The sequence below is a fragment of the Flavobacterium calami genome (assembly GCF_038290035.1).
Taxonomy (GTDB): Bacteria; Bacteroidota; Bacteroidia; order Flavobacteriales; family Flavobacteriaceae; genus Flavobacterium; species Flavobacterium calami.
Window position 1 is genome coordinate 173,015 of the sequence record NZ_JBBYHS010000004.1, and the last position, 57,671, is coordinate 230,685.

Here is a 57,671-nt window from a genome sequence, read left to right on the forward strand (position 1 = left end):
TCCGTCTTTATCTTTTAAATTAAATGCCGCTACATTAGTCCCGACTAATGATTTTGGATTGACTTCAGCATCTGCCAATTTTCCGTAGTAACTGTTTTTTGCTGTTTCAGACAATTGGTCAAAAAGAGGTTTTTGCTCTGGAGTTAAATACGAAAATTGAGACATCATGAAAAAAGCGCCCCACCAGGAATCTTTATGACGTATAATTAAGTCGGTCATACTTTTTTCAACATTTGTAAAAAAGGCTTTTTCGTCGGCTTCAAACTTTTTCCAAACCGGAAGATTTTGCAATGAATCCAATTTTTTAGTTTCTTTATCTTTTCTGGCTTGACCAATTAATTTGCTTACCTCATCAGATTCTTTTGTATGGTATGCCGCATACGCTTTATCCAAATCATCTCGATATGCGGTTTCTTTTTTGAAATATGCATCAGATTTAGAACCTGTAAATACTGTATTTTTGAATGCAATTCTTTTATTTTCATCCGTTCCCAACTCAGCATTTGAAGTAAGGTTCATTTTTGAATTTTCGAACATTACGGAAATAAAACCTTGATTTTTTCCAAAAACTAAATAGAACAAACGAGGTTCTGTTACATTTCCTGCAAATGAAAATTTCCCGTTTTTAACAGTGGTTTCTGCCACAGCCGGATCTGATGAATGCGTAGCGCCTGGAATTAACTTTACGGTCATTCCCTCTTCAATACCTTTAATAGTCGCTTCAAAACTATAAGAAGAACTAGAAGCTACTGATTTCTTCTGTGCCTGACTGTTATTTGAAAACATCAGAAGGCAGATGCAAAATCCTAAAATTTTAAATTTAATTGTGTTCATTTTTGATTGATATTTTGTTGCTATTTTTAGTAAAAAGCTCCCCTTTCGTAAATCCTACTCAGGAAGCTTTGGGATTTTTATTTGGCTACATTTTGTGTTATAGTTCCATTACCCGGATTTTTTACTGCTCCTTGTGGGAAAGGCATTGTCCACATGTGAGAAGTTGCTGATAACGTATACGTTGTTCCACCAGCTACTTTTGAGAAACTTACCGGATAAACACCCTCTGCATTTAAACGACGTGCATCTGCAAAAGGAATCAACGTGTTGGTAAGTTCATTATTTTTTGTTCTGTAAATAGCCTTTAAAGCAGTTGTTTTGTCTGTAGTCGAAATATCCTGATAAGAAGCAGGAAGAATACGTGTTTTACGAACAGTATTCAAAACAGCCAATGCATCACTGATTTGGTTGGCACGTGCCAAACATTCTGCTTTAATCAAATAGATCTCTACAGTTGTCATTCCGCCAAAATTAAAAGCACCGGATAAGGTTCTTCTAAAATAGGTTTCAGCACCAACAGTGTAGGTTTTCCAACGTGACAAGAAACGCGCATCTCCGGCTTCAAAACGCTGCGCTCGTTCAACAGGAATACTATTTTCTGTCGTTAAACTATTGAAAGAGCCATGACGATAGTTGTAATTTTCTACATAATTATAGCCCATTGGAGAGACAAATGTGGTATAATTAGCAGGAGTTTCTATTAATGTTTTATTAGCATTGTAAAATGCAATCCAGTCATACAGTTTATTGTTTTCTGCCAATGCCAGATCTGCATATTTCAAAGCTTCTGTATAATTGTTCATCTGAAGATATACCCTTGCATAAAAAGCATATCCTGTCCCAAGATTTGGATGTAAAACCGTCTGAGAAACTTTTGGCAGATAAGGCAAAGCTTCTTTAACATCATTCAGAATAAAATCATACAACTCCTGAATCGTTACCTGTTTACTTGGTGCATTAATATTGGCACTTGTAATTAAAGGAACAGATAATTTTGTTGAAGCTGTTGAAGCTACATAAGTATCTGCATAAAAATTAACCAGATTAAAGTAGTTCATCGCGCGAAGTACTTTTGCTTCAGCCCAGACTACTCTTTTTTCCTGTTCAGTTGCATTAGTTGTTGTTAGTGCATTTTCAATAATTAAATTGAAAGTCGAAATTCCCTGATAACTCGCATAATAAGTAGTTTCATCTGATACTTTCAATGCAATTCGGTCGGCATTTTGATCCCACATATAATTGGCATTGATTAATCTGTCACTTGATAAAGTAGCAAGCGTTGCATATTGGTCATTCATTAATTGTGAAGCTCCTGTTATATTTACTCTGTGATTGGTATATTCGTCACGAAGAAAAGCCTCATAATCCGCTAATGTTGTTGGCACTTTAGATCCTTTTGGAGCGTCATCCAGATAATTTTCGCAAGACGCAAAAGCCAATCCTAAAGCTAAGAAGCATACTACATTTTTATATATATTTTTCATCATTTAGTCTTTAAAAATTAGAAATTAACATTTACACCCATAACAAAACTTGGAGACTGGAAACCTCCTAACATGTATTTAGCATCTCTGCTTTTTGCCCATGTGTAAACATTTTCTGCATTCAGGTTGAAACGCACATTTTGTAATTTTACTCTCTGAATAAGATCTTTTGGCAATTGATAACTCAATGAAATGTTGCTTAATCTTACATTTGAAGCATCCAAAATGTTGATATCTGCATACGAATAAATCGTACGGGAGTCTGAATTAAAATCTGCTTCGTACTCGTACACGGCTCTTGGCACATCTGTAAATGCTTCGTCACCCGGCTGCATCCAACGGTTTGCAATATTATTATTGACCACTGTAATATCGGTTACATATCCACCCGCAGCACCATTATAGCTATTGCTTAACATTGGCAGGAATGTATTTCTTACTTTATGACCTAACTCGTAAATGAAAAGTGCAGAAAGTGAGAAGTTTTTATAACTAGCAGATGTATGGAAAGATCCGCTGTGTGTAGGAACTGTTGAACCAAAATCCTTAATAGCATCAATTTGAGCCGGATTATATTTTACTGCAGTTCCTGAAGCATCATAAACCTGAGGCACTCCTGTGTTGCTTAAACCAGCCCATTTGTAACCATAAATGGAATTATAACTCGTACCTACTCTTGGAAAAGCCTGAGCCTGATCCAATTGTAAGTAATAAACAGGAGCTTCTACATCTACGTAATCTACATTGTTTTTGTTATACGCATATAAAACTGTTGCATCCCATGAGAAGGATGGTGTTTTTATCATAGCACCTCTTAAACTAACCTCAATACCTTTGTTGGTCATTTCTCCATTATTGGTTTTATAAGTAGAATACCCCCATCCTTCTGTTGGAATTCCCTGGCTGCTTGCCAATAAATCCTCTCCTTTTTTGTTGTATAAATCTAAAGTTCCGCTTAATCTGTTTTTGAATAATGCAAAATCTAAACCGATATTGGTTGTCGCGGTTTTTTCCCAGGATAATTCAGGATTTGGTCTGTTGTTTACAGTTCCCTGATTTCCTCCAACATTAGAATTAGAATTATAATACGCCGTCAAATACGGTGCAGAGTCTTTTGCTATATTTCCTCCAATACCATAAGAAGCACGAACTTTAAGCGCATCTACCCATGAAACTTTAAAAAAGGATTCTTTATCAATATTCCATGCAACACCTGCCGACCAGGTTGGTTTATTCTGATATTTACTGTCGGTTCCCCAAAGGTTCGAACGATCCCAGCGTACACTTCCTGTTGCAGAATACTTTCCATCATAAGTATAACCTCCCGTTCCATATACCGAAACATAACGGTTTATTAATTCTCTTTCTAACGAAAATTCGTTTTGTGTCATATATCCGCCAAAAACACTTCCAAATACTTTTAGTAAATCAGCCTGGTTTATTGGGGCAAAACCTAAAGTCTGATCATCATAACCATAACGTGTATTATCTGTATACTCTAGTTTTGTATGACGAATTTCCATACCTGCAATAGCGGACACATCATGCTTTTCATTGAAAGTCTGATTGAAATTTAGCTGTTGACGGAAATTATAAGCATTATTGTATTGATTTGCTTCTTTTATAATGTCTCCGTAAGGCAGATTATAAACTGGTTTGTTATTTACAACAGTCACCATACCATTCACTTTGCTTCTAACATAGTATGATTCTTTTTCAAATAACTGACTTGTACGATCTGCACCATATTCGTACTGGAACATTACGTTGTAATTGAATGCATGACTGATCTTAGCATTAAATTTAGCAAACGTTCTGTTTAAGAAATTTTTGCTTTCAATCAGGTTTCTTCCAAACTCGTCCATTGGAGTAATGTCCATGTTGTAAAGGCCATAATTTTGTAAAGACTGAAGCGTAAAAGCATTATAACGGGATGCTGCAGTAGAAACAAAATTAGTTCCGTCGTTATTAACCAACTGATTGTATGGTTGATATTTGAAACCAGGTCCTGAAGTAAAATTAGGCTGCGAAGCAAAATAACTCTGCGTATCTCCTTTACCATAATTTATATAAGTCCCTAAATCCAAAGACAACCAGTTGTTAATCTGAGTTGTATTTTTTAAATTAATACCAACTGACTCATTTTCAGAATAAATATCTTCAAGCTGATTGTTTTTATATGTCAAAGAAGCATTAAAAGTATTGTTTTCAGTTGCCTTACCTAAGCTAAGGTTATGCTGCATAAAATACTGATCGCGTTTGGCATATCTTGCAATATCATCAAAATATTTATAACCTTGACCAGCTAAGGAGTTTAAACGATTATTTGCTTCTGTCTGAGAAATATTTCCGGCATAACCGTTTAAAATAGTCTGCATTCCTAAACTTGTAAATACAGCATTATTTAATAAAGATTTGGCATAGGTGCTTGCATTTGCTCCTTGCAAATTAGGGTTTCCTGCTGCCCAGCCTCTTTCTAAACCAATAATATCGGCAGAATCAGTTAGGTTTCCTGTATAGTTTCTGTAAGGTGTAACGGTTAAGTTACTTGAAAACGAAATATTTGTTTTTCCTGCTTTTGCTTTTTTAGTTGTAATTACCACAACTCCATTGGCCGCACGTGCTCCGTAAATAGAAGAAGCTGCTGCATCTTTTAAAACAGTAATCGTTTCAATATCTTCTAAATTCAGATTAGGCACATTTTCATCAAGAGCAGAATATGGAGTTAATTTTGTGTTCTCAACAGGAAATCCGTCAATAACATACAACGGAGTTGTTGTTCCGGTCATAGTAGTCGTTCCACGAATTTTACCATCCTGATACCCTACAATACGTCCTTCTAAAATGGAGTTTAAACTGCTTAAACGCTGTTCCTGAAAATCTTTTGCTTTTAAATTTGAATAAGCTCCTGTTGCTTTTTCTGCAGTAATATTTTGATATCCCGTAGTCAGCACAACTCCCTCCAGCTCCAGGACATCTTCTTTTAACACGACATTAATAACACTTCTTCCCTCTACTTTAATTTCTTGTCTGATGTATCCTAAGTAAGCAAAAGCTAAAGTAGTTTCGCTACTTACTGCAATAATCTGATATTCTCCGTTAAAATCAGTTTCCACACCACGACCTGATCCATTATCAGAAATTGCTGCTCCTACCAAAGGCATTCCTTTTGTATCGGTTACCCTTCCTTTTACGATAAAATCCTGTACCTCGGCTTTTGGTTTTTCAACCGGTGCTTTTTTTGGTGTCAAAACAATATGTGAACCGCTCACTTTAAAATCGGTTCCTGAATCTTTAAAAATGGTATTCAGGATCGTTTCAATAGATGCATTGGTTAGGTTAACATCTATTTTACGCTCCAAATCAACCGATCTTACGTTATATACAAATCTGTAATCACTGGTATATTCAAGCTTTTCAATCGCTTTTCCAACAGTCATATTGCTGGCGCTGAAAGAAAGTCTGGCCTTTTGAGAATAGGTCACACCCGCTTGCATAACAGATAGAGTGGTTAATAATAATAGTGTAGTCAATTTCATCTTCAAATCAAATTTCAAAAAAGGCTTGTCGAACCTGATTTTGTTCAATACTTTTTTCATACTTTTAAAATGTTTTTTTAATGTTGGTTGGTTAATTAACTGACCGCATTCCTATACCGGGAAATGTTGGCGCATTTTCCGGTTTTTTGCGACCCATCCTGGACTTTTGTTACATAGGCGTAATAATTGTTAATTGTTAATTGTTAATTGTTAATTGATTATAATTTTATCTCTGTTAATAACATAATCTATTGCATAACTGTCGCTAAAATATTTCAGCACCACTTCAATCGGTTCATTATCAAAACGGGCGTTAAAAATTTCTTTTCCGAGCATTTTATTTCTGTTAATGAAAGTCACATTATAGCGACGTTCCAGTTTTTTTATAATATCGTCAAATGAGGCATTTTTAAACACTAAACTTCCCTTTACCCAAGCTGTATAATAATCTGTATTGACCTCTTCGGCTGTAATTATCGACTTCCCTTTTATATTCGACCCTTTGAAGCCCGGTTTTAAATAGACCTGATTTTCATTAGTTTTCTGACCTTTATAAAGCGAAACTTTACCTTCTACCAGCACTATATCTGTACTAGCATTGTCCATATACGCATCAGCATTAAAGCGGGTTCCCAAAACCTCAACGCTTACTTCTTGTGTATTTACCGTAAACGGATGCGCCTTGTCTTTGGCAACTTCAAAATAAGCTTCGCCAGTCAAATTCACTTTTCGTCCCTGGTTCTTTAAAAACTGTACCGGATACGTCAATTGAGTTCCGGCGTTCAGATGTACAAGAGTTCCATCTGATAACTGTATTTCAAATTTTTTACCGTACGGAATTTTAATCGTATTGTAAACCAATTTCCCTTCTGCATACGCTTTATTGTACACGAGTCTGTTTTTTTCCTGTCTTCCGATGATGTTTCCGTCTTTATCCGTTAAATTTCGGGTAGCAGACGTATCAATTTCTTCTTCCGAATTGTTATCTAATTGTAAAACAATTTCATCCTGTCTCGGAATAATAACATTTTGTTTTTCTTTTAATACATTCGAATTTTTATAAAAATAAAATCCACCCAATGCGACAACCAAAATCGCTGCGTATTTATAATAAGAAGAAAATCTTCTTTTATAAAAAACACTGTTTTCTTTCTGAATTCTTTCTGACAACTGCTTTCTTATTTCAGCTGAATCGAATTTGTTCATAGTCGTGTCAATGGCGTAATTTGTTTTTACAAATTCTCTGAACTCAATTTGGTTCGCTTCATCCTTTAACCACTCTGTAAGCATCTCAATTTCATCCTGGCTGGCCTGATTTGTGATGAATTTTACCATTAATCGCTCTGACTTTTTTACTGTCATTCTTTATTTTTTTAATATTATTACGAAGCCAAAAAGCAAAACCCTAACAATTTGATAAAGTTTTTTTGATTTTGCTGATTTTTTTATTTTTCACAAGTGTTTTCTTTCAACAAACACTACTAATTCCATAGAATTAAACAAATAAATATTTTATCTTTGCCTTTTTATGTGTTTTTTATTTGTAATAAAATTCAAGTAGAAAACCTGAATAAGGCCTTTTTTAAGGAAATCTGCCTTCTGATTTGAGCCTCAAAATTTAAAATTTATATATTTGTTACTATGAAAACCGATGATTATAACGATAACAATATCCTGATTGAATCTCTAAGAAACGGAGACGAAAAGGCATATACATACCTCATCGACTCTTACCATCATAAGCTTTGTGTTTATGCCAACAGTCTGGCAAAAAACATTTACAGTGCTGAAGACATTGTTCAAAATGTCTTTATAAAAGTTTGGGAGCAAAGAGCGCGGTTAAAATCAGATCATGCCATCAAAAGCTTTCTTTACAAATTAGCCTATAATGAGTTTATTGATTTATACAGAAAAAATCAATCCTTGTTTTCTCTTGAAAAAACATATCATGATGCTTTAAATTCAGTTGTTCTTGAAGATGAGTCCGAATCTTTCCAACGCATATTAAAGGTAGTAAATAAAGAGATAGAAAGTTTACCTCCTAAATGCAAGGAAGTTTTTATTTTAAGCAAAAAAGAAGGTTTGACCAATATTGAAATTGCGGAACATCTTGATGTCTCCATCAAAACCGTTGAAGCGCAGATTACCAAAGCGTTTTCGATTTTGCGATCCTCACTTGAAGAAAAGGTAAAAAGTGTTTTATTTATGTTCTTCGGAAAAAGAAAAAACTTGGTTTAAACTAAATTGTATTTCAAAAGATTAAAAAAAAGATAAAATGATTTTGTTTTTCTTTTGCAAATAAGATTTCTATATTTGCAACTTGGTTGCATTATAATGCCCGAAGATTTCCAAAAACAAGAATGAATAAAAAGAAATTCGTACTCATCAATCTTTTTATGTCTGTAATGGTATTGTTCGCAATGCTTTTTCAGACAATTCACTCTTACGAACATATTTATGCGCAAATTCATGAGAACCATTGCGATCATAAGTATACTCCCGGTCAAAAACAAATCACACACATTCATAATGTAGAGAATAATTGTTCTATATGTCATTTTGAATTTAGCACTTTTGTTTCCAACACATTTTATACTTACACCTTTCATAAAGCAAATGTTCCTGATGTACAGGAATTCATTTACAGCCCAAAAACGACAGTGTTTTTTAAGGGCAGTCTATTTGCCTTACGAGGGCCTCCTGCTCTGGCTTAGTTTACTATATCATTTAAAAAAAACTCTTTTGCTTTTTACTCAAAGCGAAGGATAGGTAAGTCGAAAGTTTAAATATCTTAAAGTCAAAAGAATCAATACTGCAAATAATGGGTTAAAAACAACCTCTTGCATGATTTTGTGTGATTTTAAAATACGACATTATACAACTGTTATTACCTTAGATTCATTATTATTTTTTAGATAAATGATTTAACCGAAAGACAAACTCTGTTAAGTCATACTATATCTTCTTTTTAAATAATACATAGTAAACTCCCACCCCTATTTCGACAATACGATTTTGATTCAAAAACAGCTGCGTTTTTCTGAATCAAATCATTCTTTATCCATAATTCCCAAACAAATATAAAAACGATGCTTACCGCAGAAAATCTGACAAAAAAATACGGCGATCAAATTGCTTTGAATGCCTTGAATTTAACCATTAAAGAAGGAGAAATTTTTGCTCTTTTAGGACAAAACGGAGCCGGAAAAACGACAACAATAAATCTCTTTCTCGGATTTATAAAACCAACCGGGGGCGAAATTAAAATCAATAATATCTCTGTTGTTACCGATGCAGATAAGACCAAAAAAGATGTGGCTTACATTCCTGAAACGGTAATGTTATATCCAAATCTTACCGGACTGGAAAACCTGAAATTCTTTTCGTCTCTTGCGGGATTTAAATATTCAACCGGAGAACTGACTTATTTTTTGACTAAAGCAGGTTTACAAGTTACAGCCCATGACCAAAATTTGGGAGGATACTCAAAAGGAATGCGTCAAAAAGTGGGTATTGCGATCGCCATTGCTAAAAAAGCAAAAGTGTTATTACTGGACGAGCCTACGAGCGGTTTAGACCCAAAAGCCTCCAACGAGTTCTCTCAAATCCTCAAAGAACTCTCTGCAGACGGAACAGCCATTTTGATGGCTACGCATGATATTTTTAGAGCTCGTGAAGTCGCCACACACATCGGAATCATGAAACAGGGCAATCTGGTTACGATTATTGAAGCCGAAAAAATATCCGCAAACGAATTGGAAGATTTGTATTTACAAACTGTTTAAAAAGGAAAGATTTCCATCCCCATAAAAATGAAACATATATTTATAGTACTGTTTTTTATCTTAAGCTCTGCTTACTTAAAAGCCCAGACGAATACAAAAAGTAACGACAGTATCACAAAGGATTCTACTAAAGTGGAAACCAAATTAAACGAACTGCAAACGGTAGAAATCGTAGGCCGTTCTACCCGAAAATACAACAGCGATTATTCTTTCGGAGCAACAAAAACGGCTTCACTCAATAAAGACATTCCACAATCGATTTCTACGGTTACCAAAGAATTAATTGCAGACAAAGCCGCAATTTATCTGGCCGATGCTGTAAAAATGACAAGTGGTGTGATTCCTGCGAGTTATTACAATCAGTACACTATCAGAGGGATCAGCCAGAACGAAGAGGGACAAATTATCAACGGAATGCGTACCCGTCAATATTATTTCCTGCAACCACTTACCAGTAATATTGAACGTGTGGAAGTAATTAAAGGTCCATCGAGTGCTACTTTTTCATCTGTTGATCCGGGCGGAAGTATCAATTTAGTTACCAAAAAACCTCTGGCAACTGACCGAAAAGAAATAAGCCTGAGTGCCGGAAGTTTTAGCACTTTTAGAGGAACTCTTGATTTTACCGGTCCTTTGAACGAATCGAAAACCTTATTGTATCGTGTAAATGCAGCCTATCAGGAAGCAAAATCGTTTCGTGATTTGGTGGGCAATAAATCCTATTTGTTTTCACCTTCTTTCAGTTATATTCCGAATGAAAAAACGGCTATCAACACTGAGCTGATCTTAAGCGACATGACCGGAATTCTGGATCGCGGACAGCCTATTTTCGGAGCCGTTGCCGGAGTTACCAGTCTGAATAAAACCCCAATAAGCCTGAATTTAGGTGCGCCAAGTGATTTTTTCAAGTCGAAAGAAATGATTTTTACTACCAATTTCGCTCATAAGTTCACTTCTAAAATTGGCTTTAATGCCGCATACATGAAACAATCCTGGAGAGAAGATTTGCAGGAACACCGAACCACAAACGGTTTTGCCGTAGACATGAACAATCAGCCGGTAACAAGCCTTGCCATGATGCAGTTTGTACAGCGCCAGCAATACTGGAATGTGGACAACTTAACCGCTTTCTTAAACTTCGATTTCAAAACCGGAAAACTAAATCATAAACTACTAACTGGTTACGATTTAAGCAGCTGGAACAAAACCAAAGGCGGCGGACAAAACGCAGCCAGAGGTTACCTCTTGAAAGACGGAACTGTTGCAAGTACTTTTGTACCCGCAAATGCATCCAATTATCAGACTATTACAATTGACGGTGTTACTTTACCAAAACCAAACGTGAATTATTTTAATTTAAATAATCCGACTTATACCGTAAGAAGTCCTGATGATTATACTTTGAATATCAGAACAGCATTACCATCGGCTTTAACCACTACGAATGCTATTTATATTCAGGATCAGATTCAGTGGGACAAGTTTACTTTTTTATTAGGATTACGAAACGAATGGTTTGAAGACATCACCTATTACGAGACGAATAACGAATTAACCGTTAAGAAATCGGCTTTACTGCCTCGTGTGGGAATTACGTATGCCATCAATACCGCTATCAACGTTTATACAACTTATCTCGAAGGCTATCAGCCGCAATCGAATACTGTTACCTTGATGCCGCAAACCGGAAGTTTACCCGCCGGAAGTTTGTTTGATCCTCTCGAAAGCAATCTGAAAGAAGCGGGCTTAAAAGCTACTTTTTTAAACAATTCAATGAGTTTTAACGCCGCTGTTTACGAAATAAACCAGCGTAATATCCTGATGAATGCCAACGATCCTGTTAATCCTGATTTACTGGTAACCAGAGGTTCTGAGCGCAGCCGTGGTTTCGAATGTGATTTGGCAGGCTACATCACGCCCGACTGGCAAATTAATGCTTCATACAGTTATATTGATGCCAAAATTACCAACGACCGCAATGCTTCCTTAATTGGCGCCAGAAAACAAAACACGCCAAAAAACAGCGCCAACTTATGGACACGTTACAATTTCAAATCCGATTCTGCTTTGAACGATTTAGGAGTTGGTTTTGGAATGCAGTATCAAAGCAGCAAGATTCCATGGTTTACCAGAGATTTTACACTTCCTGATTTTACCATTTTTGATGCCGCTGTCTATTACAAACCAGAGAAAAGCAATATTCAGGTTGCTGTAAATGCAGGAAACATTTTCAACAGAACTTACTGGTTAGGCGCTCAGAACTATTTGAGATTATTTCCAGGAGCTCCTAGAAATGTAACGCTTACCGTAACTTATAAATTTTAATCTGCAGTTATGTCATTACACGTAGAAAATTTAATAGCCCAACATTTTAGAAAATCTGTTTTTAAAAATCAGGCTGTTTACATCATTACCCTTTTTATTGGGATTTTATTGCTGTACGCTGCGTTTTCGGGTTGGAAAAATTACACGAATCAAAATAAAACCAGCGAAAAATACCAGCATGAGTCCAGGGAGGACTGGTTGAAAAACCCCGATAAAAACCCACACCGAATGGCGCATTACGGAAATTTTGCTTTCCGAAAAAGTACTTCTTTAAGCGTTTTTGAATTTGGAATGGAACCGTTTTTCGGTAATGCGATTTTTCTCGAAGCCCATAAACAAAATACAGCTAATTTTTCTGAAGCCGGATTTTCAAACAGCATGCTTCGTTTTGGAGAAATCAGTATTGCCATGGTTTTACAAATTTTGCTGCCATTATTCATTTTTTTCCTCGGATTTAATTCGGTCGCAGCTGAAAGAGAAAACGGAACATTAAAATTACTTTTGAGTCAGGGCATCAGCAGGAAACAGCTTTTAATGGGAAAAACACTCGGAATTGCATCTGTCGTTATGATGCTTTTTATTCCGATCATTATCGTTTTAGTTTTGGTTTGGCTTTTGCTCCAAAATTTCTCGATTTCAGTAGATGAAACAATCAAAATGATCTTGTTTATTGTTTTTCATTTTATATATCTGTTATTTTTTTGCGCCATTGCCGTTTTGATTTCTGCTTCAAGTAAAACTTCAAAAAAAGCGTTGGTTTCGTTAATTGGGATTTGGTTGGTTTTCACAATTATTTTACCGAGAACAACGCAGGCAATTGGCGCTTATATTTACGAAGCGCCTTCTAAAATTAAGTTCAACAGCGATATCGAAAAAGATATTCTGAAACAAGGAGACAGCCATAACCCAAATGATCCGCATTACAAAGCGATAAAAGATTCTTTGCTTCGAACTTATAAAGTAGATTCGGTTCAAAAATTGCCTTTCAATTATTCCGGTTTTATCATGACCGAAGGAGAGAAAATAAGTTCGAATATTTACAACCAACATCTTGAAGATTTATTGGAGATTTATAAAAAACAAAACAGTTTTTCTAAGACCGTTTCGTTTATAAATCCCTACATCGCCATGAAAAATTTATCAATGGGATTATCGAATACCGATTATGATTCGTACATCGATTTTCAAAAACAGGCTGAAGCGTATCGTTACGACATGGCACAAAAAATGAATGCTTTGCAGATTAAATATATCAGCAATGATAAAAGTAAACCAGCTTCAATTAATAAAGAACATTGGGCTGATGTAAAGGAATTTTATTACGATCCAAAAGGAATTTGGGAAGTTTTGAAAAGCGAAATCATTTCAATTATCTCCATTATTCTCTGGATTAGCCTGCTGGTTATCTTTATAAAAATAGCCGCTAAAAACCTAAAAGCCATTTAATATGTTAGCATTATTATTTAAAAATTTTATACGCTCAAAAGGAACCAAAATTGGATTGCTTTTTTTGCTGCTTATCGGGTTCATAAGTCTTTTGATTGGGCATCAGTTTCAGGAAAGGCAAAGCCGGAATATAACTGAAGCAGCGACTTATCAAAAAGAACACATTGCAAGAAATGCTGCATATCATTCAGACGAAATGGGACTGCTACTCTATTATGTAAAATTTTCGCTTGTCAATAAAACCTTTCCGATCAGCAGTCTGGCAATCGGACAGCGTGACGTAAATCCATCGATACAAAGCGTTACGATTCGTGGTTTGGAAGGTCAGAAATACGATTCGGAATTAAATAATCCACACAATTTGATGTTAGGAAATATTGACTTTAGTTTTGTCCTGATTTATCTTTTTCCGCTTCTGATTATTGCTTTTACGTATAATGTGATTTCCGAAGAAAAAGAATCCGGAACCTGGAAAATCGTGGCAACACAAAGCGATAATACGTTTTTGTACATTCTAAAATTGTTTTATATCCGAATTTTAAGTTTAGTTATGCTTCTAACTATAGTACTATTTATTGCCATTTTCTTACTCAACATCCCATTTAACAAATCACTTTTTACTTTTTACACAATAAGTATTTTATACATCCTTTTTTGGTTTGCAGTTTGTTTTTTTATCGTTTCCCTGCAAAAAAATTCTAATTTCAACGCCGTGATTTTATTAACGATCTGGCTGTTTCTGATTATTATTCTTCCGGCAACAATTAATACCTATATCGTGAATAAATACCCTGTTCCGGAAGCTTTGGAGCTGACACTGAAACAGCGAAATGCATATCATGAAAAATGGGACATGGATAAAACAGCTACAATGGATAAATTCTACCAGCATTATCCGCAATTCAAAAATTATGTTTTACCTGATACCGAATTCAGCTGGCTCTGGTATTATGCGATGCAGCAAATGGGTGACGACGAATCGGAAGTTCAGTCAAAAGAACTGGAAACAAAACTGAAGCAACGAAACGAAGCCAGTCAAAACATTGCACAATTTATTCCGACGATGCACACTCAGATCCAGTTAAACGAAATTGCAAAATCTGACTTAGGAAACCAGCTTTTATTTATGGAAAAAACAAACCAGTTTCATGAAAAACTGCGCTTGTATTTCTACCCGAAAATTTTTGACAACGCCGATGTAAAAAAAGAAAACTGGTCGAAATTTAAGGTAGAAACTTTTGAAGATACTTCGAAAACCAATTTAGCAACAACATTTTTGCCATTGGTATTATTCAATTTACTATTAATTGGTTTTGGATGGAGGAATTTCAGGAAAGAAAAAGAAATCTTTTAAATATATCTGTGTTAAAATCATAAAAAAAAGACTGCTTTCTATAGGCAGTCTTTTCTTTTTTAAATTCTAAATAAATTACGCTCTAAACAAAGCAAATTTATTATAATCGTATAAAACCTTATCGTAAGGAACCAATAAAGTTTCAACTTTTTCTGAAGATTCCTCAAAAGTGATTCCGTTATGTTTTCTGAATAAATAAATCTCTTTCAGGCAATTAGACAAACTCTGATGAATTTCGGATGTGAATAATGGCAATTGTTTATCACCTACCAATAAATCTATCTGGTAGTTTGAACTGCTTTTTGAAAGATTGTTTCCAATAATTCTAATAGTAAATTTTGTGTTGTTTCCGTGTTGTTTACCCTGATAATGTATTACCATGACCTTATTATTAAAAGATTAAAATTTATTTTACCTGATTGAACTCTTTTTTGAATTCAATAATTAAAGTTATGAAAAAAAAGCAAAAACGTAAAATAGCCCATATTAAATTATTATTTTTTTAGCATAAAAAAGCCGTAACGAATCACGGCTTTTTACAATTAACTAAATATATTTAATCAACTTTTTCACGAGTAAAATTCATTCATAAGCACGATTAATTTTAAGACACATCAAGACATTGATGTTCTGCAAAATTACATTTTTTAAAACTTTATGACAAGCGATGTCGATAAACTGTTAATAAGTAAAACCATGCATTTTTTAATATTAATACAAATACACCATTGAGGCTAATTTTTAATTAAATTTGATTAACTAATTATAAAACCCTGAAATCATGAAAATTAACTTTATCACTTTTTTGGCTGCTGCAGTTATTACACTTGTAATCGGATTTATCTGGTATAATCCCAAAGTTTTTGGAAAAATCTGGATGAGAGAAAATAATTTTACACAGGAAGAGCTCAGATCTGGCAATATGCTCAAAATATTTGGTTTTACATATATTTTCTCGGTACTCATTTCTATGGCTTTAATGTCGTTCACAATTCATCAGTCTGGTGCTGTAGGAATGATTGGCGGCCCGCCTATGATGGAAAGCGCAAAACCATCCTTTCATGCTTTTATGGCTGATTATGGAACTGCTTTTCGTACTTTTAAACACGGTGCACTTCATGGTTTTATGGCTGGTTTATTTTTTGCTTTTCCTGTCATCGGAATCAATGGGTTATTCGAAAGAAAATCATGGAAATACATTTTTGTACATGCGGGATACTGGATTGTTACACTTACCCTGATAGGCGGAATTGTCTGCGCATACGCCTAATGAAATCCTAAACATAAATCCGTTTGAATCTGGATTTCAAACGGATTTTCTTAATAATAACTTAAACCAGATAAGTTATTATAAATATTATCTAATTTTGAAGAAATTAGCTCACTCACTTGAACACAAACTTTTCTTTCCAAATATATAAAAGTGCATCCTTACTGCCTTCTGAATGGAATTCGCTCGCCTCAGACAACATTTTTTTGACACGTGAATACCTTGAAGTTCTGGAAAATTCCTGTCCGGTGAATATGACCTGCTATTTCATTGGACTTTTTGAAGAAGAAAAACTAATCGGAATTGTGCTGACCCAATTTTTATTTGCAGAAAAACTCGAGTCATTTGGAGAACGCGACAAATGTTTAAAAACTTCTGTTCGAAATTTTGCTCTCAAAAACTTTGCTTCGCACGTACTTTTTGTAGGAAACAATATGCTGACCGGACAAAATGCTTTTGTTTTTGATAAAAATATAAAACAATCAAAGGCGATTAAAATTCTTCATAAAGCGATTACTCAGCTGAAAAAAAATTTAAAATCGAGCGGAAAAAAAGTGCACATTACAAGCATAAAAGATTTTACAGCTGAAGAAATCAAACCATTGCAGGCTGAATTCAAAAACAATTATACGTTTTCTACACAACCTAATATGATTTTTGAAATCAATAAAAACTGGAAAACAGAACAGGACTATATTGATGCCTTATCCAAAAAATATCGTGATCAGTACAAACGTGCCCGAAAAAAATCGGAAGGAATCGTAAAACAAAAAATGTCTTTGGCAGATATTCGAAAATATGAAGACGTCATTTACGAATTATATTTTCATGTGGCAAAAAATGCGCCTTTTAATACTTTTCTCTTAGCCCGAAATCATTTTAGTTTTTTCAAAGAAGTTCTGAACGATAATTTTCTTTTGTATGGTTATTTTCTGGACGAAAAACTGATTGGTTTCAATACATTGATAAAGAATGGCAATGTAATGGATACTTATTTTTTGGGTTATGACGAAAGCGTACAACGCGAAAAAATGCTTTACCTGAACATGCTTTACGACATGATTGGGTACTCTATCAAAAAAGGTTATTCAACGATTGTTTTTGCCAGAACGGCTCTTGAAATCAAAAGTTCTGTTGGTGCAAAACCTGTAAAAATGTATGGTTTAATTACACACAGTAATGCGTTGATAAACCATAACATTTCAAGGTTTTTTAATTATCTGGAGCCAAAAACAGAATGGCAGGAACGAAATCCGTTTAAGTAATTTTTCTTAAATTATTATTTTTAAGGAATTGCAATTTTCATTTGCTTGTGTAAAATATGAATTTCTAACGAATTTTGTGCCCCGCAATATTCGCCATCAATTTGAAAATGAACAGGATAATCTGTTTTTATAGTCGCCTTATCTGTCGAAATAATCACAACATCTTCAGAATCGATAGGCATATTCCCGGTGATAATTTGTCCAATCAATAACAAGTCAAGGCTTTTCAGTATCACCAATTCAAATTTGCCGTCATTCATTGCCCCATTCGGGTTAATAGTTACGCCTGTCCCGTATTTTTGAGAATTTGCAATTACCAACATCCTTGCTGAATGTTTAACCGTTTCTTTATTTGCTGTAATTGTAGCCACAAAAGGTTCGTTTGCATCGGTAAGCGTTGTAAATGCCTGCAATGCATATCCCCAGAAACCACGGACATCGCTTTCTTCGTAGTTTTTTACCAGATTAGCATTTAAGCCAAGATCACTTAAATGAATGCTTTTTTTGCCGTTAATACAAATCATATCCATTTCGATGTAATGGTGTAAAAAAGCAATTTTTAGATTTTCCTCAATTGTGGAAGGCAAATTTAAATCGACCGAAAGTCCGTTGGCAGATCCGGCCGGTAAAATACCAATAATTACATCGTGTTCTTCCATTGCTTCGGCTACCATTTTTATAGTTCCGTCTCCGCCGGCAACGACAATTCGCTCAGGTCTATATTGATTATAAAGCGATTGTATTTCTTTTGTATCATTTTTCCCGGTAGTTTCATACACTTCTAAATCAAAATGATTTGTAGTTGCAAACTCACTCACAGCCTCAATTAAATCTGATTTATCCAAATCTCCGGAAATTGGATTTACTATAAACAGGATGTTCTTTTTCAAAATTTTATTTTTAAAACCAATTAAATTAAGTAAATTACAGTTTCATAAATATACACAATTAATGAAACCAATATTACAATTATATCGTGGTTATGCAAATGAACAAGAATTAATTGTAATGGGGCATGTTTTGAGAAGAGAACACAATTACGACTTTGAGAAAAGAAAACTAAAAAATGCAAAATCGATCCTTAGGCTGTTCCGCATAAAAACCATACAAAACTTTGATGTATATCTTCATTACAACAATGAAATAATACATACTAAAACCTTAGACGACGGTTATTTTAAATTTTGTATTCCGTTAGAAAAAGAAACCCATTTTGGCTGGATGCCGTACGAGGTAAGTTTAAAATACAAAAATGAAACTGTTCGTTCTGAAGGCAGTTTTATCAGGCCTCACAAAGGAAAACTCGGTATTATATCCGACATTGATGACACTTTTTTGATTTCGCATACAAATAACTTCTTTCGAAAAATTTATATTTTACTTTTTAAAAATGTTAATGACCGAAAGGTTTTTAAAGATGTTGTTTCACATTATCAGGCATTGAGTCAGGCAGGAAGAAACAATCCGGAAGAGGGAAATGCTTTTTTTTATATTTCTAGCAGCGAATGGAATCTATACCGGTTTATTGCCAAATTTACGCGAATTAACAAACTGCCAAAAGCTGTTTTTCTACTAAAAAATATCAAAAGGGGAATCACTGATTTTTTTATGAGCGGAAGAGGGAATCACGATCACAAATTCGAAAAAATCAAACATGTTGTTGAATTTTATCCCACCTTAAAATATGTTTTAATGGGAGACGATTCTCAGCACGATCCAATTTTATATGAACGAATCTGCAAAATATTTCCTGTTACGGTAATTGCAGTCTACATACGCCAAACCGGAAGATCGCAGAAAAAAGGAGTCAAAAAGATTTTAAAAAATTTAGAAAGTCTTGACGTTTCGGTTTGCTATTTTAAAGAAAGCAGTAAAGCGATTGAACATTCAAGATCTATTGGGATTATTAAGTAGATTTTTCTATATTTTTTCAGTACACCCTGAAACGTCTCTTAGCCCAGATTACTTCACTAAATTTTTATTTCAATCTGAGTTCAGTGAATTTCATTTGAAGTGGAAGGACCGGAGCTAAAAACCCTGATTTTTCTTGCCTGAAAACAGCGACCAGAGGAAGCTCGTTTTATGGCTTAGAAAAATCAGGGTTTTAGTGAGGACTTGAAACGGAAAGCTGGATTAGCTCCCGAAAATCATATATTAAGCATTAAAATTATCAATTTCTTCCTGAACAATTTCCCAGTCGATTAACAATTGATCCAGATCTGATTTCTTTTTGTTGTAAGCAGTAAAAAACGAAGCGTCTTCGATATGTTTGTCGTAATTTGAAGCCAGCATTTTATCGTCGTGCTGAATGTCTTTTTCTAACTGCTGAATCTGACTTTCGATTTTACTTAATCTGTTTTGAAGCGCTTTTGTTTTCTTTTGATCTTCGTAAGATACTTTGCTAACTTCTTTCTCTTTTGGAGCAGCTGCTTTTACAACATCTTTTTTCTCCACTTCACGCATATTTTCAAGATTGCGCTGTTCTAAGAAAAAGTTAATATCTCCTAAATATTCTTTGATTTTCTGGTCTTTGAATTCATACACGATATTCGACATTCCCTGAAGAAAGTCCCTGTCGTGAGAGACCAATAATAAAGTCCCTCCGAATTTTTGAAGTGCTGCTTTTAAAACGTTCTTAGATTTAATATCCAAGTGGTTCGTAGGCTCATCCATCAGCAAGACGTTAATTGGCTGTAACAACAATTTACAAAGTGCCAAACGGTTACGCTCTCCTCCGGAAAGTACTTTTACTTTTTTCTCCACATCATCTCCACGGAAAAGGAAAGAACCTAACATATCGCGAACTTTCATACGGTTTGTGTCGGTTGCCGCATCTTCCATTGTTTGAAGCAAAGTAATTTCTCCGTCTAAATATTCAGCCTGATTTTGAGCAAAATATCCTAATTGCACATTGTGACCCAATTTGATATTCCCCTGATATTCAAATTCGTTCACTAAAGCTTTAATAAAAGTCGATTTTCCTTGTCCGTTTTGACCTACGAAAGCGATTTTACTTCCGCGTTCAACTAATAAACTGATGTCTTTAAGAATTGTTTTGTCTCCATAAGCTTTCGTAACATTTTCGGCTTCGATTACTACTTTTCCTGGTTCTTTAGAAACCGGAAAAGAGATATTCATTACCGAATTATCATCTTCGTCAACTTCGATTCTTTCTACTTTATCTAATTTTTTAATCAACGATTGCGCCATCGAAGCCTTTGAAGCTTTTGCACGGAATTTCTCGATTAATTTTTCGGTTTCTTCAATTTTCTTTTGTTGATTCTTTTGAGTGGCTAATTGCTTCTCGCGGATTTCATGGCGCAGTTCTAAATATTGAGAATAGGGTTTATTGAAGTCATAGGCTTTTCCTAATGAAATTTCAATTGTTCTATTCGTGACATTATCCAGAAACATTTTATCATGCGATACAATTACGACAACTCCAGGATAATTGCGAAGGAAATTCTCTAACCAAATAATACTTTCAATATCTAAGTGGTTCGTAGGTTCATCCAGAAGCAGCACATCATTTGATTGCAATAAAAGTTTAGCAAGTTCGATACGCATTCTCCAGCCTCCGGAAAAAGTTTCGGTTTGATTATTGAAAACTTCCCTTTTAAAACCAAGACCTAAAAGAATTTTCTCTGTGTCTCCCACATAATTGTAACCTCCAAGAAGTTCAAAACGATGTGTATAATCAGATAAATCTTCGATAATCTGTCCGTATTCTTCACTTTCATAATCGGTTCTTGTTACCAATTGATGATTGATTTCTTCCAGCTTTTTTTCTACAATCTTAATTTCAGTAAAAGCCTCGTATGCTTCCTCTAAAACAGTTCTTCCCTGTTCAAAATCGATATCCTGACGCAGGAAACCCATTCTGATATCTTTCTCCTGCGAAATAACTCCTGAGTCCGGTTTAAAATCGCCAGCCAGCATTTTTAACATTGTAGATTTACCCGCTCCGTTTTTACCAACAAGACCTACACGGTCGCCAGCACCTAAACGAAAAGTAACTTCTTCAAATAAATAAGTTCCTCCAAAAGAAACAGAAAGATTGTGTATATTAAGCATAATTTGTGACTGTAGTTACAAGAAATAAAGGCGCAAAAAATGTACCTTTGATAAAATTTTTGCAAATGTTAAAAAAAGGATCGAAACTAAATAGCATTTTAACAGGAAGTTGTCCAAAATGCCAAAAAGAAAGCATGTATGAAGATCAAAATCCGCTTCATTTAAGTAAAGTTCTCAAAATGAACAATCATTGTAGTCATTGCGGATTAAAATACCAAATCGAACCTTCTTTTTTTTATGGTGCAATGTATGTCAGTTACGGCCTGAATGTAGCCTTAGGAATTGCGGCTTTTATTATTTCATTTATGTTTTTTGGAGCCACTATAGAACAATCTTTTTTAACAATCGTCATTACTTTGATTGTTTTATTCCCTTTTATCTTAAGACTTTCAAGAAACTTATATATCAATATGTTTATTTCTTATGACCCTGCGGCCGGGAGGAAATAAGAGATTTTAAATACCTTTTATGGAATCTCTTAATATCAGCCTCCTCATCAATAGGATCTCCTTTTTCTATATGATTAAATAATGTCAGTGCTAAAGCTGGACCTAACATTACACCGCGTGTTCCTAATCCGTTTAAAATGTGAAGGGACTTATATTCTTCATGTGTTCCAATAATAGGTCTTCTGTCTGCAACAGTTGGGCGAACTCCCCCGAAGTGTTTTACAATCTCAAAATCGCATGTAATAATTTCTTTAATGCGTTCTAAAAGTTCTTTTTTACCTTCTTCCGTAGGATCAGCTGTCTTGTCATACCAATTATAAGTTGCGCCAACTTTAAAAAGATTATCACCCAGAGGCAGTATAAAAACACTTGTATTTACAATAACATCAAGATTTAAATTTGGAGCTTTTATTATAAACAACTCTCCTTTAGTACCATCCAGTGGAAGATAGTTAAAGAAAGGATTTTTATGCAATCCGAAACCTTCTGCAAAAATAATATGCTTCGCCTGAATATTTTTATACTGAATACCAGAATCTAAAAACTCAATATCATTACTTTCAAAAGACGCTTGAAGCAATAAGTTGTTTTCTATCAAATACTGTTTATACTTCTCTAATAACAAAGCAGTGTTAACATATCCGGTATGTAAAACCTCCCCATAATCATATGGAGAATCAATACCGCTAAACTTCTTAGAAATTAATTTAGTCGATAAAAAAGGCTCCAAATTTATTTTATCAGAAGCTGCAAACCAATTGTTCTGCTCTTCAATAGAGAAAAACTTTCTTAAAATTGGCATTTGAAAGTTAAATTTAGTTTTTAATTTATTCTCAACCTGATTGTAAAAATCATTCATTAAAACCAATTGTTGCTTAGCATTCCAAACCTCACTAAAACGCTTCAAAATCACAGGATTATACAATCCACCAGCCACTCTAGAAGAGTTCTGGGATTCATCATCGATAAGTAAAATAGTTTTATTGTTTTTAAGGGCAACCTCCGCAAAAGAAATCCCTGCCAATCCAGATCCGACGATTAAATAATCAAGCATTAGAAAATAGTATATAAATAAAAAACTCTTACTACAAAGGTAGTAAGAGTTTTGTTATTATGTCATGCGAAACTTAGTAGTTCCACATATCTTGTTCGAAATTACGAATCTTTTCTTTTACTCTTTCAGATTCTAACAACTGGTTTTGAGCATTATCTTTCATGTATTCCTTAATCTCACGATCTCCATACATGTTTTCTTCTTTATACACAACAGCGTTAAAACGACGAGAGTTAAGAATCTGGTCAAAAGAAATTGGAAGAGCTGAGTTACTATCATTAAAAGCTTTAGCTTCATGCAAAACTTCTCTTGAATTTGGATAAAAAATCCAAAATAACTCAATATAATCCTTTTCATCACTGTTCATAGTATAAACGTCAGGTGTTACAGGACAAATACCAAGTAAACGATATTTTAACTCACTTTGGCGTTTGTCAAAATACCAATATCCTTTTATTTTATATTGAGTTACATCTGCCGCTGTAAGATCCTGTTTTAAGATATATTCTGCAGGCACAGTTCTAGTAGGTCCAACTGTCTCATCAACATAAGTTACTACTTTCTTTTTACCTGTTCCAGTAACTACTTTTTTCTTAACTACACGAGTTTTGTAATCGTCAGGATACTGGTTGATTAATTCTCTACCTGCATCAGTTGTATCAATACGTGATAACGATCCTTCGATGTCTTTCAAAGATTTTTTAGTATTGAAATAACTATCAGCATATACCTCTGTAATTTTCCCCTTTTTCATCGCTTTAGTCAAAACATCATAAAGAGAACGTCTATCGGCACCAATATTAGCCGTGTCTACAGGAAAATATAATGGAAAATTGATTTTTTCATTCAAATCAATAATCTCCCAGGTAGTTTTTCCCATTAACACATCTCTATCATCCACATAACCATAAGCCAAAGGCTTGTCATTATCTGAGATAAGCTGTGCAGGAGTTTTAAGTCCAATTTGAGCAGGTGTCTTAGCATTAAGCAAATTGGATTGCGCATTAGAAGTAAAACCTCCAGCGATAGAAACAATAGCTATTAAAAAATTTCTTACTTTCATCATGATATCATTATAAGATATTGAACGTAGGATATACCTACTTTATTATTGTATTTCGTAAATTACCGGAGCAGTTCTTGGTAATAAATAACTTCCAGCTCCAACAAGTTTTGTTTTAATTTCAGAAATAGTAACCTGATCTCCTTTACCAGCCTTTGAAAGAACTGATTTACATTGTGCATTTAATCTGTTACCAGAAACCACAACTGTAGGTTGACCAGTAATCTTCAAATTAAATCCTACAACATCTAAAGCAACTTCAAAGTCAAAATCAAGTAATTTAGCACCAATAGTAGCAATCTCTAAGTTAGATTTAGGACCTTTAACAACTCCCATCTCTCCTCTAATTGTTCCGGTTGGACCAGGTATACCTTTAATTCTGAAAGTTTTCTTATCAGATACTTTATCTCCGTTTGGTAATGTTCCTGTAACAGAAATAGTTGCTTCAGTACCCTGACCAGGACTCATATTATATTTACCTGGTTTCCCTGCAGAAACTAATCCCGGAGCACTTGCTACAATTTTATTCGCATCAACACCAGCAAAAGAAACAGAGATTGGATTAACAACACCTCTATATACAACGTTCATTTTATCTGCAGAAATTGTAGCAGAATTTGGTCTTGGAACTACAACATATTTTCCAGAAAATTTAAGCGGAATGTTTTTACCATCTTCTAAGAACGTAAATTGTCCATTAATATCCTGTTCTCCAACACCACCTGCTGTTAATGAAATAACAGCCTGACCGTTTACAATCTGTCCTGGACCAGAAAAAGAAGTAGGAGTAGTATTTTCATCATAACGACCTAAAACCACTTTACCTGTAACTTTTTCCCCTTGAAAATAAGCATTTTTATCCAATACTACAATTGCCTGATAATTGCTATAAGAAGCAGCAGCAACAGCAGCTTTACCTAAAGCACTATTATATACGTCAGCTTCTACTTTTTTAACGTCATTTTGCCAAGCCGAAAGTTTAGCAGCTGTAGCAATCGCTGGGAATCCTTTGAAGTGATAAGCTAAATATTTTTCTTTGATACCTTCTTTGTTTTTCACTTCAGATACATCAAATTTTTTCTCAACTTCAGCAATAATTCCTGCGTATTTTTTATCTGTTCCTAAAGCCGCTTTTATATCAGCTTTATATTTTTCGATTTTAGAAATAATTTCGTTTCCTTTTTTAGTATATCCGTCTCCGGTAAACCAGTCATCGATATTATCTCCTCTATCCATAGCTTCATAAGGCATTTTTCCAGTTTCTTTATCAACTTCAAAACCTTTTACTGCCTGAGCTTTTAGAGTACCTATATAATCATAAAAATCTTTTGTAATAGTTTCAACTTTGTGAGCTGTTTCTGCAGCAATAGCAAACTCTCCTTTTGCTTCAGTTGCTTTTTGATCTAAAGACATTAATAAACTAGCGTTTGTCTCTTTTGAACTTGTATTTGCGCCTTCAAATTTCTCGTTCATCAAACCAAAAGCAGAAATAACTTCTTTTGATACATTCATTGCTAACATCGCGATGAAAACCAAATACATCAGGTTAATCATCTTCTGTCTAGGGGTTAATTTTCCTCCTGCCATTTTTTTCTAATTAGTTCTATTAATAAATTTAATATTTAGTTAAAAACTAATTATCCTTTGTTACTCATTGCAGAAAGCATACCACCATAAACACTGTTTAAAGAAGCAATGTTTGCAGTCATAGATGCCATTTGTTCTTTTAATTTAGAAGCGTTTTCAGCAATTTCCTTGTTAGCTTCAGCGTTTCTAGAAGCGCTTTCTAACTGTACTTTATATAAACTGTTTAATGATTCCATTTGAGCAGCTGCAACAGATAATTCTTCAGAATATTTCTTTTGTCCTGCTATTGAATCTACAGTTGGCGCAATTCCTTTTGCTGCAGATTCGAAATTTTTAATGCTGTTTCCTAAACTTGACATTAATTCTCCATCAATTTTAGCCTCTTTTAACAATGAATCCAGTTTTTGAGACAATAATCCCTGAGCATCAGTTGGAGTTTCAACTTTTTCTGTTTTTTTTCTAGCTTGTCCATTAGCCAATTCTGGATAAACAAGTGTCCAGTCTAATTCTTCTTCTACTGGTTCGAAAGCCGAAAGTGCAAAAATTAACGCCTCCGTAACTAATCCAACTGAAAGCATAACTGTACCTGTTAATGGTCCAATCTCAAAGTGAGTAATTTTGAATAATGCTCCAACGATTACTACTGCCGCTCCCATACCATAAGCGAAATTCATTGCTTTTTTACTTAATAATGCCATAATAATACTTCTTTTTTTAGGTTTTAAAATAGATTTGGTTATTGAATTGAATTTAATTTACTTAATTATTTTTTGCTTCCGGTAGCCTGAGTTCCCATATAATCCTGTACAGTTCTGAACCCAATGTAACTTCTTGCAGAATCTGCATATTCATGATCACGTGTTCCTACCTGCAGGAAGTAAGCAACATCTTTCCATGAACCACCACGAACAACTTTTCTTTGATTATTTCCATCAATAACATTTGGATTCATCGTAGAAACATACTCGTATGCATTTGGATTATAAGCTGAATCTGTCCACTCAGAAACATTTCCTGCCATGTTATACAATCCGTATCCGTTCATCTCATAAGATTTTGCTTCAACTGTATATAAAGCTTCATCCGCTGCATAATCTCCTCTACTTGGCTTAAAGTTTGCTAAGAAACAACCTCTATCACTCTTAGTATAAGGACCTCCCCAAGGATAAGTTGCAGATTCAAGACCGCCTCTGGCAGCATACTCCCATTCTGCCTCTGTTGGCAATCTGAAAGCATTTACTAAATCACGCCCTTTTTTCTTAGATTTAATATAACTGTTTTTATTTAAAGTTCTCCATGCACAAAATGCTTTAGCCTGTTTCCATGTAACACCAACTACAGGATAATCACCATAAGCTTTGTGCCAGAAATAATCATTATGCATTGGCTCATTATAAGAATAAGCAAAATCTTTAATCCATACCGCAGTATCAGGATAAATTGGCACTTCTTCTGTTTTCACAAAATCTCTTCTTTTTCCAACTTTTGCTTTTGCAGCTGCCTGAATATCCATCCAAGAATAACGGAACTTCAATTTATTAACATCAATTGTTCTTAAACCATTATATGATTCTTCAATTGGCAAATACATAGAGTCCATTACTTCAGCGTAATATTCATCCGGATACGCTTTTGTATCTTTTATTAATTTAACTTTTTTATTTAATTTTCTTCCTGCATAAGGATCATCTTTCGTCCCTACACTATAATAATTATCATACATATATTTATCGTAAGCCGTCATTTTATCTGGCTCAGAATCATTAAATGCATAATCAGCAATACTACCTGCTTTTTTACCTTTAACATCTGTAGCAGCTTTCTGACCTGTTTCGTCTGCTAAAATAGCTAAACGAACTCTCATTGTAGAATCTTTTACCCATTCTACAAACTGACGATATTCAGCATTTGTAATTTCTGTTTCATCCATATAGAAAGAACGAACAGTTACTGTTTTAGTAGGAGCGTCTTCTACAGCAGCTAAATCACCATCTGATTTACCCATGATAAAAGATCCGCCAGGAACCAAAGTCATTCCATAAGGCTTTTCAGGATGCCATTTTCCTCCTTGAACACCGACTAATTCGCCTTTATCGCCTGATCTTCCACAGCCAATCACTAGTGTTAACATTGTCGCAAATGCAATAAACTTCTTCATATAAATTTGGGATTTCTATTCATTATTTTAAGTCGTAAACCTATTTATTATTTTTTTAAAAAACAATACTCTATCTATATTTATTTCAGTGGTCAAAATTAATGTTAAAAAAAATAAAAAAAAAATATTTTATCAGTAAAAGTAACAGAAAAAGTCGGTGTAAAACGTTAAATTTTATCTTTAAAACCTCAATTCCTATTAATATCTTCAAAAAATCAAAAAACAATTAAAACAACCAGACAAACTACAACCTATAAAGCGTTTTTACGCTGCGCTTTCCACCATCTTTCAGGAAGCTCCTGATTACAGGCACATAAATACTCTTCATACGAACAAGGTAACAACGTATTTCTTTTTAATTTATTGTTTCCATTAGACAAAAAAGGAATTTCAATCCACCAACGGTCTGTTTTGTCACTTTTATAAAATACAAGTTCTTCATCTTCTAACGGAACAATATATTTTAAGTAATTAGTTCTGCTTCCAAACGGATATTCCTTAGAACGATAATGATAACCTTCTACAAAATACCAAATTATCTGCGCAATCATAGCCGCTTCTGAAACAGTACTATTATGATTAAATATTCCAAAAGAAGAAACTTTATCACTAATTCCTGCATATCTGGACAGAGCACAAATTTCTTTTCCGTTGAAACCATTTGGCTCAAAAGAAACAGTATTTCCTGATGCTGATGATTTAACCGCATTCAAATCAACACTAACCAAATCAGCATCCCTGAAAACAGGTTCTGCTAAAGCTATATTATTTGAAATCTCGCCTAATCTATAAGCATCGAAAAACAATTTTTCTATTAAGTCAATTTCTTCTTGCGAATTATAATATGTCTGATAACCTATATTACAATAATTAAAAAGATTATTTGGTTCATCAATAATAATTTTTGTCAGGTAAGAATTAGCCGTAACCAGTTCATTTTCTTTGCCAAAATCAAATTTATTATCGACAGCAACCAAATTTACCATTTGCTCTAAGTCATCGTAAGCACGATACAAAGCATAAGTCAAATCCTGAGAACCTCCCAGGACTATCGGAATGACTTTGTTTTTTATCAGTTCAGAGCTTATTTTTTTTAAAGCATAGTACGTATCTTCTACAGATTCCCCTGCCAAAACATCCCCTAAATCAGCAATCGAAGCGTCCCAATTACCCGGAAACATACTATACAGCTTTTTTCGAATTGCGGTCAGATTAACCTCATTCACCATATTAATGTTTCGTCTGTCTTCCAAAACACCAATAACAGCAATATTAATTTTACTTATATCAGGAAATTGATCATGGGTATGCAATACAATTTTACTACCCAATTCCTGAGAAGACAAGGAATTGATAAAATTTACAACTCCATCATTAACTGGTACTAAAAAATCAAATTCCATTTATTAGATTATTTCTTTTTAGCAGCTGCTTTTTTTGCCGGAGCTTTCTTTGCTGTTGCTGTTTTTTTAGCAGCAGTTTTCTTTGCTGGTGTTTTTGCCGCTATCATTTCCTGAACATTAGCCAGTGTCAATTTTGAAGCATCGACATCTTTACTTAATTCAATTTTGATTTTCCCTTTCAGAATCACAGAACGTCCCCAACGGGCTTTTTCTACCACAATTCCTTCTTCTTCCCAATTATGAATGACCTTATCTATATTCTTTTGAAGTTTATCTTCAATTAACTCTTCAACATCTGCCTGAGATAAATTATCAAAATTGTATTTTTTACTGACATTTACAAAAAGTCCATTCCATTTAATAAAAGGACCAAAACGCCCCACTCCTTTTTGAACCGCTTCTCCTTTGTAAACTGCAATTGGCGCATCAGCAAGTGCTTTTTCGTCAATTAATTCCTGAGCTCTTTCTTTAGAAACATTAAGCGGATCTTCGCCTCTTGGCAATGATATAAAAACACTTCCGTGACGCACATAAGGACCATAACGTCCATTATTCACTTCCACTTCTTCCCCTTTATATTCACCCAAACTTTTAGGAAGCAAGAATAAATTCAGCGCTTCTTCAAGTGTAATATTTCCTATATTTTGGTCAGCCATTAAGCTGGCGAATTTTTTATCTTCATCATCTGCTTCTCCAATCTGAGCCATTGGTCCAAATTTTCCTAAGCGAACAGAAACTTGTCTTCCATCAGCATCTTTTCCTAAAATTCTCTCACCGCTTTCGCGTTCAGCGTTGGCTTCAACTTCTTTTACATTTGGATGAAACTGATTGTAGAAATCCTGCATCATCTTTGCCCAGTCAATATTTCCTTCGGCAATTTCATCGAAATCCTGTTCTACTTTTGCAGTAAAATTGTAATCTAAAATATTTCCAAAATTCTTTACTAAGAAATCCGTAACAATTGTTCCGATATCTGTTGGAACTAATTTTCCTTTATCTGAACCTGTATTTTCTTTCAACACTTTCTCATCCACTTTACTGTTTTGCAAAGTAAGCTGTGTATAATTACGCTCGTGACCTTCAAGAGTTCCTTTTTCAACGTAATTTCTATTGATAATTGTAGAAATTGTTGGTGCATAAGTCGAAGGACGGCCAATTCCAAGTTCTTCAAGTTTTTTTACTAAAGACGCCTCAGTGTAGCGCGCAGGTGGTCTCGAATACCTTTCGGTTGCAGTAATATAATTATTAGCTAATTTTTCGTTTACTTTAAGCGCCGGAAGCATTCCTTCTTGTTCTTCTTCATCGTCATCATGACCTTCCAGATACACTTTTAAGAACCCTTCAAAAAGTAAAACCTCACCAGAAGCTGTAAAAATTTCGCTGTGATTATCGGCTTCAATTTTTACGTTTGTTCTTTCCAATTGTGCGTCGCTCATTTGCGAAGCCAATGTTCTTTTCCAGATCAAATCGTATAAACGAGCCTGGTCACGGTCGATATTTACTGTATGGCGAGACATATCTGTCGGACGAATAGCTTCGTGCGCTTCTTGTGCTCCTTTATTTTTATTAGCAAAAACTCTCGGTTTAGAGAATTCTTTTCCGTACGATTTGATGATTTCTGCCTCAGCAGCGTCCATTGCTTCTTTTGAAAGATTTACCGAATCCGTTCTCATATAAGTAATAAGTCCGGCTTCGTATAAACGCTGTGCTAATTGCATTGTGATTCCAACTGGCAAATACAATTTTCTTGCTGCTTCCTGCTGCAAAGTAGACGTTGTAAATGGTGCTGTTGGAGATTTTTTGGTAGGTTTAGTTTCTAAATCAGCTACCTTATATTTAGAACCGATATTCTGATTTAAGAAATCTTCGGCTTCTTTTTTTGTATTGAAATTTTTTGGCAGTTTTGCTTTAAAAGCTTTTCCTGCTTCGTTTACAAATTCTGCAACTACTGAATATGTTGCAACTGCGTTAAAATTTTGAATTTCGCGTTCTCTTTCCACAATCAAACGCACAGAAACAGATTGTACACGACCAGCTGAAAGTCCTCCTTTGATTTTTCTCCACAAAACCGGGGATAATTCGTATCCTACTAAACGATCCAGAACACGACGTGCTTGTTGCGCATTTACGAGGTTATAATCTATTTCTCTTGGATTATCGATCGCTTTGAGAATCGCTGATTTTGTAATCTCATGAAAAACAATTCGTTTGGTTTTTTTTGTATCTAGCTTCAGTTCTTCCGCCAAGTGCCATGAAATAGCCTCTCCCTCGCGGTCCTCATCGCTCGCTAACCAAACCGTTTCGGCATTTTTAGATAGTGTTTTTAGTTTGCTTACCAAGGCTTTTTTATCTGGAGAAACTTCGTATTTAGGTTTAAACCCATTTTCTACATCTACTCCTATTTCCTTGGAAGGCAAGTCGGCTATGTGTCCATAACTCGACTCCACCTGAAAATCGCTACCGAGAAATTTCTCGATTGTTTTCGCCTTTGCAGGTGACTCCACTATTACTAAATTCTTTGCCATAGTCTGTTTTTCTGCAACAAAAGTAGAAGTTTTTTTTAAATATCTACCTTACGAATGCATTTTTGAGGTATTTTGATATTATGATTCTAAAAAATGAAGATTTATCTATAAACAGATTGATTATATATATAGGTATAACTTTTAATGATTTCTGACCGAGAAATGTGCTTTTTGAAACCGAATGCCATAGCCCGGATTACTTCACTATACTTTTATTTTAATTGGAGTTCAGTGAATTTCATTTGAAGTGTAAAGCCCGGAGTTAAAAAAGAAAAAGTTTCCTGTTTTAAAAAAGCGACCAGCGGAAGTTCTTTTTAAAACATTAGAAACTTTGCTTTTTTAATGAGGACTTGAAACGGAAAGCCGGAAGTAGCTCCTCATAATTAAAATACGATTTATAAAAATGTAAAATGTATCTGTAAAACAATGTTAAGAAACGACTCTGAAAACATTGTTAATTCTTTATCTGACATCTTGTCATATTGATAGTATTTACGCTATCTTTGCACTTTGAATTTTTACAATGGAAAAGATTATTGAAGAAAGTAAGCAGGGCGAAAGTCTTGTTTTGGAAAATAAACCTGAGAATACTAAAAAACTATTTATAGAAAGTTACGGCTGTGCGATGAATTTTTCGGACAGTGAAGTTGTAGCTTCGATTTTATCTGACGGTGGATACAATACAACTTCTATTTTAGAAGAAGCCGATTTGGTTTTGGTAAATACTTGTTCGATTCGGGACAAAGCGGAACAAACAATTCGTAAACGTCTTGAAAAATATAATGCTGTAAAACGCACCAATCCAAAAATGAAAGTGGGTGTTTTGGGCTGCATGGCGGAACGTTTGAAAAGTCAGTTTTTGGAGGAAGAAAAAATTGTTGACTTAGTTGTTGGTCCAGATGCTTATAAAGATCTTCCAAATTTATTAGCAGAAGTTGAAGAAGGACGTGATGCCATTAATGTAATTTTATCAAAAGAAGAAACTTACGGAGATATTTCGCCTGTTCGTTTAATGAGTAACGGAATCACAGCTTTGGTTTCTATCACTCGCGGATGCGATAATATGTGTACGTTTTGCGTTGTACCTTTTACTCGTGGCCGTGAAAGAAGCCGTGAACCTCAAAGTATTATGGCTGAAATTCAGGATTTATGGAACAAAGGTTTTAAAGAAATTACACTTTTGGGACAAAATGTGGATAGTTACCTTTGGTACGGCGGCGGACTGAAAAAAGATTTCGTAAACGCTTCTGAAATGCAAAAAGCGACTGCGGTCGATTTTGATCAATTGCTTGAAATGGTTGCAGTTGGTTTTCCAAAAATGCGTATTCGTTTTTCGACTTCAAATCCGCAGGATATGCACGAAAGTATTTTGCATGTTATCGCAAAATATCCAAATATCTGTAAACATATTCACTTGCCGGTTCAGTCTGGAAGTAACCGAATTTTAAAAGAAATGAATCGTCTGCATTCTCGCGAAGAATATATGGCTTTGATTGATAAAATTAGAGCGATTGTTCCAGATGCTTCGATTTCGCAAGATATGATTGCCGGTTTCCCAACAGAAACGGAAGAAGATCACCAAGATACTTTAAGTCTAATGGAATACGTAAAATACAATTTCGGTTATATGTATTCGTATTCTGAACGTCCTGGAACTTTGGCTGGAAGAAAAATGAAAGACGATGTTGCCGAAGAAACAAAAGCGAGAAGATTACAAGAAATTGTCGATTTACAGCAAAAACACGCTTGGTTTAGAAGTGAAGAATTTGTTGGAAAAATAGTTGAAGTTTTAGTCGAAAAAGTTTCTAAGAAATCAAAAGACGAATTTTCTGGAAGAAACTCACAAAGTATCACAGTGGTTTTTCCAAAAGAAAATTATAAAATTGGAGATTTCGTAAACGTAAAAATCACAAGCTGTACTAGTGGAACTTTGAAAGGTGAAGCAGTGGGCTATTCTCAAATGAATTAGTTTTTTAACCGCAAATTTCACAAATTTTCGCAAATTATTTTTCATGATTGACACTAACGAATATTACTACAAGAAAGATCAAAATTATCATATTGTAGGCATATGTATGGAAGTACATAGATTATTAGGACCTGGATTACTTGAAATTGTATATAGAGACGCGTTGGAAATCGAATTTAAAAATAACAACATTCCGTATCATCGAGAAAAGGAATTTGCAATAGAATACAAAGGAGTTATTTTACCTCATAAATTTTATGCCGATTTTATAGTTTATGAAGATATAATATTAGAAGTAAAATCAGTTAAGGAAATTAGCAATGATCATCTTGCTCAAACATTAAATTACATGAAACTTGCAGATACTCCAGTTGGAATAATTGTAAACTTTCAAAACAAATCATTAGTACACAAAAGATTGATAAATTCATAAACAGAATTTGCGCTAATTTGTGTAATTTGTGGTTAATTTAATAAGATCCATTTCTAAAGGTTTTTTTTTAAATCTGAGTTAATGTGCATTAATGTGTGGTAAAAGATAAAAAAATATAAGCCCAAAGTTTAAAGGTCAAAGTATAAAACCTGAAACCTGAAACAAACAAAAACTTGAAACAAAAACTACATGGAAACAGTTCAGGCAATAAAACAACGATTTGAGATTATTGGTAATGATCCGAAATTAAATCGTGCTATCGAAAAAGCCATTCAGGTTGCTCCAACTGATATTTCGGTTATGGTAACTGGGGAAAGTGGTGTTGGTAAAGAAAACATTCCGAGAATTATACATTCGCTTTCGCACAGAAAGCATGGTAAATATATTGCCGTAAACTGCGGTGCAATTCCGGAAGGAACTATTGACAGTGAACTTTTTGGTCACGAAAAAGGTGCTTTTACAGGCGCAACAAGTACTCGTGAAGGTTATTTTGAAGTGGCTGATGGCGGAACAATATTTCTTGATGAAGTTGGAGAATTACCATTAACAACTCAGGTAAGATTACTTCGTGTTTTGGAAAATGGGGAGTTTATTAAAGTAGGTTCCTCTCAGGTTCAAAAAACAAATGTTCGTATCGTTGCCGCAACAAACGTGAACTTATTTAATGCTATTGAAAAAGGGAAGTTCCGTGAAGATTTGTACTATCGTTTAAGCACAGTTGAAATCACACTTCCGCCTTTGCGAGAAAGAAACGATGACATTCATTTATTGTTCAGAAAATTTGTGGCCGATTTTGCTCATAAATACAAAATGCCTCCTTTAAGACTTGATGATGATGCAGTACAGCTTTTACAAAAATTCAGATGGAGCGGAAATATTCGTCAATTGCGAAATGTGGCTGAACAAATTTCTGTTTTAGAAACCAATCGGGATATTAACGCAGCAACCTTGCAATCATACCTGCCGGCAGAAGGAAGCAGTCTTCCTTCAGTAATTAATGACAGTAAAAAAGAGAGCGATTTTAGTACCGAAAGAGACATTTTGTATAAAGTCCTTTTTGATATGAAAAGCGATTTGAATGACTTAAAAAAACTTACCCTTGAATTGATGAAAAACGGTTCATCAAAAGTACAGGACATCAATCCGAATTTAATTCAGAAAATATACGGCAATCAGCAGAATGACAGTGAAATTGATTTTGAAGAAGAACCAAGAACCGCTGTAATGACAACACCTGCAGTTCGAGAAGAAAACTATCAGATACCGGATGACAATTATCTTTTTGCAGAAACTATCGAAGAAGAAGAGGTTTTGCGTTTAGAACAAAAAGAAATCGAAATGATCAAAAAATCATTAGAAAAAAACAAAGGAAAACGCAAGGCCGCAGCTGACGAGCTCGGTATTTCAGAAAGGACTTTATACCGCAAAATCAAGCAATTCGATTTATAAAAATAATTAAATTACAATTTTAAAAATCCAAATCCCAATTGACTATATTTGGCCAAAATTGGAATTTTAGGACTAAATATTATGAAAAAAATATATTCATTTTTCGCTCTTATCAGTCTTTTTATGCTGAGTGGCTGTGGAGTTTACAATTTCACAGGAGCTTCTCCTATTGAAGGTAAAACATTTCAGGTAAACTTTTTTCAGAATAATGCCGATTTGATTGAACCCGGAATCGATAGAGAATTTACATTGGCATTGCAGGATTTAATCATGAACCAGACCAATTTAAACCTGGTTAGTTCTAATGGCGATTTGCTTTATGAAGGTGAAATAATAGATTACCATATTTCTCCAATGACAGCAACTGCAGATCAGCAGGCAGCCCAAAACCGTTTAACAATTCGTGTAAATGTCCGTTTTTCAAACAGAAAGAAAGAAACAGATGATTTTGAAAAAACATACGAATTTTATTATGATTATCCAGCGCAGTCACAACTTGTCGGAAGTGTTTTAAACGAGGCGATTAAAACTATTTTTGAAAGAATTACGCAGGACATCTTTAATGATTCGTTGGCTAAATGGTAATTTTTTGTTTTATGAATCAAACAAACTATTTTTAGACGCATAAAAAAGAAAAGTAACAATTGATGAACGTAACTAATTATATATACCTCATAAATAACCCTGATACTATTACAGAAAAACAAACAGAAGCATTGTCAAGTGTTCTGAATGAATTTCCATACTTTCAAAGTGCCAGGGCATTGCGTTTAAAAGGACTTTACATTCAAAACAGTTTTAAGTATAATTATGCTTTAAAAGTTACTGCTGCTCATACAACAGACCGTTCCGTTTTGTTTGACTTTATCACTTCAGAAACATTCACCTCTATTCAGGCCGAATATTACAACAAAAAACTCAATGCTTTACTAAATATGACGGTTTTTGACAGTGAAATTGTTTTAGCTGAAGAAAAGAAAAAGACTGCAGAAATTCGTATTGATCCCATTGAACGCTCCATTTTGGATTCTATAAAAGAAGCTACATCAGTAAGTTTTGAAGAACCTGAAAAAATTGTAGAAAAAACCGATGAACCCGTTATTGAGCAAGCAATATTTTCATCTGTAAAAGAGGATATACCTGAAACAGCTTCAATCATTGAAGCAACTCCAGTTATCGAAGTCGCTCCTATCGTTAAACCTACCCTTACTTTTTTTGATGAAATTGTAGAAGACGAAGATGAAATCGAGTCACCGGCTGATATCGTTACTCCATTATCAAAAGAAACCATATCAGTAATTTTGGAGGAACCTCAAAAAACTGAAGAAGCGAAAGAAACCGAAATTCCTGAACCGGTCCAAGAAGCAATAAATGAAATTCCGGAGACTAAAAAACTTCCGGATTTTTCAATGAATGAGAAACACTCTTTTCAGGAATGGCTTGAATTATCAAAAACAGAACCTATTGACAGATCTCCGGAACATATAGCAGAAATCGAAAAAGTCGAAGAAGAAAAAAAGAAAAAAGCAGAAATAATCGATAAATTCATTGAAACCAACCCGAAAATTTCACCAATAAAACAAACCACAATAAGTCCGGCAGTACAACTTGACATTAATAATGAAAACAATCCTTACTTAATGACAGAGACATTAGCAAGGGTTTATCTGGAACAAAAGAAATACACAAAGGCGATTCAGGCATATGAAATATTAATTTTGAAATATCCAGAAAAAATTACTTTCTTTGCAGACCGCATATCGGAAATAAAGATTTTACAACAAAATAACAATAACAATAATTAAGTAATGAGCACATTTTCAATTTTTTTAGTTTTAATCACAATAGTTTGTTTTCTATTGATCGTCGTTATCATGGTACAAAACCCTAAAGGAGGTGGATTGTCTTCTACTATCAGTGGAACACAAATGTTAGGCGGGGTGCAAAAAACAACAGACTTTTTAGACAAAAGCACCTGGACACTAGCCACTATTTTGATAGTATTGATCTTGCTTTCGAGTTTAAGTTTTACAGGATCCTTAAGCGATACTGAATCTAAAATTATTGAAAAAACTGAGGCTGCACCAGTGAACACTCCTGCGCCTGCTGCGCCTGCACAACAAACACCTGCTCCGGCAACACCAGCAGCCAAATAATAATTTTGAAACAAATACAAAATGCCAGCCTGTCAAAGCTGGCATTTTTTTTAGGAAAAAATGTCAGTTTTATGAGCGTGGCACAATTTCTGAAACCCAATTGAACATTAAAATAAAGTTTAACTATAATAATATAAAATCATGGCCTTAAACATTAAACCGCTTTCAGATCGCGTACTTATTGAGCCTGTTGCTGCTGAAACCAAAACTGCCTCAGGTATTTTTATTCCGGATACTGCTAAAGAGAAACCTCAAAAAGGAACTGTAGTTGCAGTAGGAAACGGAACTAAAGATCATACTATGACAGTAAAAGTTGGTGACACTGTTCTTTACGGAAAATATGCAGGAACAGAATTAAAATTGGAAGGAACTGATTATTTGATCATGCGCGAAGATGATATTCTTGCTATAATCTAAAAACCAATATTTATTAAGTACTCAGGATTAAAATTAAGACTAAAGTAACTTGAAACAAATAAAACTTTAAACAAAAATTAAAATGGCAAAAGATATAAAATTTGATATTGAAGCACGTGACGGATTAAAACGTGGTGTTGATGCATTAGCAAATGCTGTAAAAGTAACTCTTGGACCTAAAGGTCGTAACGTAATTATCGGAAAATCATTTGGTGGACCGACTGTTACTAAAGATGGTGTTTCTGTTGCAAAAGAAATCGAATTAAAAGACGCATTAGAAAATATGGGTGCGCAAATGGTAAAAGAAGTAGCTTCTAAAACTAATGATTTAGCGGGAGACGGAACTACAACTGCTACAGTTTTAGCTCAGGCTATCGTAAAAGAAGGTTTGAAAAACGTTGCTGCCGGAGCAAACCCAATGGACTTGAAACGCGGTATCGACAAAGCTGTTGAAACTATCGTAGCAGACTTAGCAAAACAAGCTAAAGTGGTTGGAAGTGATTCTGACAAAATCCAACAAATTGCTTCTATCTCTGCTAACAATGACGAAGTAATTGGTGAATTAATCGCTACAGCTTTCGCTAAAGTTGGAAAAGAAGGTGTTATTACTGTTGAAGAAGCTAAAGGAACTGATACTTTCGTAGACGTTGTTGAAGGAATGCAGTTTGACAGAGGATATCTTTCTCCTTACTTTGTAACAAATCCGGAAAAAATGGAAGTAGAATTAGACTCTCCTTACATTTTATTATACGACAAAAAAGTATCTTCTTTAAAAGAATTACTTCCGGTTTTAGAGCCAGTTGCGCAATCAGGAAAACCATTATTGATTATCGCTGAAGATGTTGACGGAGAAGCTCTTTCTACTTTAGTTGTAAACAAATTAAGAGGTGCTCTTAAAATTGCTGCTGTAAAAGCTCCAGGTTTTGGAGACAGAAGAAAAGCAATGTTAGAAGATATCGCAATCTTAACTGGCGGAACTGTAATTTCTGAAGAAAGAGGTTATACCCTTGAAAATACAACTATCGAAATGTTAGGGAACGCAAAAAGAGTTTCTATCGATAAAGACAATACAACTATCGTAAGCGGTGCTGGTGAAGCTGATATCATCAAAAACAGAGTAAACCAAATTAAAGGTCAGATGGAAACTACTACATCTGATTACGATAAAGAAAAATTACAAGAGCGTTTGGCTAAATTAGCTGGTGGTGTTGCTGTTCTTTATGTTGGTGCAGCTTCTGAGGTTGAAATGAAAGAGAAAAAAGACAGAGTAGATGACGCTTTACACGCAACTCGCGCTGCTGTAGAAGAAGGAATCGTTGCCGGAGGTGGTGTAGCTTTATTAAGAGCTAAACTTGCTTTAGCAGGCTTAAAAGCAGACAACGCTGACGAGGCAACTGGAATCCAGATTGTTTCTCGCGCTGTTGAAGCTCCATTAAGAACTATTGTTGAAAACGCTGGTCTTGAAGGCTCTGTTGTTGTGGCTAAAGTTTCTGAAGGTTCAGGTGATTTTGGATACAATGCAAAAACTGACGAGTATGTTGACATGCTAAAAGCTGGAATTATCGATCCTAAAAAAGTAACTCGTGTTGCATTAGAAAACGCTGCATCTGTTTCTGGAATGATCTTAACTACAGAATGTGCATTAATTGATATTAAAGAAGAAAATGCCGGAGGCGGAATGCCAATGGGCGGCGGAATGCCAGGAATGATGTAATCGTTTCTTAATTTTTTCACAACTTAAAACGCCAGATAGAAATTTCTATCTGGCGTTTTTTTATAGATCTCAATTACCTCAGCCTTTTTTTGACAATAATCCGAATTAAGAAACAACTTTGTATCCCGGATCTTCAATTACGTCTACCTTAATAACTGCATCGGCATTTTTTAGCAGTTGTCTACAATCTGAACTTAAATGCTGTAATTCTATAATTTTATTTTCCTGATTGTATTTTTTGGTCAGATTATTCAAAGCTTCAATTGCAGACATATCAGAAACACGGCTTTCTTTAAAATCTATAATAACATGATTTGGATCGTTCTGAATATCAAATTTTTCTAAAAAAGCACTAACTGAACCAAAAAATAAAGGGCCGTAAATTTCGTAATGTTTTATTCCGCTTTCGTCAATATAATGTCTTGCACGAATTCTTTTGGCACTTTCCCAGGCAAAAACCAAAGCCGATATAACGACTCCAATTAAAACTGCTAACGCAAGATTATGAAGCAAAATCGTAATTACTGCCACCAAAATTCCAACAAAAATATCGTGTTTAGGCATTTTGTTAATAATCCTGAAACTAGCCCATTCAAAAGTAGTAATGGCAACCATCATCATTACTCCCACTAAAGCCGCCATTGGCAGTTTTCCAATTACCGGCGCTCCAAAAAGAATAATCATTAAAATAGTCAAAGCACCAATTATTCCGGACAATCTGGCTCTTGAACCTGCACCAAGATTTACTAACGTTTGTGCAATCATCGGGCATCCTCCCATTCCGTAGAAAAAACCGTTTAAAATGTTTGAGCTTCCCTGTGCTATACATTCTCTGTTACTATTTCCTCTTGTTCCGGTAATTTCATCAACCAAATTCAGTGTAAGCAAGCCTTCCGTTAAACCGACTGCTGCCACAATTACAGAGTACGGGAAAATTATTTTTAAAGTCTCAAAAGAAAATGGAATATCCGGAACATGAAACGGAGGAAATCCGCCCTGAACAGAAGCAATGTCTTCTACCGTTTTGGTTTCGATATTAAAAACAATTACCAACGCAAAAACTACCATAATGGCAACTAAAGAAGCCGGAACTGCTTTGGTGATCTTCGGAAAAATTAAAACAATCGCAATGGTCAAAGCAACCAAACCCAACATAATATACAAAGGAGTTCCCTGAAGCCAGGAAACCTGACCATTAACAATAGTTTTAAACTGTTCCAGCTGCGACATAAAAATCACCACTGCCAATCCGTTTACAAAACCAAACATAACAGGCTGCGGCACCAATCGAATAAACTTCCCGAGTTTAAAAAGTCCGATGCAGATCTGGAAAACACCGCCAAGCGCAACGGCAGCAAAAACATATTCTATTCCGTGAGATTTCATCAAAGCGATTAAAACAATCACAGTTGCTCCTGCTCCGCCCGAAATCATTCCGGGTCTGCCTCCAAAAATAGCTGTAACTAATCCCGCAATGAAAGCCGCATACAAACCAACTAAAGGCGGGAATCCAGCCAAAATAGCAAATGATAACGATTCAGGAATCATAGTCATAGCAACCGTTAAACCTGCTAAAATTTCATTTTTGTAGTTGACTTTTTGGCTAAAATCGAAGAGTTGAAATGCTTTTTTCATAGGCACAAATTTAGAAAAAATAATGTGCATAAAATCGACTGAACCTTTCTCTGCAAAAAAGAAACTTTTCTGCTTATAACTGTTCCAACAACAGCATTATACAAGAAAAAATAAAACTGACCATATTTTTTATTCTAACGGAACACAAACGTATCCCAGATGGTTAACATATTCTATAATATTTTCGGGTCTAAGTTCATCACCTTCAACCCTTAATATTTTATCGCAGTCTTCTAAATCAAAATTGATTTTATAAGAAGGAAACTGAGTCTGAATAAAATTCATAACATGATTTTTATCTGCTTCTTGCTGAACATTTGTTTTAAAAACTTCAACTACCATAATCATTAATTTAAGTTCTAATGTGGGAACTAGCGTTTTTTATTGAAAAGATTATATGAGATTCCAAATCTAAAATACCCCTGAGTATCTTCTTTTTGGCTATAAACATATCGATTCGTCCTTTCCCCTTTTTCGGTAATTCGGGTGGTCAACACATGATTAACCCCACCTTTTACAAATGCATTTATTTTGGGTGAAAAACTATATTCATAGGTGATTCCGGTTTTTAGCTCTAACTGATTAAGTTCATAAACACCTTTTAAGTTGGCTGCATCTAAATTGAGATAAAAGTTTTCCGAATTTAATTCTGTTCCAAAAGAAATCCTGCCGTCTTCCAGCAATTCTCTTCTAAACAAAATTCGCTGTGGCAGAATAAAATCCATATCCCACTTTGAATTTTTAAACTTATGATTCATAGAAAAAAGCGGTGTCAGAGGAATTATCGATGACGGATCTAATAATACCAAAGCTCCGGCAGTAATGGTTGTAGAAGGGGTTCTTTTAAGCACAAAAACTACCGAAACAAAACCTTTTAAACGCTGAAAATCATCTTCGTTTCCATCAACGGTTGCAGTTGCATTATAAATAACCGGTTTATGAAAAAGCGAAGACATATAAGTTGCACTTACAGCTCCGGCCCAATATTGGGCATTCTGATTCTCCCGAGTATAAACCTGGTCTGTATTATAATTGTAAACTTCTCCAAAATCATAACTTTCATATTTATAACGCAATGAAGTCGTCAAAACAAACTTTTTGGATTTTGACGCATAAAAAGGCAAATTAAAAGCGGCTTTAAAACGACTATGATTTTCAATTCTTCCTCGTTCAAATCTATTTCCTAATAATTCCGAATTATAATTTGACGGTCCTAATTGTTCATATTGTATATCAAAAGTTCTGGTACTTGGAAATTTATCAATTATAGCTTTACCAAACGTTTTCATATCAGGTTCTTTTTCCTGAGCTATTGTTTGTAAAGATGTAAATACAACGATCAACGAAATTATTTTTGATTTCATAAACTTGAAAAACTGTTTTTTTATGATGATTAAATCCGAATCAAAAATAACTTAGGTGTCCAGATTTTAATAACAATTTTATACCAGTGGCGTATGTTTTATACGAATGGCGTTTGAATAATTTATCCTTCACAAACAGCTATAAACTATACTATTATATTATTTTTGCCGTTATGACAATCGCAAAAATTTATCAGAACTTTTTTCTACGTAACCTTATCGTAAATACGCTTGTCTATCTGGTTATTCTGGCTTGCGTGTACGATGAAATAAAACTTGATGGTCATTACTGGCCTTATATTCTCAGTAAAATTGCCATTGGCTATTTTCCATGCATTGTCTGGGTCACTTGTTTTAATTTATTTATTATCAAACCTTTTTTATTTCGCAAAAAGTTCAGACTTTTTTCTGCATTACTTATAGTTTACTGGACAGGTTTTTATTATTTCACGGCATGGTTTTTCCCAGAAGTCGGATTAGGAAACTTAAGAACCCTGCAAATATTGTCACTCATTATAAATGGTACTTTTTTCTATTTCGTACACATCTTTATTACCAAAAAAATTACACAGACAGACAAAGACATCATGAATTTTAAGTCGGAACTTTCGTTTTTAAAACAACAACTGAATCCACATTTTTTATTGAACGCCATGAATAATCTTTACGGAGAAGCATTGGCTGAACCGGATAAAGTTCCTGACCGGATATTGAATCTTTCGGATATGCTTCGCTATCAGATTGAAGCCACCAAAAAAGATTATGTTTTAATCGAAGAAGAAATTACTTTCATTAAAAAATATATTGAATATTATACTTTCAGAAATGAAAGACTGACTGTTACTCAAAATATTGAGGGCATTTATGACCAGATCGAAATTCCGCCATTGTTCTTTTTACCATTGGTAGAAAATGCTGTAAAATTCTCTGCTGAAACCGAAAAACCGTTTATTAAACTGGATTTAATAGTAAAATGTCGAAATTTGACTTTTACTTTAAAAAACAGTTATCTGGAATCATCACGACTTACGGGAACCGGAATTGGAATTGAAAATCTAAAAAGACGTTTGGAAGTCTATGGATTAAAACACGATTTGAGCTGTAAAAAAGAAAAAAATATGTTTGTTGTAAAACTAAGTATATGGCAACTACCTACCGCTGTCTCATAATTGATGACGAATCGCCGGCTCACAAAGCATTGATTTCACATATCTCAAAATTTGACGAACTGGAACATTCCGGCAGTGCTTTTAATGGCATGGAAGCCATAAAAATGCTTAACGAAAACGAGTACGATATTATTTTTCTCGATATCAATATGCCTGTCATTTCGGGTGTCGAATTGATGGAATTGCAACCCAACCGTCCGATTACAATTGTAACGACAGCTTATTCTGATTTTGCGCTTTCGGCTTACCAGAATGATGCGATTGATTATCTTCTAAAACCTATTTCGCCTGAAAAATTTGCCAAGGCCATAGAAAAAGCCAAAACTTATTTTTCCGGAAACAGCCTTAAAAAAGAAATCAATACAAACGTAAAAACATTCTCCTATCGTATAAACGGACAAATGACAGACATCCCTCTCGAAGATATTATTTATATCGAAAGTCTTGGTAACTACATGAAACTCTATTGTTCCAAATCAAAATCACCGATTATTATTTACGGCTCGCTTTCTAACATTTCTACAGAAATTGACAATAATAATTTTGTACAAGTGCATCGTTCTTTTATTGTAAATGTGAATAAAATTACTTCAGTTACCTTCAAAACTTTAACTATGTCTAATGGTGAAACGATTCCTGTAGGAAGGAAATATCAGATTTTATTAGATGTTTTTTTGAAGTAATCTTCATCCCAATATACTTGTCAAAACTCTCAACTTAATCAGTTGAGAGTTTTTTTTATTCTTTAGTCACCTGTCTTTTTTATTTTGTAATAAAATCCATAACAATTACTTATTCTTGATTGGAGAATTAGTGCTAATTTTGCTACAGAATCGATTATTGTAAAACATTTAAAATGCCCATATAAAACAAATTAATAGAAAATTCAACTAATCAAACCAAACTCTCCCAAAACTATGAATGAAGAAAGAACCGCACTTGACACGTTATACTTCGTAAACGATTCTAATAAAAAAGTTTCGCTGGAAGTGATAACAGGCGGGCTGGGCCAAACGAGTACTTTTGATGCCAAAATAGATGGCATTTTGGATCTTCAAAAGATCAATGGAAATCTCCCGCAAACAATTATTACAGATAATAGAAGCCTAAAAGGCAAAGTTTTAATCCTTTCCTGTACCATTACTGACACTTCGAGAGATACCAATTATACAGAATTAAGAATACGCTTAAACGGCGGAATTATGTTTCTCGAATATCCTTTATTTGCCAATGTTGAAAAGGAAGGCGATACCGTTAACTATCGTTGTATAATTCGTTTCTTTAATCCTTCATAATATGAAAAAGATATTCTTATTATCAGCCTTTGCTCTATTTTCTATTCATTCATACTCACAGGATAAAGGAATCGATCTTGATGTTTTAAGGGCTCCGTCATCTCCTGCATCCAATTTATTGGGTATTGCAACAACAGATATTGATAAACCTACGGACATTTCTTCTTTTATGGTTTCTGTACAATCGGCAAGCAATTCTTTTACCGCATTTCCTTCTAATTACGGAATCGATCTTTCGCCGTATTATTTATTTTCAAAAGGATCGACTGATTTTACTACAAAAGGTTTACAGGACAAAGATTTTAAAAGTATTTTCAAACAGACATTTGTTATTTCGTTAGCCATTTCAAATCCAGATTCTACTAATACTTCTTTCAATTACAAAAGTACTTATGGCGGTTTAGGATTTAAGTTTTCTATTGCTCGTGGTGAATACGATTCTATTACAAAAGCAAATCTTGATTCGATTATTGTAAGACAGGATAAAATCAATAAACTTTCGATTCAGGCCATGGAAGACTGGCTGAATAATAATGACGAAAACTATAAAGCTTTATTGAAACAAAGAGAGGATTTATTTAAGGGAGTCACTACAGCTGATGAAATAGAAAAAATCAGGCAGAGTGATAAATATAAAAAAATAGAAGCTCAGTTAAGCGATATGCTGACAAACTTTAAAAAATCGGATAAAGAAAAAGAATTACTTGTAGAAATAAACTCCATCGCCTCAACATTTCAGACACAAAGAATTGGTTTTTCATGGGATGTAAATGGTGGTATCAGCAGTGAATTCAGGAATAGGAATTTCGAAAACAGTAAAGTATATAATGCCGGATTCTGGACCAACTTTGGTTATACCAATAAAAAAGGAATCGCTTTTCTTGGACTTATTCGATATTTATATAATCCTGATAAAATTTTGGCTCTCGATAATAATCTCAACACACAAAAAGACATTTCTACATTAGATACCGGAGGCAGAATTGCGTATTCTAAATTACAATCAAAATTTAGCTGTAGTATCGAGGCCATTTACAGAAGTGTGCTTAACGGAAATACAATCGATCCTTCATGGAAAATGATTTTCAATGCCGATTATTCTATTCTTAAAAATCAAAAACTGACTTTTTCATTTGGGAGGGATTTTGATGGAACAATTTCGAAAGATGGAAGCTTAATTGCTGCCTTAACTCTTATTGCTGGGTTTGGGAATAAAAAATAAACTAAAACCTTTCAACAAATATAAACTACAAAACCTTTTGAAAATAAATTTCAAAAGGTTTTGTCATAAAAAAGAGTAACAATATAAATAACCTGTTAATCATTTACACATCCTAAAAAAAAAGAGCCCGTAAAACACAAGTAACAACTGATTTTTATAGATTTGCATAACCCATAAAATACCATAAAAACATTTGGGTAACAATTCCAAAACACAATTATAATGCGATCTATTTCAACATTTTTATTTTCAATCTTTGTTTACTCAAATTCTTTCGCTCAGTTGAGTTCAGACAAAATATTCGAAAGCTTCAAACAGGGAGAACGTACCAACTGTTCCTCGATCGCTTTTATTAAAGCCGCCTTAAATGTTTATGGATTAGACAATCTTTTTATCAGCGAAAAAACAGACGATAGCGCCTATAAAATAACCTTAAAAAACAATGCTTCTTTTAACCTGTCACAAGATGAACTAAATAAAGCTAAATTTTCTGCTGGTTTCGTTTTTATCAAAGCTACTGAAGAGAGTGAAAAAATAAAAAACTACGCAATTCTGACCTATGCCGTTATGGCAAAATACAAACAAATTATTGATAAAGATGAAACTTTCACAAAGGCACTGGACGATTTAGAAGATGGTGAAGTGCATACCCCTACAATTTATAAATATCTGGGATTCGAAAAAGGAAAGCAAATCCAGATATTAAAACGTTCTTCGGGAAGCGAATTCTGTGGAGTTGTAGCATGGTCAAAAGCACATGCGGTTTTTGTCTGTGAAGAGTATATGGACTATTATGGTAATAAAAAAAGTATTTGGCAAAAATATCCTGGACGTTTTAGAATTATTAAGTCATAATTAAGAGTGTGTTTTTTTAATAAACTCATTAAAAAAATTACTTAAAACAGAATCACAAAACTTCTACAATATTTTATAGAAACTTTAATACAAACACCACTCAAAATCAAATTTGGGGTGGTATTTTTGCATTACTCAAAAGGTTTTTAAAATTAAAGTCCCAAAATTTCACTATGACACGAGAACATTATATTCCTTTTAATAAGGAATTTTTACTCGAACAACAGCTTTCCGATTTCGCAGAAGATGCTAAAAAAGTTGATGATTTTAAAAAATTATTTGATATCATTGAGCATTATTACCATTATCAGGCTTTTAACCTGAACCGGGATCTCAAACAAAATTACGCCTTGTTTGATCCTGATTTAAGTGAAAAAGAACGTGAAAGTTTTATCGGCAAAAGTGATTTTTCTGCTTTTAAAGAAGGATTGCAAACTGTTTTGAAACTAGGAAATTACACTCGTATCGATCAGGAAACTTTAGACAAAGCCTTTACCGAATCTGATTTAATTGGCTTAAACCTTTCTATTGATTTTAATGCCTTTAAAGATTATGAATTGTACGTTCGGGGCCATCACAAGGCAAAAGAAAAAATCACTAAATATTTTTTCTGGAAAAAAGAGATAGAAATCGAATATTATGACCGGGTTATGATTTATCTAAATTATAGCGAAGCAGAGTATCTTAAAGAGAAAAATGTCAAATTAGGAAAACTGCCTATTGATCCCGGTTCTATTGGCTTAAAAATCTTTAAACGTGTCCCTAAAAACGATTTGGAAACGATTTTTCCAAATGCAATTCCGAAAATGTCTTTAAAAGACAAAATGTTGCTTTGGGTTCCGGGTATTTTTGGTGGAATTTCTCTTCTAAGCGCCAAAGTAATTCCTGCACTAATCAACATGTACGAAGCTTATAAAACCGATGAAGCCATCGATTTTTTAAACAGCAAAACCTCATTAAATCAGGGATTAATTGCTCTAGGGATTTTGGCAGCTTATTGTTTTCGCCAATACAATAATTTTGTAAACAAAAAAATAAGATATTCTAAAATGCTTTCAGATAGTTTGTATTTTAAGAATCTGGGAAACAATAGTGGCGCATTTTATTCTCTGCTAAATTCTTCTGAAGAAGAAGTTTTGAAAGAAACAATTCTTGCTTATTGTTTTTTAAGCCGAAGTCAAAAAGCATTGAGTCCTGAAGAGCTGGACAATCAAATTGAATCGTGGTTTAAAGTAAAACTAAATACCAGTTTAGATTTTGATGTTCATGATGCTTTGCTAAAATTAAAAAATATAGGCCTTAGTACTGAAACAAATGGAAAATGGGAAGTTATTCCTTTAGACAAGGCTCTCATTCAAATTGATGAATTATGGGACAATATTTTTGGGTATAATCAGAAACAATTGTAATCAAAAACGTAATTCAAAAGACACAAACTACTAAGTTTTGTGTCTTTTTTGTTTTTATTCTCTTCTTGAAAAAGTATACATTAAAAAAATATTTTTTGTCTGCTTTTTTTTAACATCCATAACGAATAGTAGCTCTTTTTAATTAGCTAAAAATCAAAACTGCACGACTTTTATTAAAAATTTTAATCCGCTCTTGAATTCAAAAAAAACCTTAACCCCTAAAAACACTGAAGATTTGAGCGTTTTGCAGTAAAATCTTTCGAATAATAAAAACCAAAGTATTTAACCTGATTATTTTGCAGTTTGTCGATTTTATTTGTAATATTGACCCGTTAAAAAGAATAGAAAAATCAGCATCTTACTTAATTATATTTAAAGAAATTATTCGTTTCAGGCAATACGTAGAAAAATAAACATATTAATAGTTAAAATAATTATTTTTCATCAAATTAATTAACAAGTATTTATTCTTTTTGTTTTAAACCCTAAATTTACTCATAATGACAAAAAAATTATTACTTGGAATATGGATTACTATACTATTTAGCGCTGCACTTATATTCTTTTTAATGAACGAATCCTTTTAAACAAAAAAAGAGAACTGTTTAAGTCCTCTTTTTATAAATTTTAAAAAATCGATTATTCATGTTCAGCTTCAATATAATCATCTGCTGTTTCTCCTGCCGAAACCAGTTCTGATTTTGAACTTTTCAGCGTATTAAATCGTTCCATTTTCTCCAAGTCATCCTCTTCTCCACTGAAATAAGGAAAAACATCCATAATTGGTGATTCTGAGATTGCTGGAATTGTGTAATCTCCCATCGTATTTTTCATTGCGACAACAGTGTTGTCATAAGCCTCTTTGACATCATTCGCCTGAACCAGCAAATACATATTCGTTTTGCGTTCCTTACCGCTTTCTTCATCAAAAGCTATTAAAGATACCTTTGATTTGAACCAGCGGTCAGCATTTTCAAACGGATGGATTTCGGCAAAATTTGCCACTTTTATATTCGTGATTTTAAACTCTTCGCTCACATAAGCAGCCATCTCCTCATTTATTCTCTTCTCTGCTTCTGTATAAGAAATTGCATCTATCAAATAAGGCTCTGTTGTAACTTTTTGCGATCCAATATCATCGGTTTTTCTATATTTTACCTTGCATTCGTACCAAATTGTGCTCATCTCTGTTTTTATTTAAAGGAAGCCAAAGATAGATTTTACCAGAAATAAAATCTATTATTCTCAAAATAGATATTCACAATTTTTGAATCACCCAAAATGGCTATTAAAATTCATTCAAAGACTCAATTTTTTTTAATAGATTTGATATAATCCTAAATGCAAAAAAATGAAAACTTTAGAACAATGGTTTGAGGAATACGCTGTTAGTCATCAAAACCCAAAGAACAAAGCCATACATTACATATGTGTTCCGGCAATTTACTTTTCGATCGTAGGATTATTGATGAGCATTCCGTCTGATTTTATTTTCTCTAAATTTCAGCTTAATGCTCCAATAATTGAGAATTGGGCAGCGGTAGTTTTACTTTTTGTGCTCTTTTTTTACATTCGGCTATCAATTACCATGGCCTTTAAAATTGCTTTTTTTTCGGCAATTTGCCTGATTGTAAATTATTACATCTCGCAGTTTTTCCCTCTATGGATTTTTTCGATTGGTGTTTTTATAATTGCCTGGATTGGCCAGTTTTACGGACATAATATCGAGGGCAAAAAACCTTCTTTCTTAAAAGATCTCCAGTTTTTATTAATTGGTCCGGCCTGGGTTGTTGAAAATATATTTTCTAAAAAATAGCAGGAAATTTTTAGAAAATTTCTGTTATTTAATACGTATGTTTTACAAAGTTAATAATAGACTTTGAAGTAAGTTCGGGATACTGATGCTGTGGCGCATGACCAGTCCCTCCGTAAACGATCATCTGCGCATTGGTCATTTGATTAAAAACTGCATACCAGTTTTCTACTGCAAAACTTACATCATGATCACCACAAATAATTAAAATTGGTGTTTTAGTTTTTTTAATCTGCTCCCTAAAATTCAGTATATCTTCTCTAAAGCCATCTCCTCCCTTAAAATAAATCTGGAAAGTCTCCATTGTTGATGGAATTTTCGACACATCTATATGTTTGTGAATCCGATCATGAGAAGCTTTTGCTGCTGCAATACTAAAAGCCGACTTTGGTTCGAAAAACAAAATCACTTCGTCTTCAAAATCATTCACGGGTTTTAAGGCTGAGTCCAAAAAAACCTGCTCAAAAGGAACTTCATTTTTACCTGGTGGATTCGTTCCTACCAATATCGAATGTGTTACCAAATTAGGATATAACAATGTAGCTGCCTGCGCTACCAGTCCTCCATAAGACCAGCCTAAAACAATAATTGTATCCAGCTTCAAAGCACTGGCAAGATCTTTTACATCCTGAGCTACAAGCGTAATCTCAGAAGGCATATTACCGGTAGACGAACCTATTCCTGAATAATCGAAGGTAATGACATTAAATTTTTTTGCCATCATTTTGATAAATAAAGGATCCCAGGTATCCAAAGTTCCTCTAAAACGGTTTATAAGAATCACAGTCTTGCCTTTTCCGTAAGATCTATAAGCTATTTTTCTATCTCCTAAATCGGCAAAACTTGTTTTAGTTTCGTGAATTTTTTTCATAAAATTATAATTCAAAGATTAAACGTCTTTGCTTTTAAAGTGTTCTGCTATACTGTAAAATTTAATCTGACAAAATTTAAACTTGTTAAATATAACAAATTAATTCATTACTACAATATTAACTTATTGCAAAACAAATACTTAAAGAATTTACAGTAATTAAATTCTATAAAACTTGTTATGCATTTATAATTTAATTTCATGAAGAAAACCAACTCAAAACGAAGGCTCTTAAAGTATAGGCGAGCTTCCGAGAAGATATTTTTAAACATAAAAAAACCTATTTCATAATGAAATAGGTTTTTATTTAGTGACCCCGGAGGGGTTCGAACCCCCAACCCTCAGAGCCGAAATCTGATATTCTATCCAGTTGAACTACGAGGTCAGTATGCTATCAGTATACATATTTTAGATTGCTCACGAATCTAAATCTAAATACTGAAATCTAAAATTATATTTATGACAATAATTTTTTTACAATTGTAGAAATGGTTTTTCCTTCAGCAGTTCCGCCTAATTGAGCAGATGCTAATCCCATAACTTTACCCATTGAAGCTATTCCAGATGCTCCTGTTTCTGAAATGATTTTTGCAATTACAGCTTCCACTTCTTCTTCGCTGAGCTGAGCTGGCAAAAACTTCTCGATTACAGCCACCTGTGCTAATTCTGGTTCTGCCAAATCAGGACGGTTTTGCTCTGTAAAGATTCTTGCGCTTTCTTTACGAGTCTTAACTAATCTTTGAAGTAATTTAATTTCTTCATCTTCTGATAATTCTTCCTTAGATCCTGAAGCTGTTGAAGCTAATAACAATTCAGATTTAACTGCTCTTAATGCTTCTAATGCAACTGTATCTTTTGCTTTCATGGCAGTTTTGATCTCGTCCATGATTTGTGCTTGTAAACTCATCTTTTATTTTATTAAAATAAGCTAAATACTTATTTATGTATTGATATTATTAAGAACATTTTGTTTTTTTCTACCAAAAGCAAAACGATTAATTCCAAAAAAACCAATTAATGGAAATCAAATTCTAAATTCTGTGCGAAGATAAAAAAAATAACCCGAAAATTAAATCCAATTTCGGGTTATCCAAATATTATGATTTTTAAAACTAATCTACGTTATCGTGCAGAAATGAATTGTTTGATCTCAGTTGTAAATCATTATTACTGTCTGTACCAACTGAAATTCTTGAATTCGTGTTATTTGATTGAGAATTCGACAAATCAATACCTAATCTTTTGTAAGCTGGTTCTTTTTCCAATTCATCGATTCTGGAAACATTATTATGGAATTTATAATTAAACTCTTTTAGTTTCTTTCTTCTTTCCTCAGCTCTCAAACGCAATGTTTCTTCAATTGTCAATTCCATAGGAGAAACTTCAGAAGTAGTTGTAAAATCAGACTGACTTGCAAAATCCACTCTTTGTTTCAAAGTAATATTCAATTCCTCCGGAACGGTTTCCTCTACTACTTTTTCAACAGGTTTTGACGCAACCAGATCATTTTCAACCTCCATATATTCTTCTAATGAATATTTGATGATTCCGTTCTCCGAAAGTTCTGTTACCGGTACAAATGAAACCGGTTCATTTACTTTTATATTACGGGTATCATTTGTCAATTCGAATAAAATTTTATTATCCTCAACAACTGGTTCTTTTCTCACCTGAGGCTCAGCTTTAAAAAGAGGCAGATCAAATGAAAAAGTCGTTTGTTCTTCAAAAGTTTTTTGCTGGACTTGTCTTGTCTCCTCAAAAGATTGAGTTTGCGGAGCTGTAACAGTAAAATCGATATCAGTAATTGGTGAAACAATTTCAAAAGTCACATCAAGGTTTTTAATAAACTCTGACATCACTACTAATTCTTCCTGATTAATTGTCGGTACAGGCACATGAGCAACCGGAGCCTGAACTGGAGCAACAGTATCTTCCATCAAATCAAAGACAATTTTTTCTTCAGATTTTGCAGTAGGTGTTTCAGCATTTAAGTCAAAAGAAGCAATTGGTCTGTTGGTTAAATTATGAACACTTTTCTGTTCATCCTCTAATGTATGAATGATTTTTTTAGGTTCTGTATTAACAATTTCATTTTGCTGTTCTACATCAAAACCAGTAGCAATAATCGTTACCGCAATAGCTTCTCCAAGAGTTTCATCTTCCCCAACTCCCATGATAATATTAGCATTGTAACCTGCTTCTGCCTGAATATGATCATTGATTTCTCCAATTTCATCAAGCGTTATTTCATCGGATCCGGAAACGATAAGCAACAATACGTTTTTGGCTCCTGTAATTTTATTATCATTTAACAATGGTGAATCCAGCGCAGACACAATAGCATCTTTTGCTCTGTTTGAACCTTCAGAAACTGCAGATCCCATAATCGCTGTCCCGCTATTTGCCAAAACAGTTCTGGCATCACGTAAATCGATATTTTGAGTATAGTGGTGTGTAATTACTTCAGCAATACCTCTTGAGGCAGTAGCCAAAACTTCATCTGCTTTAGAAAATCCGGCTTTAAAACCAAGATTTCCGTATACTTCCCTTAATTTATTATTATTAATTACAATTAAAGAGTCAACCTGTTTACGTAATTTTTCTATTCCTAAAAGTGCTTGTTCCTGACGTACTTTTCCTTCGAACTGAAATGGAATGGTCACGATACCCACTGTTAGTATCTCTCTTTCTTTGGCTAATTGTGCAATAACCGGAGCAGCACCTGTACCTGTACCACCACCCATACCAGCGGTAATAAAGACCATCTTAGTGCCACGATCTAACATTTTTTCGATATCAGCTATACTCTCAATAGCAGACTGTTGCCCTATGTCTGGATTTGCACCAGCCCCAAGACCTTCTGTTAAATTTACACCTAACTGAATCTTATTAGGAACTGCGCTATTTTGCAGCGCCTGCGAGTCGGTATTACAGACAATAAAATCTACCCCTTTAATACCTTGTTTAAACATGTGGTTGATAGCATTACTACCACCTCCACCTACACCTATAACTTTTATTACATTTGACTGGTTTTTTGGCAAATCAAATGAAATGCTTCCAAATTCTGAGTTGCTCATCATCTTTTTGGTTTTTAATTCTTATTTAGTACATTTTTTACTTCTTGACTTGGGGCAAAAAGTAATCCTTTTCTCTTTTATCTCTATTCGGCTTATATTTATTCAGCGTTGTCTAAAAAATCTTTGATTTTATCGACGTATCTGTCAAAAAATGATCTCCTTATTTTGGTTTCTGTAGATTCTGCTTCAACCTTGTTTGTTCTGGTATCTCTAGACTCTTCAATAGTTTCTACTCTTTCAACGTAGTTTTCCTCTACTTCGTATCGCTGTTGAACGGGCGGTGGTACATTTCTGTATACTACTTTTGGCTGTTCATTTACAACTTCCTTTCTCACAGCACTCTGTGTGCTATTTTCAATACTATTCATCACTAAACCAACAGCGGTTGCAAACAATGGACTAGAAATTTCTTCACTGGAATTTCCTGCTAAATGTTCGTTTGGATATCCGATTCTGGTATCCATACCTGTAATATACTCTACTAATTGTTTAATATGTTTTAGTTGAGCGCCACCACCTGTAAGAACAATTCCTGCAATTAATTTTTTACGAGGATCTTCGTGTCCATACGCTTTAATTTCTGCGAAAACCTGCTCTACAATTTCTACTACTCGGGCATGAATAATTTTAGATAAGTTCTTTAGTGAAATTTCTTTTGGTTCTCTTCCTCTTAAACCAGGAATAGAAACTATTTCGTTATCCTTATTTTCTCCCGGCCAGGCCGATCCGAATTTTATTTTTAACAGCTCAGCTTGTTTTTCGATAATTGAACAGCCTTCTTTGATATCATCTGTAATCACATTTCCTCCAAAAGGAATTACAGCTGTGTGACGAATAATTCCGTCTTTAAAAATGGCCAAATCTGTTGTCCCGCCACCTATATCGATTAATGCAACACCTGCTTCTTTTTCTTCCTGACTCAAAACAGCATCTGCTGAAGCTAATGGTTCTAATGTCAATCCTGAAAGCTCAATTCCTGAACTCTGAATACATCTTCCCACGTTTCTGATTGAAGATGCCTGCCCCACTACAACGTGAAAACTTGATTCTAATCTTCCACCGTACATTCCGATTGGCTCTTTAATTTCAGACTGTCCGTCGATTTTAAATTCTTGTGGCAAAACATGAATAATCTCTTCACCCGGCAACATCGCCAGTTTATTTACCTGGTCAATCAAAAGCTGAATGTCTTTTTCTCCAATTACTTCCTCCGGATTATTACGGCTGATATAATCTGTATGCTGTATACTTCTGATGTGTTGTCCTGCGATACCCACAACCACATCTTTGATTTTGTAACCTGAATTATTTTCGGCTTCAAGAATAGCCTGCTGAATTGACTGAATAGTTTGCGTAATATTATTTACCACTCCTCTCGCAACACCCAGACTTTTGGATTTACCAATACCCAAAATTTCCAACTTGCCATACTCATTTTTTTTGCCTATCATGGCAACTATTTTTGTCGTTCCAATATCTAGACCTACTGCAATGTTATCTTTTTCCATTTTCTATTATTTTGTGCAAACTACTTGTTCCGTAAACCTAAGGTCAATTTTTTTGTATTTGTATAACGAACTATCTAAAACTGCTTTTTGAAAAAAGGCTTTATAGTTTCTAATTTTCCTGTCAACATTTATCGTTCTTCCAAAATCTATGAAGTAATCATAGTTTCGATTAAACATTTTTAGGCTGCCATTAGGCATAATTTGTATTGCAATGATGTTTTTTTTCAAAAACGCATCGTCATAAATTGTGCGAAATAAAGCAGCTAAATCTTCGTTATTTTTTCTATTAATTGCCCCCGAAACAAGAGGAACCCGCGCTGTAAAATTGTCTGACAAGGGCATTTTATCCCCCTCATAGTCAATATAAAAAGACTGACCACCATCGTAAACTCTTGCTATTGGTGTCTTTTGTTTTACTACCGCTTTTAGAACTCCATCAATACTTACAAAAACATCAGAACCTTCAATCATGTCCTGTCTGTTAATCGTTTTCTCTATTTTATTCAAATCTAACTCATCTTTTCTAATACTGGAAGCGTCTCCATTATTTTCTATCAACAATTTATTAACCGTTTCCGGGTTAATAAAAAGCTTATTTTCCCCTACAAAAACGACCTCCGATTTCTTCAGTTTTCTATCTCCATTTCGATGCTGAGCAAACGAATATAGAAAAAGAACAAGCCCAAAAATGAATACTAATCTGATATTTGTCCAATTAAATATTTTCATTTAAAACCTTTTTGATTGATGGCACCATTTCTCCAATATCACCAGCTCCTATTGTTACAATTACTGGCGCATCACTGGTTTTGATTTCTGTCAATAATTCTTCTTTTGCAACAATTTTTTTGTTCGGATTAGTCATTTTACCTAATAACCATTCAGAAGTTACTCCTTCCATTGGAAGCTCTCTTGCAGGATAAATATCCATCAGAAAAACTTCATCAAAACGCGAAAGACTTTCAGCAAATCCATCAATAAAATCTCTTGTTCTACTGAAAAGATGAGGCTGAAAAACTGCCAAAACTTTTCGTCCAGGATACAACTCCCTAACTGCCTGATGAACAGCATTTATTTCTGTTGGATGATGCGCATAATCATCTATATAAACTAAGTTTTCAGATTTAATCTGATAAGAAAAACGTCTTCTTATCCCGTTAAAGGAAGCAAGTGCTTTTGCAATAGAATCTGTTGATGTTCCATAAGTTTTGGACATTGCAATAGCCATTAGTGCATTCATTAAATTATGTTTGCCCGGCAATCCAAAACGCAAATCTTTCATAATTTCTGATGGCGTCTGAACATCAAAAACATAACTACCATCTTCAATTCTAACATTATATGCCTTGTACACAGCCTCTTCATTAATCCCGCACTGTATACCATCCAGAGGCAGTTCTTTTGTAATAAACAATTTATTTCTGTCTTCAACTTTAGAAGCAAATTCTACAAATGAAGCTTCAATTGCATCACTGGTTCCGTAAATGTCCAGATGATCCGCATCCATAGAGGTTACGCAGGCAATATCCGGATGCAAATGTAAAAACGAACGGTCAAATTCATCTGCCTCCACAACTGTAACAGTTTTTCCGTTTCCAATTAAATTTGAATTATAATTCTCTACAATTCCGCCCACAAATGCAGTAACATCTGCACCACTTTCATACAAAATATGTCCTAAAATACTGGAAGTAGTT

Annotated in this window: 49 protein-coding genes and 1 tRNA gene (2 of these 50 running past the window's edge); 25 read left to right on the forward strand and 25 right to left on the reverse strand. The window is 34.2% G+C overall.

Annotation, left to right across the window (positions count from 1 at the left end; genetic code table 11):
- From AAEO57_RS04965 to AAEO57_RS04980, 4 genes are all read right to left on the reverse strand, one after another.
- Positions 1-834 carry the 5' portion of a redoxin domain-containing protein gene (locus AAEO57_RS04965; protein WP_341690114.1) on the reverse strand. 366 nt of this gene lie to the left of the window's left edge, so only the first 834 of its 1,200 coding nucleotides appear in the window; it begins with the start codon at positions 832-834; the stop codon falls past the left edge of the window.
- Between the two features lie 77 nt (positions 835-911).
- Positions 912-2,318 (reverse strand): RagB/SusD family nutrient uptake outer membrane protein, encoded by a 1,407-nt coding sequence (locus tag AAEO57_RS04970; protein WP_341690116.1) that lies wholly within the window; start codon positions 2,316-2,318, stop codon positions 912-914.
- 17 nt (positions 2,319-2,335) lie between these two features.
- Positions 2,336-5,917 carry a SusC/RagA family TonB-linked outer membrane protein gene (locus AAEO57_RS04975; protein ID WP_341690118.1) on the reverse strand — a complete coding sequence of 1,194 codons (3,582 nt, stop codon included), beginning with the start codon at positions 5,915-5,917 and terminating at the stop codon, positions 2,336-2,338.
- A 150-nt stretch (positions 5,918-6,067) separates the two neighbouring features.
- Positions 6,068-7,219, reverse strand: coding sequence for a FecR family protein (locus tag AAEO57_RS04980; protein ID WP_341690120.1), 1,152 nt, complete (start codon positions 7,217-7,219; stop codon positions 6,068-6,070).
- Between the two features lie 279 nt (positions 7,220-7,498).
- On the opposite strand from AAEO57_RS04980, the gene AAEO57_RS04985 reads away from it, so the two are divergent.
- The 6 genes from AAEO57_RS04985 (at position 7,499) to AAEO57_RS05010 (ending at position 14,767) form a co-directional block, all read left to right on the forward strand.
- Entirely contained in the window at positions 7,499-8,095 is a 597-nt protein-coding gene (locus AAEO57_RS04985) for an RNA polymerase sigma factor (protein WP_341690123.1), read from the forward strand.
- A 122-nt stretch (positions 8,096-8,217) separates the two neighbouring features.
- Complete coding sequence (locus AAEO57_RS04990; RefSeq protein ID WP_341690125.1) at positions 8,218-8,571, forward strand: hypothetical protein; 354 nt, start codon at positions 8,218-8,220, stop codon at positions 8,569-8,571.
- 375 nt (positions 8,572-8,946) lie between these two features.
- Positions 8,947-9,642 carry an ABC transporter ATP-binding protein gene (locus AAEO57_RS04995; protein WP_341690128.1) on the forward strand — a complete coding sequence of 232 codons (696 nt, stop codon included), beginning with the start codon at positions 8,947-8,949 and terminating at the stop codon, positions 9,640-9,642.
- Positions 9,643-9,669: 27 nt separating this feature from the next.
- A complete protein-coding gene (locus tag AAEO57_RS05000; RefSeq protein ID WP_341690130.1) occupies positions 9,670-11,967 on the forward strand; it encodes a TonB-dependent siderophore receptor in 2,298 nt (765 codons plus the stop codon).
- A gap of 9 nt (positions 11,968-11,976) precedes the next feature.
- Complete coding sequence (locus tag AAEO57_RS05005; RefSeq protein WP_341690132.1) at positions 11,977-13,413, forward strand: ABC transporter permease; 1,437 nt, start codon at positions 11,977-11,979, stop codon at positions 13,411-13,413.
- 1 nt (position 13,414) lies between these two features.
- A complete protein-coding gene (locus AAEO57_RS05010; RefSeq protein WP_341690134.1) occupies positions 13,415-14,767 on the forward strand; it encodes a DUF3526 domain-containing protein in 1,353 nt (450 codons plus the stop codon).
- Positions 14,768-14,842: 75 nt separating this feature from the next.
- Here AAEO57_RS05010 and AAEO57_RS05015 read toward each other — a convergent pair whose 3' ends face one another.
- Positions 14,843-15,148, reverse strand: a complete 306-nt coding sequence (locus AAEO57_RS05015; protein ID WP_341690136.1) for a hypothetical protein — start codon at positions 15,146-15,148, stop codon at positions 14,843-14,845.
- Positions 15,149-15,548: 400 nt separating this feature from the next.
- Here AAEO57_RS05015 and AAEO57_RS05020 point away from each other — a divergent pair, with 400 nt between their 5' ends.
- Both AAEO57_RS05020 and AAEO57_RS05025 read left to right on the forward strand, forming a co-directional pair.
- Positions 15,549-16,037, forward strand: coding sequence for a DUF1761 domain-containing protein (locus AAEO57_RS05020; protein ID WP_341690138.1), 489 nt, complete (start codon positions 15,549-15,551; stop codon positions 16,035-16,037).
- Between the two features lie 119 nt (positions 16,038-16,156).
- Complete coding sequence (locus AAEO57_RS05025; protein ID WP_341690140.1) at positions 16,157-17,302, forward strand: peptidogalycan biosysnthesis protein; 1,146 nt, start codon at positions 16,157-16,159, stop codon at positions 17,300-17,302.
- A 20-nt stretch (positions 17,303-17,322) separates the two neighbouring features.
- Here the strand turns inward: AAEO57_RS05025 and AAEO57_RS05030 are convergent, their stop codons facing one another.
- Complete coding sequence (locus AAEO57_RS05030; RefSeq protein WP_341690142.1) at positions 17,323-18,192, reverse strand: diacylglycerol/lipid kinase family protein; 870 nt, start codon at positions 18,190-18,192, stop codon at positions 17,323-17,325.
- 61 nt (positions 18,193-18,253) lie between these two features.
- On the opposite strand from AAEO57_RS05030, the gene AAEO57_RS05035 reads away from it, so the two are divergent.
- Entirely contained in the window at positions 18,254-19,216 is a 963-nt protein-coding gene (locus tag AAEO57_RS05035) for an App1 family protein (RefSeq protein WP_341690144.1), read from the forward strand.
- A 240-nt stretch (positions 19,217-19,456) separates the two neighbouring features.
- On the opposite strand, the gene AAEO57_RS05040 is transcribed toward AAEO57_RS05035, so the two are convergent.
- Complete coding sequence (locus AAEO57_RS05040; RefSeq protein WP_341690146.1) at positions 19,457-21,376, reverse strand: ABC-F family ATP-binding cassette domain-containing protein; 1,920 nt, start codon at positions 21,374-21,376, stop codon at positions 19,457-19,459.
- Between the two features lie 65 nt (positions 21,377-21,441).
- Here AAEO57_RS05040 and AAEO57_RS05045 point away from each other — a divergent pair, with 65 nt between their 5' ends.
- Positions 21,442-21,825 (forward strand): DUF983 domain-containing protein, encoded by a 384-nt coding sequence (locus AAEO57_RS05045; protein WP_341690149.1) that lies wholly within the window; start codon positions 21,442-21,444, stop codon positions 21,823-21,825.
- Here the strand turns inward: AAEO57_RS05045 and AAEO57_RS05050 are convergent.
- The 7 genes from AAEO57_RS05050 to topA all read right to left on the reverse strand — a co-directional run bounded on the left by AAEO57_RS05050 (position 21,791) and on the right by topA (position 31,615).
- Positions 21,791-22,879 (reverse strand): NAD(P)/FAD-dependent oxidoreductase, encoded by a 1,089-nt coding sequence (locus AAEO57_RS05050; RefSeq protein ID WP_341690150.1) that lies wholly within the window; start codon positions 22,877-22,879, stop codon positions 21,791-21,793. The two genes, AAEO57_RS05045 and AAEO57_RS05050, sit on opposite strands and share 35 nt — an antisense overlap.
- A 73-nt stretch (positions 22,880-22,952) precedes the next feature.
- Positions 22,953-23,942 (reverse strand): type IX secretion system ring subunit PorN/GldN, encoded by a 990-nt coding sequence (porN, locus tag AAEO57_RS05055; protein ID WP_163408576.1) that lies wholly within the window; start codon positions 23,940-23,942, stop codon positions 22,953-22,955.
- Positions 23,943-23,987: 45 nt separating this feature from the next.
- On the reverse strand, positions 23,988-25,529 hold the full coding sequence (gene porM, locus AAEO57_RS05060; RefSeq protein ID WP_341690151.1) for a type IX secretion system motor protein PorM/GldM: 1,542 nt from the start codon (positions 25,527-25,529) through the stop codon (positions 23,988-23,990).
- Between the two features lie 50 nt (positions 25,530-25,579).
- Positions 25,580-26,227, reverse strand: a complete 648-nt coding sequence (gene porL, locus AAEO57_RS05065; protein WP_341690153.1) for a type IX secretion system motor protein PorL/GldL — start codon at positions 26,225-26,227, stop codon at positions 25,580-25,582.
- Between the two features lie 65 nt (positions 26,228-26,292).
- Positions 26,293-27,687: a T9SS ring complex lipoprotein PorK/GldK gene (gene porK, locus AAEO57_RS05070; protein ID WP_341690155.1), complete on the reverse strand. Its 1,395-nt coding sequence runs from the start codon at positions 27,685-27,687 to the stop codon at positions 26,293-26,295.
- Positions 27,688-27,938: 251 nt separating this feature from the next.
- Positions 27,939-29,090: a formimidoylglutamase gene (locus tag AAEO57_RS05075; protein ID WP_341690157.1), complete on the reverse strand. Its 1,152-nt coding sequence runs from the start codon at positions 29,088-29,090 to the stop codon at positions 27,939-27,941.
- Between the two features lie 8 nt (positions 29,091-29,098).
- Positions 29,099-31,615 (reverse strand): type I DNA topoisomerase, encoded by a 2,517-nt coding sequence (gene topA, locus AAEO57_RS05080; protein WP_341690159.1) that lies wholly within the window; start codon positions 31,613-31,615, stop codon positions 29,099-29,101.
- A gap of 523 nt (positions 31,616-32,138) precedes the next feature.
- On the opposite strand from topA, the gene miaB reads away from it, so the two are divergent.
- The 8 genes from miaB (at position 32,139) to groL (ending at position 39,753) form a co-directional block, all read left to right on the forward strand.
- Entirely contained in the window at positions 32,139-33,584 is a 1,446-nt protein-coding gene (miaB, locus tag AAEO57_RS05085) for a tRNA (N6-isopentenyl adenosine(37)-C2)-methylthiotransferase MiaB (protein WP_341690161.1), read from the forward strand.
- A 43-nt stretch (positions 33,585-33,627) separates the two neighbouring features.
- Complete coding sequence (locus AAEO57_RS05090; protein WP_341690163.1) at positions 33,628-34,017, forward strand: GxxExxY protein; 390 nt, start codon at positions 33,628-33,630, stop codon at positions 34,015-34,017.
- A 189-nt stretch (positions 34,018-34,206) separates the two neighbouring features.
- Complete coding sequence (locus tag AAEO57_RS05095; RefSeq protein ID WP_341690166.1) at positions 34,207-35,466, forward strand: sigma-54 interaction domain-containing protein; 1,260 nt, start codon at positions 34,207-34,209, stop codon at positions 35,464-35,466.
- An 81-nt stretch (positions 35,467-35,547) separates the two neighbouring features.
- Positions 35,548-36,051: an LptE family protein gene (locus AAEO57_RS05100; protein ID WP_341690168.1), complete on the forward strand. Its 504-nt coding sequence runs from the start codon at positions 35,548-35,550 to the stop codon at positions 36,049-36,051.
- A 62-nt stretch (positions 36,052-36,113) separates the two neighbouring features.
- The gene (locus tag AAEO57_RS05105; protein ID WP_341690170.1) at positions 36,114-37,271 is read left to right on the forward strand and encodes a tetratricopeptide repeat protein; all 1,158 of its coding nucleotides are present in this window, start codon (positions 36,114-36,116) and stop codon (positions 37,269-37,271) included.
- Positions 37,272-37,274: 3 nt separating this feature from the next.
- On the forward strand, positions 37,275-37,622 hold the full coding sequence (gene secG, locus AAEO57_RS05110; protein ID WP_341690172.1) for a preprotein translocase subunit SecG: 348 nt from the start codon (positions 37,275-37,277) through the stop codon (positions 37,620-37,622).
- 141 nt (positions 37,623-37,763) lie between these two features.
- Positions 37,764-38,039, forward strand: coding sequence for a co-chaperone GroES (locus tag AAEO57_RS05115; RefSeq protein ID WP_008467105.1), 276 nt, complete (start codon positions 37,764-37,766; stop codon positions 38,037-38,039).
- An 82-nt stretch (positions 38,040-38,121) separates the two neighbouring features.
- On the forward strand, positions 38,122-39,753 hold the full coding sequence (gene groL, locus AAEO57_RS05120) for a chaperonin GroEL (RefSeq protein WP_341690183.1): 1,632 nt from the start codon (positions 38,122-38,124) through the stop codon (positions 39,751-39,753).
- Between the two features lie 105 nt (positions 39,754-39,858).
- Here the strand turns inward: groL and AAEO57_RS05125 are convergent, their stop codons facing one another.
- The 3 genes from AAEO57_RS05125 to AAEO57_RS05135 all read right to left on the reverse strand — a co-directional run bounded on the left by AAEO57_RS05125 (position 39,859) and on the right by AAEO57_RS05135 (position 42,752).
- The gene (locus AAEO57_RS05125) at positions 39,859-41,388 is read right to left on the reverse strand and encodes a SulP family inorganic anion transporter (protein WP_341690185.1); all 1,530 of its coding nucleotides are present in this window, start codon (positions 41,386-41,388) and stop codon (positions 39,859-39,861) included.
- Positions 41,389-41,517: 129 nt separating this feature from the next.
- Positions 41,518-41,730, reverse strand: coding sequence for a hypothetical protein (locus AAEO57_RS05130; protein WP_341690187.1), 213 nt, complete (start codon positions 41,728-41,730; stop codon positions 41,518-41,520).
- Between the two features lie 29 nt (positions 41,731-41,759).
- Positions 41,760-42,752: a hypothetical protein gene (locus AAEO57_RS05135; protein ID WP_341690190.1), complete on the reverse strand. Its 993-nt coding sequence runs from the start codon at positions 42,750-42,752 to the stop codon at positions 41,760-41,762.
- Positions 42,753-42,925: 173 nt separating this feature from the next.
- Between AAEO57_RS05135 and AAEO57_RS05140 the strand changes: the two genes are divergently transcribed.
- From AAEO57_RS05140 to AAEO57_RS05165, 6 genes are all read left to right on the forward strand, one after another.
- Positions 42,926-43,921: a sensor histidine kinase gene (locus AAEO57_RS05140; RefSeq protein WP_341690192.1), complete on the forward strand. Its 996-nt coding sequence runs from the start codon at positions 42,926-42,928 to the stop codon at positions 43,919-43,921.
- Entirely contained in the window at positions 43,894-44,604 is a 711-nt protein-coding gene (locus AAEO57_RS05145) for a LytR/AlgR family response regulator transcription factor (protein ID WP_341690194.1), read from the forward strand. The genes AAEO57_RS05140 and AAEO57_RS05145 overlap by 28 nt, the downstream gene beginning before the upstream one ends.
- A 234-nt stretch (positions 44,605-44,838) precedes the next feature.
- A complete protein-coding gene (locus AAEO57_RS05150) occupies positions 44,839-45,216 on the forward strand; it encodes a hypothetical protein (RefSeq protein WP_341690196.1) in 378 nt (125 codons plus the stop codon).
- Between the two features lies 1 nt (position 45,217).
- Complete coding sequence (locus AAEO57_RS05155) at positions 45,218-46,438, forward strand: hypothetical protein (RefSeq protein ID WP_341690198.1); 1,221 nt, start codon at positions 45,218-45,220, stop codon at positions 46,436-46,438.
- Between the two features lie 222 nt (positions 46,439-46,660).
- Positions 46,661-47,293, forward strand: a complete 633-nt coding sequence (locus tag AAEO57_RS05160; protein WP_341690200.1) for a hypothetical protein — start codon at positions 46,661-46,663, stop codon at positions 47,291-47,293.
- Positions 47,294-47,466: 173 nt separating this feature from the next.
- On the forward strand, positions 47,467-48,702 hold the full coding sequence (locus tag AAEO57_RS05165) for a DUF3754 domain-containing protein (RefSeq protein WP_341690202.1): 1,236 nt from the start codon (positions 47,467-47,469) through the stop codon (positions 48,700-48,702).
- 639 nt (positions 48,703-49,341) lie between these two features.
- On the opposite strand, the gene AAEO57_RS05170 is transcribed toward AAEO57_RS05165, so the two are convergent.
- Positions 49,342-49,887, reverse strand: a complete 546-nt coding sequence (locus tag AAEO57_RS05170) for a DUF4494 domain-containing protein (RefSeq protein WP_341690204.1) — start codon at positions 49,885-49,887, stop codon at positions 49,342-49,344.
- A 166-nt stretch (positions 49,888-50,053) separates the two neighbouring features.
- On the opposite strand from AAEO57_RS05170, the gene AAEO57_RS05175 reads away from it, so the two are divergent.
- Complete coding sequence (locus AAEO57_RS05175; RefSeq protein ID WP_341690206.1) at positions 50,054-50,518, forward strand: Mpo1 family 2-hydroxy fatty acid dioxygenase; 465 nt, start codon at positions 50,054-50,056, stop codon at positions 50,516-50,518.
- 28 nt (positions 50,519-50,546) lie between these two features.
- Here AAEO57_RS05175 and AAEO57_RS05180 read toward each other — a convergent pair whose 3' ends face one another.
- The 7 genes from AAEO57_RS05180 to murC all read right to left on the reverse strand — a co-directional run.
- The gene (locus AAEO57_RS05180) at positions 50,547-51,386 is read right to left on the reverse strand and encodes an alpha/beta fold hydrolase (RefSeq protein WP_341690208.1); all 840 of its coding nucleotides are present in this window, start codon (positions 51,384-51,386) and stop codon (positions 50,547-50,549) included.
- Positions 51,387-51,697: 311 nt separating this feature from the next.
- Positions 51,698-51,771: transfer RNA gene (locus AAEO57_RS05185), tRNA-Arg, on the reverse strand.
- Positions 51,772-51,843: 72 nt separating this feature from the next.
- Entirely contained in the window at positions 51,844-52,293 is a 450-nt protein-coding gene (locus tag AAEO57_RS05190) for a GatB/YqeY domain-containing protein (protein WP_341690210.1), read from the reverse strand.
- A gap of 205 nt (positions 52,294-52,498) precedes the next feature.
- Positions 52,499-54,469 carry a cell division protein FtsZ gene (gene ftsZ / locus AAEO57_RS05195; protein WP_341690212.1) on the reverse strand — a complete coding sequence of 657 codons (1,971 nt, stop codon included), beginning with the start codon at positions 54,467-54,469 and terminating at the stop codon, positions 52,499-52,501.
- 95 nt (positions 54,470-54,564) lie between these two features.
- Positions 54,565-55,974 carry a cell division protein FtsA gene (ftsA, locus tag AAEO57_RS05200; protein WP_341690214.1) on the reverse strand — a complete coding sequence of 470 codons (1,410 nt, stop codon included), beginning with the start codon at positions 55,972-55,974 and terminating at the stop codon, positions 54,565-54,567.
- Between the two features lie 6 nt (positions 55,975-55,980).
- Complete coding sequence (locus tag AAEO57_RS05205) at positions 55,981-56,703, reverse strand: cell division protein FtsQ/DivIB (RefSeq protein WP_341690216.1); 723 nt, start codon at positions 56,701-56,703, stop codon at positions 55,981-55,983.
- Positions 56,690-57,671 carry the 3' portion of a UDP-N-acetylmuramate--L-alanine ligase gene (gene murC / locus AAEO57_RS05210; RefSeq protein ID WP_341690218.1) on the reverse strand. It continues 368 nt past the right edge of the window, so the window shows 982 of its 1,350 coding nt (coding positions 369-1,350); the start codon falls outside the window, past its right edge; its stop codon occupies positions 56,690-56,692. Before murC ends, AAEO57_RS05205 begins: the two co-directional genes overlap by 14 nt.

What these genes read in the sequence shown, in the direction of transcription:
- AAEO57_RS05130 (WP_341690187.1), bottom strand. Translation starts at nt 41,730, where the DNA reads ATGGTAGTTGAAGTTTTTAAAACAAATGTTCAGCAAGAAGCAGATAAA.
- AAEO57_RS05015 (WP_341690136.1), bottom strand. Translation starts at nt 15,148, where the DNA reads ATGGTAATACATTATCAGGGTAAACAACACGGAAACAACACAAAATTT.
- AAEO57_RS05090 (WP_341690163.1), top strand. Translation starts at nt 33,628, where the DNA reads ATGATTGACACTAACGAATATTACTACAAGAAAGATCAAAATTATCAT.
- AAEO57_RS05100 (WP_341690168.1), top strand. Translation starts at nt 35,548, where the DNA reads ATGAAAAAAATATATTCATTTTTCGCTCTTATCAGTCTTTTTATGCTG.
- porK (WP_341690155.1), bottom strand. Translation starts at nt 27,687, where the DNA reads ATGAAGAAGTTTATTGCATTTGCGACAATGTTAACACTAGTGATTGGC.
- AAEO57_RS04990 (WP_341690125.1), top strand. Translation starts at nt 8,218, where the DNA reads ATGAATAAAAAGAAATTCGTACTCATCAATCTTTTTATGTCTGTAATG.
- AAEO57_RS05190 (WP_341690210.1), bottom strand. Translation starts at nt 52,293, where the DNA reads ATGAGTTTACAAGCACAAATCATGGACGAGATCAAAACTGCCATGAAA.
- AAEO57_RS05150 (WP_341690196.1), top strand. Translation starts at nt 44,839, where the DNA reads ATGAATGAAGAAAGAACCGCACTTGACACGTTATACTTCGTAAACGAT.
- AAEO57_RS04995 (WP_341690128.1), top strand. Translation starts at nt 8,947, where the DNA reads ATGCTTACCGCAGAAAATCTGACAAAAAAATACGGCGATCAAATTGCT.
- topA (WP_341690159.1), bottom strand. Translation starts at nt 31,615, where the DNA reads ATGGCAAAGAATTTAGTAATAGTGGAGTCACCTGCAAAGGCGAAAACA.
- AAEO57_RS05075 (WP_341690157.1), bottom strand. Translation starts at nt 29,090, where the DNA reads ATGGAATTTGATTTTTTAGTACCAGTTAATGATGGAGTTGTAAATTTT.
- AAEO57_RS04975 (WP_341690118.1), bottom strand. Translation starts at nt 5,917, where the DNA reads ATGAAAAAAGTATTGAACAAAATCAGGTTCGACAAGCCTTTTTTGAAA.
- AAEO57_RS05050 (WP_341690150.1), bottom strand. Translation starts at nt 22,879, where the DNA reads ATGCTTGATTATTTAATCGTCGGATCTGGATTGGCAGGGATTTCTTTT.
- AAEO57_RS05105 (WP_341690170.1), top strand. Translation starts at nt 36,114, where the DNA reads ATGAACGTAACTAATTATATATACCTCATAAATAACCCTGATACTATT.
- AAEO57_RS05005 (WP_341690132.1), top strand. Translation starts at nt 11,977, where the DNA reads ATGTCATTACACGTAGAAAATTTAATAGCCCAACATTTTAGAAAATCT.
- AAEO57_RS05095 (WP_341690166.1), top strand. Translation starts at nt 34,207, where the DNA reads ATGGAAACAGTTCAGGCAATAAAACAACGATTTGAGATTATTGGTAAT.
- AAEO57_RS05045 (WP_341690149.1), top strand. Translation starts at nt 21,442, where the DNA reads ATGTTAAAAAAAGGATCGAAACTAAATAGCATTTTAACAGGAAGTTGT.
- AAEO57_RS05145 (WP_341690194.1), top strand. Translation starts at nt 43,894, where the DNA reads ATGGCAACTACCTACCGCTGTCTCATAATTGATGACGAATCGCCGGCT.
- AAEO57_RS05115 (WP_008467105.1), top strand. Translation starts at nt 37,764, where the DNA reads ATGGCCTTAAACATTAAACCGCTTTCAGATCGCGTACTTATTGAGCCT.
- AAEO57_RS05040 (WP_341690146.1), bottom strand. Translation starts at nt 21,376, where the DNA reads ATGCTTAATATACACAATCTTTCTGTTTCTTTTGGAGGAACTTATTTA.
- AAEO57_RS05125 (WP_341690185.1), bottom strand. Translation starts at nt 41,388, where the DNA reads ATGAAAAAAGCATTTCAACTCTTCGATTTTAGCCAAAAAGTCAACTAC.
- porM (WP_341690151.1), bottom strand. Translation starts at nt 25,529, where the DNA reads ATGGCAGGAGGAAAATTAACCCCTAGACAGAAGATGATTAACCTGATG.
- AAEO57_RS04970 (WP_341690116.1), bottom strand. Translation starts at nt 2,318, where the DNA reads ATGAAAAATATATATAAAAATGTAGTATGCTTCTTAGCTTTAGGATTG.
- ftsZ (WP_341690212.1), bottom strand. Translation starts at nt 54,469, where the DNA reads ATGATGAGCAACTCAGAATTTGGAAGCATTTCATTTGATTTGCCAAAA.
- AAEO57_RS05020 (WP_341690138.1), top strand. Translation starts at nt 15,549, where the DNA reads ATGAAAATTAACTTTATCACTTTTTTGGCTGCTGCAGTTATTACACTT.
- AAEO57_RS05000 (WP_341690130.1), top strand. Translation starts at nt 9,670, where the DNA reads ATGAAACATATATTTATAGTACTGTTTTTTATCTTAAGCTCTGCTTAC.
- groL (WP_341690183.1), top strand. Translation starts at nt 38,122, where the DNA reads ATGGCAAAAGATATAAAATTTGATATTGAAGCACGTGACGGATTAAAA.
- AAEO57_RS04985 (WP_341690123.1), top strand. Translation starts at nt 7,499, where the DNA reads ATGAAAACCGATGATTATAACGATAACAATATCCTGATTGAATCTCTA.
- porL (WP_341690153.1), bottom strand. Translation starts at nt 26,227, where the DNA reads ATGGCATTATTAAGTAAAAAAGCAATGAATTTCGCTTATGGTATGGGA.
- AAEO57_RS05140 (WP_341690192.1), top strand. Translation starts at nt 42,926, where the DNA reads ATGACAATCGCAAAAATTTATCAGAACTTTTTTCTACGTAACCTTATC.
- AAEO57_RS05010 (WP_341690134.1), top strand. Translation starts at nt 13,415, where the DNA reads ATGTTAGCATTATTATTTAAAAATTTTATACGCTCAAAAGGAACCAAA.
- AAEO57_RS05175 (WP_341690206.1), top strand. Translation starts at nt 50,054, where the DNA reads ATGAAAACTTTAGAACAATGGTTTGAGGAATACGCTGTTAGTCATCAA.
- AAEO57_RS05035 (WP_341690144.1), top strand. Translation starts at nt 18,254, where the DNA reads ATGAAACCAATATTACAATTATATCGTGGTTATGCAAATGAACAAGAA.
- ftsA (WP_341690214.1), bottom strand. Translation starts at nt 55,974, where the DNA reads ATGGAAAAAGATAACATTGCAGTAGGTCTAGATATTGGAACGACAAAA.
- AAEO57_RS05165 (WP_341690202.1), top strand. Translation starts at nt 47,467, where the DNA reads ATGACACGAGAACATTATATTCCTTTTAATAAGGAATTTTTACTCGAA.
- AAEO57_RS05160 (WP_341690200.1), top strand. Translation starts at nt 46,661, where the DNA reads ATGCGATCTATTTCAACATTTTTATTTTCAATCTTTGTTTACTCAAAT.
- AAEO57_RS05205 (WP_341690216.1), bottom strand. Translation starts at nt 56,703, where the DNA reads ATGAAAATATTTAATTGGACAAATATCAGATTAGTATTCATTTTTGGG.
- AAEO57_RS05170 (WP_341690204.1), bottom strand. Translation starts at nt 49,887, where the DNA reads ATGAGCACAATTTGGTACGAATGCAAGGTAAAATATAGAAAAACCGAT.
- porN (WP_163408576.1), bottom strand. Translation starts at nt 23,942, where the DNA reads ATGAAAGTAAGAAATTTTTTAATAGCTATTGTTTCTATCGCTGGAGGT.
- AAEO57_RS05180 (WP_341690208.1), bottom strand. Translation starts at nt 51,386, where the DNA reads ATGAAAAAAATTCACGAAACTAAAACAAGTTTTGCCGATTTAGGAGAT.
- AAEO57_RS05155 (WP_341690198.1), top strand. Translation starts at nt 45,218, where the DNA reads ATGAAAAAGATATTCTTATTATCAGCCTTTGCTCTATTTTCTATTCAT.
- miaB (WP_341690161.1), top strand. Translation starts at nt 32,139, where the DNA reads ATGGAAAAGATTATTGAAGAAAGTAAGCAGGGCGAAAGTCTTGTTTTG.
- AAEO57_RS05135 (WP_341690190.1), bottom strand. Translation starts at nt 42,752, where the DNA reads ATGAAATCAAAAATAATTTCGTTGATCGTTGTATTTACATCTTTACAA.
- AAEO57_RS04980 (WP_341690120.1), bottom strand. Translation starts at nt 7,219, where the DNA reads ATGACAGTAAAAAAGTCAGAGCGATTAATGGTAAAATTCATCACAAAT.
- secG (WP_341690172.1), top strand. Translation starts at nt 37,275, where the DNA reads ATGAGCACATTTTCAATTTTTTTAGTTTTAATCACAATAGTTTGTTTT.